36 protein-coding genes and 6 pseudogenes are annotated in these 50,560 nt (G+C 50.2%); 21 read left to right on the top strand and 21 right to left on the bottom strand.

Annotated elements, in window-relative coordinates; translation table 11 throughout:
* The first annotated feature begins 262 nt into the window (after positions 1–262).
* Positions 263–1,165: a bile acid:sodium symporter family protein gene (locus Q5Y71_RS10880; protein ID WP_306042186.1), complete on the top strand. Its 903-nt coding sequence runs from the start codon at positions 263–265 to the stop codon at positions 1,163–1,165.
* A gap of 250 nt (positions 1,166–1,415) precedes the next feature.
* Here Q5Y71_RS10880 and xthA read toward each other — a convergent pair whose 3' ends face one another.
* The 9 genes from xthA to Q5Y71_RS10835 form a co-directional block, all read right to left on the bottom strand.
* Positions 1,416–2,231 carry an exodeoxyribonuclease III gene (gene xthA / locus Q5Y71_RS10875; RefSeq protein ID WP_306042185.1) on the bottom strand — a complete coding sequence of 272 codons (816 nt, stop codon included), beginning with the start codon at positions 2,229–2,231 and terminating at the stop codon, positions 1,416–1,418.
* 72 nt (positions 2,232–2,303) lie between these two features.
* Positions 2,304–4,403 carry a carboxy terminal-processing peptidase gene (locus Q5Y71_RS10870; protein ID WP_306042184.1) on the bottom strand — a complete coding sequence of 700 codons (2,100 nt, stop codon included), beginning with the start codon at positions 4,401–4,403 and terminating at the stop codon, positions 2,304–2,306.
* 895 nt (positions 4,404–5,298) lie between these two features.
* On the bottom strand, positions 5,299–5,682 hold the full coding sequence (locus Q5Y71_RS10865; protein WP_306042183.1) for a hypothetical protein: 384 nt from the start codon (positions 5,680–5,682) through the stop codon (positions 5,299–5,301).
* Positions 5,683–5,731: 49 nt separating this feature from the next.
* Positions 5,732–6,061: a M43 family zinc metalloprotease gene (locus Q5Y71_RS10860; protein WP_306042182.1), complete on the bottom strand. Its 330-nt coding sequence runs from the start codon at positions 6,059–6,061 to the stop codon at positions 5,732–5,734.
* Positions 6,036–6,716 carry a hypothetical protein gene (locus Q5Y71_RS10855; RefSeq protein ID WP_306042181.1) on the bottom strand — a complete coding sequence of 227 codons (681 nt, stop codon included), beginning with the start codon at positions 6,714–6,716 and terminating at the stop codon, positions 6,036–6,038. The genes Q5Y71_RS10860 and Q5Y71_RS10855 overlap by 26 nt, the downstream gene beginning before the upstream one ends.
* 532 nt (positions 6,717–7,248) lie before the next feature.
* The gene (gene asnS, locus Q5Y71_RS10850) at positions 7,249–8,655 is read right to left on the bottom strand and encodes an asparagine--tRNA ligase (protein WP_301413791.1); all 1,407 of its coding nucleotides are present in this window, start codon (positions 8,653–8,655) and stop codon (positions 7,249–7,251) included.
* A 154-nt stretch (positions 8,656–8,809) separates the two neighbouring features.
* Positions 8,810–9,286, bottom strand: coding sequence for a murein L,D-transpeptidase family protein (locus Q5Y71_RS10845; RefSeq protein ID WP_306042180.1), 477 nt, complete (start codon positions 9,284–9,286; stop codon positions 8,810–8,812).
* A 19-nt stretch (positions 9,287–9,305) separates the two neighbouring features.
* Positions 9,306–10,445: a sterol desaturase family protein gene (locus tag Q5Y71_RS10840; protein WP_306042179.1), complete on the bottom strand. Its 1,140-nt coding sequence runs from the start codon at positions 10,443–10,445 to the stop codon at positions 9,306–9,308.
* Positions 10,446–10,657: 212 nt separating this feature from the next.
* Positions 10,658–10,954 carry a hypothetical protein gene (locus Q5Y71_RS10835; RefSeq protein ID WP_306042178.1) on the bottom strand — a complete coding sequence of 99 codons (297 nt, stop codon included), beginning with the start codon at positions 10,952–10,954 and terminating at the stop codon, positions 10,658–10,660.
* 384 nt (positions 10,955–11,338) lie between these two features.
* Between Q5Y71_RS10835 and Q5Y71_RS10830 the strand changes: the two genes are divergently transcribed.
* The 3 genes from Q5Y71_RS10830 to Q5Y71_RS10820 all read left to right on the top strand — a co-directional run bounded on the left by Q5Y71_RS10830 (position 11,339) and on the right by Q5Y71_RS10820 (position 14,809).
* Positions 11,339–12,580 (top strand): lipoprotein-releasing ABC transporter permease subunit, encoded by a 1,242-nt coding sequence (locus tag Q5Y71_RS10830; protein ID WP_306042177.1) that lies wholly within the window; start codon positions 11,339–11,341, stop codon positions 12,578–12,580.
* Between the two features lie 224 nt (positions 12,581–12,804).
* Positions 12,805–13,557 carry a lipoprotein-releasing ABC transporter ATP-binding protein LolD gene (lolD, locus tag Q5Y71_RS10825; RefSeq protein WP_306042176.1) on the top strand — a complete coding sequence of 251 codons (753 nt, stop codon included), beginning with the start codon at positions 12,805–12,807 and terminating at the stop codon, positions 13,555–13,557.
* Positions 13,550–14,809, top strand: coding sequence for a lipoprotein-releasing ABC transporter permease subunit (locus Q5Y71_RS10820; protein ID WP_306042175.1), 1,260 nt, complete (start codon positions 13,550–13,552; stop codon positions 14,807–14,809). The genes lolD and Q5Y71_RS10820 overlap by 8 nt, the downstream gene beginning before the upstream one ends.
* Positions 14,810–14,981: 172 nt before the next feature.
* On the opposite strand, the gene Q5Y71_RS10815 is transcribed toward Q5Y71_RS10820, so the two are convergent.
* The gene (locus tag Q5Y71_RS10815; RefSeq protein WP_301413776.1) at positions 14,982–15,506 is read right to left on the bottom strand and encodes a DUF2062 domain-containing protein; all 525 of its coding nucleotides are present in this window, start codon (positions 15,504–15,506) and stop codon (positions 14,982–14,984) included.
* Between the two features lie 339 nt (positions 15,507–15,845).
* Between Q5Y71_RS10815 and Q5Y71_RS10810 the strand changes: the two genes are divergently transcribed.
* The 6 genes from Q5Y71_RS10810 (at position 15,846) to Q5Y71_RS10785 (ending at position 23,351) form a co-directional block, all read left to right on the top strand.
* The gene (locus Q5Y71_RS10810) at positions 15,846–16,499 is read left to right on the top strand and encodes a GntR family transcriptional regulator (RefSeq protein ID WP_306042174.1); all 654 of its coding nucleotides are present in this window, start codon (positions 15,846–15,848) and stop codon (positions 16,497–16,499) included.
* Between the two features lie 3 nt (positions 16,500–16,502).
* A complete protein-coding gene (prpB, locus tag Q5Y71_RS10805) occupies positions 16,503–17,381 on the top strand; it encodes a methylisocitrate lyase (RefSeq protein WP_306042173.1) in 879 nt (292 codons plus the stop codon).
* An 85-nt stretch (positions 17,382–17,466) separates the two neighbouring features.
* Entirely contained in the window at positions 17,467–18,594 is a 1,128-nt protein-coding gene (prpC, locus tag Q5Y71_RS10800; RefSeq protein ID WP_306042172.1) for a 2-methylcitrate synthase, read from the top strand.
* A 122-nt stretch (positions 18,595–18,716) separates the two neighbouring features.
* Complete coding sequence (gene acnD / locus Q5Y71_RS10795) at positions 18,717–21,314, top strand: Fe/S-dependent 2-methylisocitrate dehydratase AcnD (RefSeq protein WP_306042171.1); 2,598 nt, start codon at positions 18,717–18,719, stop codon at positions 21,312–21,314.
* A 3-nt stretch (positions 21,315–21,317) separates the two neighbouring features.
* Positions 21,318–22,496, top strand: coding sequence for a 2-methylaconitate cis-trans isomerase PrpF (prpF, locus tag Q5Y71_RS10790; RefSeq protein ID WP_306042170.1), 1,179 nt, complete (start codon positions 21,318–21,320; stop codon positions 22,494–22,496).
* 117 nt (positions 22,497–22,613) lie between these two features.
* A complete protein-coding gene (locus tag Q5Y71_RS10785; protein WP_306042169.1) occupies positions 22,614–23,351 on the top strand; it encodes a 4'-phosphopantetheinyl transferase in 738 nt (245 codons plus the stop codon).
* Positions 23,352–23,439: 88 nt separating this feature from the next.
* On the opposite strand, the gene Q5Y71_RS10780 is transcribed toward Q5Y71_RS10785, so the two are convergent.
* Positions 23,440–25,080, bottom strand: a complete 1,641-nt coding sequence (locus Q5Y71_RS10780; protein WP_306042168.1) for an acetolactate synthase large subunit — start codon at positions 25,078–25,080, stop codon at positions 23,440–23,442.
* A gap of 1,130 nt (positions 25,081–26,210) precedes the next feature.
* On the opposite strand from Q5Y71_RS10780, the gene Q5Y71_RS10775 reads away from it, so the two are divergent.
* Together Q5Y71_RS10775 and Q5Y71_RS10770 are read left to right on the top strand one after the other, a co-directional pair.
* The gene (locus tag Q5Y71_RS10775) at positions 26,211–27,881 is read left to right on the top strand and encodes an immunoglobulin-like domain-containing protein (protein ID WP_306042167.1); all 1,671 of its coding nucleotides are present in this window, start codon (positions 26,211–26,213) and stop codon (positions 27,879–27,881) included.
* Positions 27,878–28,399, top strand: coding sequence for a hypothetical protein (locus Q5Y71_RS10770; protein WP_306042166.1), 522 nt, complete (start codon positions 27,878–27,880; stop codon positions 28,397–28,399). The genes Q5Y71_RS10775 and Q5Y71_RS10770 overlap by 4 nt, the downstream gene beginning before the upstream one ends.
* A 504-nt stretch (positions 28,400–28,903) precedes the next feature.
* On the opposite strand, the gene ushA is transcribed toward Q5Y71_RS10770, so the two are convergent.
* The 3 genes and pseudogenes from ushA to Q5Y71_RS10755 all read right to left on the bottom strand — a co-directional run.
* Positions 28,904–30,499 (bottom strand): bifunctional UDP-sugar hydrolase/5'-nucleotidase UshA, encoded by a 1,596-nt coding sequence (gene ushA, locus Q5Y71_RS10765; protein WP_306042165.1) that lies wholly within the window; start codon positions 30,497–30,499, stop codon positions 28,904–28,906.
* Positions 30,500–30,614: 115 nt separating this feature from the next.
* Positions 30,615–33,752 (bottom strand): TonB-dependent receptor, encoded by a 3,138-nt coding sequence (locus tag Q5Y71_RS10760; protein ID WP_306042164.1) that lies wholly within the window; start codon positions 33,750–33,752, stop codon positions 30,615–30,617.
* Positions 33,753–34,298: 546 nt separating this feature from the next.
* Positions 34,299–34,475: pseudogene (locus Q5Y71_RS10755) on the bottom strand (transposase); the annotation flags it as partial.
* A 62-nt stretch (positions 34,476–34,537) separates the two neighbouring features.
* On the opposite strand from Q5Y71_RS10755, the gene Q5Y71_RS10750 reads away from it, so the two are divergent.
* The 8 genes and pseudogenes from Q5Y71_RS10750 to Q5Y71_RS10720 form a co-directional block, all read left to right on the top strand.
* Entirely contained in the window at positions 34,538–34,822 is a 285-nt protein-coding gene (locus Q5Y71_RS10750; protein ID WP_371877026.1) for a hypothetical protein, read from the top strand.
* Positions 34,823–35,134: 312 nt separating this feature from the next.
* A complete protein-coding gene (locus Q5Y71_RS10745) occupies positions 35,135–35,659 on the top strand; it encodes a hypothetical protein (RefSeq protein WP_306042163.1) in 525 nt (174 codons plus the stop codon).
* A 73-nt stretch (positions 35,660–35,732) separates the two neighbouring features.
* A pseudogene (locus Q5Y71_RS10740) lies at positions 35,733–35,861 on the top strand (transposase); the annotation flags it as partial.
* 21 nt (positions 35,862–35,882) lie between these two features.
* Positions 35,883–36,635 carry a thioesterase domain-containing protein gene (locus Q5Y71_RS10735; RefSeq protein ID WP_306042162.1) on the top strand — a complete coding sequence of 251 codons (753 nt, stop codon included), beginning with the start codon at positions 35,883–35,885 and terminating at the stop codon, positions 36,633–36,635.
* Between the two features lie 108 nt (positions 36,636–36,743).
* A complete protein-coding gene (locus Q5Y71_RS10730; RefSeq protein ID WP_306042161.1) occupies positions 36,744–37,589 on the top strand; it encodes an ACP S-malonyltransferase in 846 nt (281 codons plus the stop codon).
* A gap of 220 nt (positions 37,590–37,809) precedes the next feature.
* The gene (locus Q5Y71_RS17560; protein WP_371877027.1) at positions 37,810–38,049 is read left to right on the top strand and encodes an MFS transporter; all 240 of its coding nucleotides are present in this window, start codon (positions 37,810–37,812) and stop codon (positions 38,047–38,049) included.
* Between the two features lie 391 nt (positions 38,050–38,440).
* Positions 38,441–39,289, top strand: a complete 849-nt coding sequence (locus tag Q5Y71_RS10725) for a thioesterase II family protein (RefSeq protein ID WP_306042160.1) — start codon at positions 38,441–38,443, stop codon at positions 39,287–39,289.
* 405 nt (positions 39,290–39,694) lie between these two features.
* A pseudogene (locus tag Q5Y71_RS10720) lies at positions 39,695–39,979 on the top strand (integrase core domain-containing protein); the annotation flags it as partial.
* A 128-nt stretch (positions 39,980–40,107) separates the two neighbouring features.
* On the opposite strand, the gene Q5Y71_RS10715 reads toward Q5Y71_RS10720, so the two are convergent.
* The 6 genes and pseudogenes from Q5Y71_RS10715 to Q5Y71_RS10685 all read right to left on the bottom strand — a co-directional run bounded on the left by Q5Y71_RS10715 (position 40,108) and on the right by Q5Y71_RS10685 (position 48,735).
* A complete protein-coding gene (locus Q5Y71_RS10715) occupies positions 40,108–41,397 on the bottom strand; it encodes a site-specific integrase (RefSeq protein WP_306042159.1) in 1,290 nt (429 codons plus the stop codon).
* A gap of 254 nt (positions 41,398–41,651) precedes the next feature.
* Positions 41,652–42,215, bottom strand: a pseudogene (locus Q5Y71_RS10710) (transposase); the annotation flags it as partial.
* Between the two features lie 145 nt (positions 42,216–42,360).
* The gene (locus tag Q5Y71_RS10700) at positions 42,361–43,218 is read right to left on the bottom strand and encodes a 4'-phosphopantetheinyl transferase superfamily protein (RefSeq protein WP_306042158.1); all 858 of its coding nucleotides are present in this window, start codon (positions 43,216–43,218) and stop codon (positions 42,361–42,363) included.
* The gene (locus tag Q5Y71_RS10695) at positions 43,208–43,966 is read right to left on the bottom strand and encodes a metallophosphoesterase (protein ID WP_306042157.1); all 759 of its coding nucleotides are present in this window, start codon (positions 43,964–43,966) and stop codon (positions 43,208–43,210) included. Before Q5Y71_RS10695 ends, Q5Y71_RS10700 begins: the two co-directional genes overlap by 11 nt.
* A 47-nt stretch (positions 43,967–44,013) precedes the next feature.
* Entirely contained in the window at positions 44,014–47,343 is a 3,330-nt protein-coding gene (locus tag Q5Y71_RS10690; protein WP_306042156.1) for a hypothetical protein, read from the bottom strand.
* Positions 47,344–48,141: 798 nt separating this feature from the next.
* Positions 48,142–48,735 (bottom strand): annotated as a pseudogene (locus Q5Y71_RS10685) (Tn3 family transposase).
* Here Q5Y71_RS10685 and Q5Y71_RS10680 point away from each other — a divergent pair.
* Positions 48,728–48,904 (top strand): annotated as a pseudogene (locus Q5Y71_RS10680) (integrase core domain-containing protein); the annotation flags it as partial. The pseudogenes Q5Y71_RS10685 and Q5Y71_RS10680 sit on opposite strands and share 8 nt — an antisense overlap.
* Before the next feature lie 41 nt (positions 48,905–48,945).
* Here the strand turns inward: Q5Y71_RS10680 and Q5Y71_RS10675 are convergent.
* Complete coding sequence (locus Q5Y71_RS10675) at positions 48,946–50,178, bottom strand: cytochrome P450 (protein ID WP_306042155.1); 1,233 nt, start codon at positions 50,176–50,178, stop codon at positions 48,946–48,948.
* Positions 50,179–50,560 lie beyond the last annotated feature (382 nt).

Genomic DNA, 50,560 nt, shown 5'->3' with positions numbered 1-50,560 from the left:
TTTTAACTTTTGTGGAAATGGAGGCGTGCTCACCACTATGGTCTGTCTCTGTATTGAAACTTGCCAATCAGTGTCCTGATGAAACCTGGGTATACTACGGCCACGCCTTCTTGCTGATCTCAGCCTGCAGCTAGCGCTATTATTTTTGGAGGAAGGTATCCATCGGTGTAAGGCCAGTGCCTGCAGACTCTGCCTAAAGGGCTTATTGACGCATCATGGAACCAACCTATTTCATCACTCATTACGGTATCAGGAGATAAATGTGGAATCAGGACCCATGATCTCGATTGGCTTACCCATTGCACTGTTCATTATTATGGTTGGTATAGGGATGACCCTGACGGTCAGGGATTTCCACCATGTCGCTGTCAGGCCCAGGGGCTTACTACTTGGTACCATCATACAGATTATATTATTGCCATTTGTGGCCTTCACCCTTTGCTGGGCGCTCAGTCTACCCGCTGAGATCGCAGTGGGCCTGGTGATTATAGCGGCATGTCCGGGGGGGACGACCTCTAATCTGTTTACACTGCTCGCACGTGGCAATGTTGCGTTGTCCATCGTTCTGACAGTATCTGCGAGTTTGATCACCATCCTGAGTCTGCCTTTTTTTACCAATTACGCTTTGCGTACCTATTTTGGTGCTGAGCAGGAAATTGTTCTGCCCTTTGTCAGGACAGTGGTCATGCTATCGGTTATTGTTTTGTTGCCTGTGGTACTCGGCATGCTGGTGCGGGCCTGGAACCCGCCTCTTGCCAGTCGCGCCGAGAGTATTGTCAGTATTTTTGGTGCACTGGTATTGTTGATTCTGGTAGTGCAGCTGGTGTGGGGAATGCGTGAGCGCATTGGCGAACTCATGTCGCAGGCGGGGCCCTCGGTTATCCTGCTGAACCTTTCGGGGATATTTTTGGGGCTGGTATTCAGTCGAATCGGTGGCCTTCCCCTGCGCGATGGCCTGGCGGTGGCGACAGAGCTGGGTATCAAAAATGGTACCATCGGCCTGATGGTAACCCTAACGCTTCTGCACTCCAGAGAAATGTCGATACCCTCTGCGGTATATGGGGTGGTGATGTTTCCAATGGGTATGCTGCTGGTACTATATGGTCGCAAAAAGGCTCGCGAGGTGAGAGAGGTGGGGGTTAAGGAAGTCGGAGAAGCTGGGTAAAGACCAGAATATTTTGTGAGAATCCTGGTGGACAGGATTCTCCGGTAACATATTGGCACGGTGCTTTTGAGCTGAGGGCCTAAAGTCTTGAGCGGGCTCAGATTCAGTGCAGCGGTCAGTAGGCGCACGGAGCGCAATTGCCCGGGCATTACGGGCATGTTGCGGGTCACCTCCGGGTTGGTTTCCGGGGAGTGTTCCTATGAAAAAGCGGAAGAAAGCCTGGGTCTAAACTCCGGCATTACGCTGGTGTTTAGAGCTTGAACTCTGCCCATACAGGGGCATGGTCCGAGGGCCTCTCCATTGCGCGAATATCATAGTCAATGCCAGTGCCAATACAGTTTTTCATCATGGAATTGCTAGCCAGAATCAAGTCGATACGCAGGCCCCGCTTGGGGTCGCGGTCGAACCCGCGGCTGCGGTAGTCAAACCAGCTGAAAACATTATCGGTTTGTGGATTTTTTGCACGGAAGGTATCTACCAAACCCCAGTTCTGGATTCTCTGCAACCATTCGCGCTCCTCTGGCAGAAAGCTGCATTTACCGTCGCGCAGCCAGCGTTTGCGGTTGGATTCGCCAATACCGATATCCAAATCTGTGGGGGAAATATTCATATCACCGATCACCAATACCGGCGCTTGCGGTATGCAGGTGGTCTGCAGGTACGTTTGCAGATCTGCATAGTACTTCTGTTTAGCCGGAAACTTGAGTGGGTGGTTACGGTTCTCTCCCTGAGGAAAATAGCCATTGATCACAGTGAGCGGTTCCGGGCCACCGATATCGAATTTACCCATCACCAGGCGGCGTTGGGCATTGGGCGCATCTTTGGGAAAGCCATAGTCCCGATCGATAAACGGCAGGCGCGAGAGCAGGGCAACGCCGTAGTGAGTCTTTTGGCCATAGTAGATCACTTCATAACCCAAATCCCGGATCGCGTCCACCGGAAACTCCTCGTCGGTAACCTTGGTTTCCTGTAAGCCAATAATGTCTGGCTGATGGCTGTCTACCAGTGCCTGCATCTGGTGCAGGCGTGTGCGAATACTGTTGACGTTAAAGGATACGGCTTTCATTGTTTTCCCCCAATAAAAAGGCCGGGCTTGCCCGGCCTGGAGTTGGTTCGTTCTCCCAGAACCCGTCAGACTTTAGAAATTGGCGACTTGAGGCGGGGCCTTGCTGGCTTTATCAGACAGTCCGATAAAGTCCGCCATTATATAGCCGGCTTCGTTCAAAACGGGGTCTTTTTCCAGCTTGATTTCAACTGGACCACCAATAGCGGCCACTTCCTCAGATTCACTCTCTTCATAGGCTTCGAAATCCTTGTAGGGTTCTAGGCCTTTGGCACTGCGGCGACGGTTTTCCATAGACAGCAGACGCTGGTTCACCGCCTCTCTTTCATGCTCGCGCATGACTTCGTTGAGGGAGATGTATTTTTTATCACTGCGTTCGCTTTCGAACTTGAATTGGTCGCGCAGAAAAATAAAGTCCGGGTCCGACTCAGTGCGTTTATTGTGTTTGCTGATCAAGCTGGGAATCAGGCTTTTGAGGTTCAAATATTTTGCATGGGGGACGGCGTGGATGCGATCCCAGGGCAGGGCGGTATCATAGGCACTTTCTCCCACACTTTCAGCATTAATCATTTGCGGCATGAGGATATCCGGTTTTACGCCGGCATGCTGGGTGCTGTCACCGGACACGCGGTAGAATTTGGACTGGGTGATTTTCAGCTGGCCTTCCTTGAGGGGAGCCATGGTTTGCACGGTACCCTTGCCGAAAGACTGGTTGCCCACTACCAATCCGCGGTTATAGTCCTGGATGGCACCGGCAAAGATCTCCGATGCGGAGGCCGAGAGGCGGTTGATCAGTACCAATAGCGGTCCGCGATACATGGCCCGCGAACGGGAGCGGTTGTGCCGTGAAATCTGTTCATTGGCGTGACGGATCTGCACCACCGGGCCCTGATCGATAAACAAATCGGTGAGCATGGTGGCCTCCTGCAGGGAGCCACCACCATTATTGCGCAGGTCCAGGATAATGCCGTCAACATTTTCCTCTTTTAATTCTGTCAGCAACTTGGCCACATCGCGGGTAGTACTTTTGTAATTGGGATCGCGGCGGCGATAGGCGTCGAAATCGATATAGAAAGTGGGCAAGTTAATCACGCCGACTTTGTAATTCTTTTTGCCATCGGAGAATTCAAATACCGCCTTCTTGGCTGCCTGATCCTCCAGTTTTACCTTACTGCGCTTGATCAAGATGGTCTTGTGGGTGCCATCACCACCGGTGGGGATGGTTTCAAGCCGCACATAGGTGCCGGCCTTGCCACGGATGAGGTCAACCACATCGTCGAGACGCCAACCGACCACGTCCACCATCTCTCCCTCCTTGTCCTGGCCGACACCCACGATTTTGTCGTTGGGCTTGATCTTGCCAGTGCGATCAGCGGGCCCGCCGGCTACCAGGCGGGCTACCTTGGTGTACTCTTCGTCTGCCTGCAAAACCGCACCGATTCCCTCCAGGGAGAGGGACATGCTCATATTGAAGTTTTCCAGGGAGCGCGGGGAAAGGTAGTTGCTGTGTGGGTCGTAGAGACGTGTCAGTGAATTCATGTAGAGTTCAAATACATCATCGCTGTTTTGCTGTTGCAGACGTTTTTGCTGGCCTTTGTAGCGGCGTACCAGCAGGTCACGAATTTCTTCGTCAGTTTTACCCGTGAGCCGCAGGCTCAGCACACTACTCTTGAGCCGTTTGCGCCACAAGTCATCGGCAGCACTGGCGGATTCAGGCCATTTACTTTCTTCGCGGTCCAGCTCCAGAGACTCATTGCGGTCAAAGTTAAAGGGGGGGAGGCTCTTGTCCAGTTGTGAGAGGATTTTATCGAGGCGGGTGCTCATACGCAGACGAAAACGGTTGTAGATCTCAAAGCCCGCTTTTACATCGCCGGCACGCAGCTGGTCATCCATCCTGTTTTGCCATGCACGAAACTCATTGATATCAGAGGCCAAAAAGTAGCTTTTGGTAGGATCCAGTGCGTCGATGTATTCGTTCCACAGGCTCTCTGACATTTTGTCGCCAACCTTGATCTTGTTGTAGTGCAGCATTTCCAATTTGCTGACGATTTCCCTGGCTGTACCGCCCTGGCCCTTTTCTGGCGCAAGGTGCTCAATATCCCCTAGAGCGGTTGTGGAAAGCGGGCCAATTACTAAGAAGCTGAAAAAGAGTGCGGCGGTCCGATTGGTAAGCATAGAGAATCTCTTTATACGTCCTACTTCATAAGCAGCCAGCCTTTATGGCCCGGCGAACTATAGCTTAGGACAAGTATAAAGGTTGAAAGCTCCTAGGGGCATGAAACACCTCTAATCAGAGATGAATATTTCTTTGTTTTTACATATTGGGCATAATAAAGTTAATTTCAATGGAAAGTTAGGTTTTTTCTCCTAAAGGGTGAATGGTGGATATAATCAGTCACCGTAAATTTAAAGTGGAAAGAGTAGTTTTGACCATGTGGTCATTTTTCCTGATGACTGCTGTCGAAATAGTATACAGGCTTGAGAAGGGAAGATACTGCCCAAACCCCCTGGCTGTTTCCCAGGTGCCTGACAGTCCTCGGCAGGCGATCTTTCCAGTTGAAGTACGTACCGATTTTACCCCCCCCCACGCAATGGCAGAATTCAAACAGAAACCCTTGAGCGGTATAGGGGAGTTGTATCAACGCGCTGATTCTCCCTGGGCTTTTTTGGCCATGCTACATCGCGCGCCTGGAGCAGACCTAGTGTCCTGCTAAAAGCAACAGGGCAGTGGTGACTCCCAACGGCTTTGCGATGGTTGTTGAAGCGGCAGAAAAGCAACTTGGGTTTTGTAGCTGTCTGCCTGATCGATTACGCATCAGGTGTGACTCTGAAATAGCCGCTGCCCTGAACAACGGAAGAAAATCAGGTTTGCTCCCAACAGTGCTGTACTTGCACTCTTTTCACGGATTTTCTGATGGCGGCATCGGCTGTCGCTTTCGAAGCATTGCGCATTGAAGACAGACATTTTATTGAGAGTGCCACTTCAACTGCCGTTCACAGTGCCGGACAGCCTTTTGGCAGCCGGAATCTCGCCAGTATTCGTTGGCACTTTTTCAATGGGAGAGCGGAATTACTTGGGCGGCTGCCAGTTGATGACAGGCTCGGTGCTGGAATCTTCACAAAGCCAGATTACTGCGCGCAGCTGATTGCGCAGGGTTCCATCAGATTCATACAACTGGCGCCAATCGTTTTTGGTGAATGGGACACCGTGTAGACGCATCTGTGCCAATAAAGCCGCTTCAGTGGGATAATGCAATTGTAAGGATTCTTCTGTCTGGTAGTCGGTTGTCAGAGCGAGATTGAGTGTGCCGGTTTGGTGATTGAGGTATTTGATTTCCCCCATCCAGGCTGTGAGTTGGTTGTGATCACAGGTGATATAAGCCGGAATGGCCAGGCGCTGTTGTGCAGTCACAGGCAAAGCGAACAGCACCAGAAAAGCAAGAAAAGTCTTCATGGCAAAATGGAGAGTTTCGATCGGGAGGGGGGAGCCCCCTCCATTGTATTTAAAGGCCGCGATAGATATTGCTTAACTCGTCAGCGCGATTGGACTGCCCATTGGTAAATTCAAACATACAGGCATCATAGATATAGTCCATAAAATTGTGGATCGGGTCCAGGCCATCGGCATTTTTACCCTTTGTGCAGGAGTCACGGCCTACAGGGCAACCGTTTGCCGGCGATCTTTCCGCCGGTGTATCGGTGACGAAATCACCATCGCCATTACATCCTCCCTGGAATGTATGATACAGCCCGAGCCAGTGCCCCACCTCATGTACCAGAGTATCCCCTTCGTTAAATGGTGCGGAATCACCACCGGGCAATGAACCGGTCAATACTACCACGCCATCGCGAACGGGGCTGGAGGCATAGCTGCTGGGAAAGGTTGCCCAGCCCAGCAGGCCTCCGCCAATGTTTGCGGCATAAATGTTGAGGTCCCCTGCACCCCCCTACACGCAGAGCAGATTTCATGGCGGATTCCTCTGTGGAACCAGAGTTCAGGTTAAACCAACTGTCATTTGCTGTAGTGGTTGTGGAGACCAGATTGAATGTGAATGGAGTTTTTGCAAAAGCCGCATTCAGGATATTCATTTGGTTGTTGATGTCACCGTTTGAAACTGCACCGTTATTGCTGTTGTCGGTGATTACATGAAAATACACATCGACTGAAACAGAGCCTGCAGGACGGGGTATATAGCCGCTGCCACCATCACCACCACCCGGCTTGCCTCGCAGGTTGCTGAGGTGGCGCTCTTTCATCATGGCTTCCTCAGAACTTGGGTGCTTGGTGCCGCAGCGGAGAAAATTGGCATTATGGTTTGTATTGTCAAACGCTTCGCTGCTTTGTGCATCGACAGCCAGAGGTGTAGTGAGTGCACAAAACGCCAGCGCTTTGCCGAAGAAAAGGGTTCGACAAGAGAATTGCATAGGATGATCCTTATTTTTATTTATGGTTATTTTCTGCTTCGATGAAAGCCGGGGTAAGATCAATTTTCAGGGCCCGGATGTCAATACGGTTATTCTTCAGGAAAAAAATAATGTCGTGCATCTCATCTTTTCATCTCGTGCCAAATTTCCTTATCTGCCATTTTTATTTCTTGCATACAGGACTGTTCTTATGCAGGCGGTCACATTTAAAACATTGTTCTGTTGCGCCCTGCATGTTCAATATTCTATAAAAGGAAAAAGGATATTCGGCGGGAATAAAGTGTGTAGATTTTGTTGGTGCCTGGAAGCTAGATACGCACATCAGGTTAAAAATTAAGTCTTGGTCAGGCGCCCCAGAAAATTCACTTTATGAACAGGAATAAAATGACAACCACGTGTTACGGTGCATTCTTGTAAAAAGTAAATTTTTTTGTGGCAGCATTTTAATAAGAGAGAAGCCTTGCTCGAAAAACGTCTCTAGACCCTGCGCGTTGACAAAATAGTCAATACTGTTGTGTCAGTAAATGGCGGAATTGCTGACAGAAAAGTGAAACGCAGATATATAGTGAAAGCCCCGCAACACGGGGCTTTTCTCTCAGAAAGAAATATTTTTTGGTGTGCGTGGGAAAGGGATTACGTCCCGGATATTAGACATGCCTGTCAGGTAGGATACAAGGCGGTCAAAGCCCAGGCCAAAACCTGCATGGGGGACTGTGCCATACCGGCGCAGATCGCGATACCAGTCCAGGTGTGCACTGGGAATATTCATTTCATCCATGCGTTCGTCGAGTTTTTCCAGGCGCTCCTCGCGCTGTGCCCCGCCGATAATCTCACCGATTCCAGGAGCCAGTACATCCATGGCGGCCACTGTCCTGCCATCATCATTCATGCGCATATAAAAAGCTTTGATGTCTTTTGGATAGTTCATCACAATGACAGGCTTTTTGAAGTGCACTTCGGCGAGATAACGCTCGTGCTCGGAGGCAAGGTCGACTCCCCAGGATATCGGGAACTCGAATTTCTCCTTGCAGTTTTCCAGAATTTCAATGGCATCAGAGTAATTGATGCGGGCAAATGCCTTCTCAATGATATTTTCCAGGCGGCTGATGGCCTCTTTATCGATACGCTGGGTAAAGAACGCCATATCGTCTGCACGTTCGCTCAGAACGGCCTTGCAGACGTGCTTCAGTACCTGTTCAGCCAGGTCGGCAATATCGGCCAGGTCGGCAAAAGCCACTTCCGGTTCTACCATCCAGAACTCGGCAAGGTGACGGGTGGTGTTGGAATTTTCTGCGCGAAAGGTCGGGCCGAAAGTGTACACCTTGGATAGGGCCAGGCAGTAGGCCTCCGCATTCAGCTGGCCGGATACGGTGAGGAAGCTCTCTTCGCCAAAGAAGTCTTTGCTGAAATCAATCGCGCCTTGCTCGTTTCGCGGCAGATTTTCCATATCCAGGCTGCTCACCCGGAACAACTCACCGGCGCCCTCGCAATCAGAGGCGGTGAGGATCGGGGTATGTACATAGTTGAAACCGTTCTGGTGAAAGAACTGGTGAATCGCCTGGGCAATACAATGGCGCACCCGGGCCACGGCACCACTCACATTGGTGCGTGGACGCAGGTGGGCGTGTTCACGCAGGTGCTCCATGGTGTGGCGCTTGGGGGACATCGGGTAGGTATCCGGGTCCTCCACCCAGCCGACCACCTGCACCTCTGCGGCGAGCAGTTCAATAGACTGCCCCTTGCCCTCAGAAGGCTTGATGGTGCCAAGGATATCTACCGCGCAACCGGTAGTCAGTCGCTGTACTTCCGACTGGTAGTTGTGCAGGTGATTCTCGGCAACCACCTGGATCGGGTCAAAGCAGCTGCCATCGTGCACAGCGAGGAAGGAAAGGCCGGCTTTTGAGTCCCGGCGGGTTCTGATCCAGCCCTGCACGCGCACTTCTTCGCCCTCGCGACCGCTGGATTTCAACAGGTTATCTATGGGTTCGACTTTTACTGTCATTTTCAATCGGTGTCTCGTTAGTCCTATGGGTGGGGCATTGCCAGGTTGCCTAAAAATGAAGCAATCCACCTCGGGAAGGTTACGGCGGGCATATTGACCTGTTGCCATGGGGAAATCCAGCCCCAGGGCGCACCGGGTCGAGGCAGTCTGGCACCTACCAGCGAATCTCTATGGGGGTTCCAGTCTGCACCAGGGCCATGAAGTCATCCATTTCACTGTTGCTGAGGGCAATGCAGCCCTGGGTCCAGTTAAAGCGCTGTGTGAGTGGCGCGAACCAGCCCAGCCCGTTGCGCTGCCCGTGAACCATAATAAAGCCGCCCGGGGATACGCCCCGGACTTCGGCCTGGGCCCTGTCCCGGCTATTGGGGTAAGAGAGATGCATGGCGCGGTAATAAGCGGAATCTTCCTTTTTGTAATCCAGGATGTAGCGCCCTTCGGGTGTTTTCTGATCCCCTTCCTGCATCTTGTGCCCTTTCGGGGATGCTCCAAGGGCGATATGGTAGGTTTTCACCACCTTCTGACCATCCATCAACAGCATCTTGTTCTCCGATTTAATGACCTGCACCAGGGTGACCTCGGTCCTGGCGGGACAGGCAACAAGTAGCAGTAGAAAGGCTGCGATAGATCTCACCTTTCTGGCCTCCGATTTTTTAAAGTTTCTTGAGTAGGGCTGTAATGGGATAAAGCGTTTGGCCCAGGTAGCTCTGTGGGAATTTCCCGGTGGTTCCATATTTGGCCGGCCAGTGCTCCCTGGGAAAATGCATGGTATTGAATAGCCAATCGAACAGGATGGTATGGGCCGAATAATTGGTATCAATGGCAGGTTTTTCGGAGCTGTGGTGCCAGTGGTGGAATTGGGGGGTTACGAAAATGTACTTGAGGGGGCCGAATGGCAGGCCGACATTGCAGTGAATCAGCACAGCCTGAAGGGCGGCGAAAGCCACGTACAGGTTCAGTACCGTCTCACCCACACCCAAGAGGTACAAAGGTACCATCACCATGGCTCTTTCAGAAAAAGTTTGGATAAAGTGGCTGCGGGAGCCGGCCAACCAATCCATATTCTGAACAGAATGGTGTACTGCATGGACCGGCCACAGGTATTGAGTCTCGTGAAAGATCCTATGTTCCCAGTAGAGGACAAAATCTGCACAGAGAATTACCACGACCAATTGCAATGCTATGGGGACCGAACCGATCAATGCCTGCACCTCTGCACTTACCGCCCAATCGAAGTGGGTGACATGGTAGTTGGCGTAGATCAGGATGGCGGAGATTGCCAGGTGGTTGAAGCAGAAATAGAAAAGATCCAACCCCCATTCCTTGCGCAGGATTACCTGGTTTTCGTATTTGGGGAAGAGCTTTTCGAGGCTAACAAAAACGATTACCGAGCCGAGGAAAGCGAGAATCAGCCAGTCAACCCCCAGTGACAGCCGCTTAGCCTCAACGGGATCCACAGGAACCGTGTAGCCCCCTAAGAGGAAAGCGGTTGCAGTCAGGACTATGCCGGCAAGCCCCATGCGCCGATATTTCCTCAAATAAAAGGTGAGCGCGCCAAAGAAGAGGGAAAAGTACATGCCGTACTTCAGTATTTTCTGCAGGGACCCCGCATCGTAAACCTGGCGCAACTCGGTAGTGGTAAGGTGAGAGGGGAACAGATAGGCAAGTACCGCAAGTAAACTGAGTGCCCCGAGGAAAATGGAGGCGTAGCCGCTGATCTTGCCCTCGCCAATACGGAATTCTCTGTTTTTGTCAAGAGCGACCTGTCTCTTTTGATATTCGTAGCCTTCCATCTGTGGTTCCATTGTTCTCCGTATCTGGGTGAATATGGCACCCGGTAAAATATATGCCAGAGGTATAGGATCTTATCCGGCAGGTATGCCAGGATGAGGGGTTGTAACCAGGAGCGCCCTGCTGGCGGGTACCAGCAGCAGGAAAGAATCGCCATTTATGTGCCTGGCGTGGAGCAGGGCGCCTTGTCCGGTGTGGTGAAATAAGTGAAAGCTCAGCCGCTGGGTTTCTTCACCGTGTGTAGCACAGTATCCCACTCAAAATAGACATAGAAGTCTGCATATTCCCAGCGGGTGATTGCCGGTTCACCCACGGGGCCTTCGATACTCAAAGGGTCGCCCAGGCGAGTGGTGACGGCATCTTTCTTCAACCCGCGGACCTGCTCAAAGGAGAGGTCAATCTTATCGAGATTTTGGGGTATGTCCAAAGGCTTTGCCTGGGTGCTGAAGGCAAAGAGCAGTGCCAGCGTGCCCACAATCGTAGAGGCCCCGCTGCGATGTCTGCTGAACATAGAGTGTTCTCCAGTCGGTGTTCCAGTGCGTCCCCCATTAAAACAGAAATTCCGCCAGAACACTTGGCTGCCTTCACGTTTTCCAGCAAAAAATCCCGGGGCATACTGGCCGGGATAGCGGGCAGGGACCGGCCTGATTCCCAGCAACTGGTGTCCTGTGATGACATCATCGGCCCGGGACTGCCCGGGTACTTGGTGTTTGCGGCCAGCAGTGGTGGACACTTTGGCATTCAGGCGTAAAAGCGCCAGTACAGGGGCAGACGAGCCAATTAGCTGAAAGGATCGATCTTCGGGAGGCAGGTGGTCTGCGTGAGATATTGCCCTGAGGGCTGAAATTGTCTAAATACTTGGATTTATTGCCTCTTTTCCGTTTAAATCGACCCTATGCTGAAACCTGTCCCCCTGTTTATTGGTCTGAGATATATTGCCGCTCGCCGCCGGCAGCAGTTTATTTCCTTTATCAACGGCTTCTCCCTGCTGGGCATGGCGCTGGGTGTCTTTGCCCTGATTGTTGTCACCTCCGTGATGAACGGCTTTGATCGTGAGCTGAAAACACGCATTTTGAGCGTTGTTCCCCACGGTTTTGTCGAACGCGATGGCGGCTTGCAGGAGTGGCGCGAAACGGCGCAACAACTGGAACAACAGCCCCATGTGGAAGAGGCAAGCCCGTTTGTGCAGGGCTTTGCCCTGTTGAGTGCAAATGGCAACAGCCAGGGAGCCCAGTTTCAGGGTGTGGATCCAGCAGCGCTGCCCAGTGTCTCTGCAGTGGGCGAGCATATCATCATGGGCAGCCTGGATAGTCTGCAACCGCGCAGCTACCAGATCGTTCTCGGTCGCATTCTTGCACAGCAGCTGAATGTGGTTCCCGGTGAATCCGTTATTTTGACCCTGCCGGAGGTGGCCGTCACACCAGCGGGTATTTTTCCCCGCACAAAGCGCTTCACAGTAGCCGGGGTTTTCTCGGTGGGCGCACAGGTGGACCAGAATGTGGCCTTGATCAATATCGAGGATGCGGCCCGGCTGATGCGGTTGACCGGCAGGGTTCAAGGCCTGCAACTGCGCTTTGACGATATGGATAACGCCCTGGGCAGAGTCTCCCTCTACGCGCAGGCGCTCGGTGAGGGGTTTAGCGGCGAGGACTGGAGCCATTCCCAGGGCAGTCTGTTCCAGGCGGTGAAAATGGAAAAGACTGTGGTCACTTTGATGCTGCTGATTATCGTTGCTGTGGCTGCCTTCAATATTGTTTCCGCGTTGGTGCTGATGGTGGCAGACAAGCGCTCTGATATTGCCGTGCTGAGAACCCTCGGTCTGACTTCCCGTCAAATCATGGCAGTGTTTATGGTGCAGGGCAGTGCCATTGGCATTATCGGTGCCTTCGTCGGCGCGGTATTGGGTCTCCTGATTGCCCTCAACCTCACCGACATAGTGTCTTGGGCGGAAAATCTCATGGGAGGCAAAATATTCGATCCCCGTGTATTTTTTGTGAGCTATCTACCCTCGGAGTTCCGAGTGGGTGATGCTGTGGTGGTGCTCTCGGCCGCGGTGTGCATGAGCCTGCTGGCAACGGTGTTTCCTGCCTGGCGGGCGGCACAGATTGAACCTGCTGAAGCGTTAAGGTATGAATAAATTCATATAAATCAAGAAGTTAATAAATCTTTTCAAAGTAAATTGAAGATTTCTGGTGGCGGCAAAAGGTTCCCTAACACAACCGGGGAAACGGATGCCGAACAGTCCCTGCTGTGCGGGACAGAGCTGGCGGGAACCCTCTCTGCGAATGAATTGATAAATCAATGAGTTAGAGATTATTTCAGAAGTGACCTATTAGAGTTAGGGAGCAGCGCAACAACCTTATGAACAGCCGAGTGGAAATAGATACTGAGCAGCCTCAGACGGTGCAGGCCGGCAATGAGGCCGTACTGGCTTGCCGGCAGCTGCACAAATCCTATCACCAGGGCGGCAGGGAACTGTCGGTATTGCAGGGTGCCGACCTGGAGGTCAGGCACGGAGAAAAGCTGGCGATTGTCGGGGCCTCCGGCTCGGGGAAATCGACCCTGCTCAACCTGTTGGGCGGCCTGGATACTCCGAGTGCGGGTCAAGTCTGGGTGGCGGGACATAATCTGGCCGGTCTCAGCGTCAACGAGCGCGGCAGGTTGCGCAACAAGCAACTCGGGTTTGTTTACCAGTTTCACCACCTCCTCAGCGAGTTTACCGCACTGGAGAATGTGGCTATGCCACTTTTGATTGGCGGGCACAGTGTGGCCAAAGCCCGCTCTGAGGCCAAATCCACTCTGGTGGCGGTGGGGCTCGGAAGGCGATTCGAGCATAAGCCGTCACAGCTATCCGGCGGTGAACGCCAGCGGGTTGCCATCGCCCGAGCCCTGGTGGCACGGCCGTCCTGCGTACTGATGGACGAGCCCACCGGCAATCTGGACAGGGCAACGGCCCAGGAGATCCACAAGCTGATGGATCAGCTCAACCGGGATATGGGGATCAGTTTTGTGATTGTGACCCATGACCCGGACCTCGCCGCAGCACTGGACCGCTGCCTGCACCTGATCGACGGTGCGCTCCTCAGCAACTGGCACCAGGGTGACCATGTTTAAACCGATACCCACATTTATTGGCCTGCGCTACGCTGGTGCCCGGCGTCGTGGGGATGACTCCGCGGGGCTGGTTTCGTTTATTTCCGGTTTATCCATGACAGGGCTGATTCTGGGTGTCGCCCTGATGATCGTGGTGATGTCGATCATGAACGGCTTTGATCGTGAGCTGCGTGAGCGCATCCTCGGCATTATGCCCCACGCCACCATCTATAATGCCAGCCCCGCTATCGACTGGTCCGCCCTGCGCCGCCAGCTGGCTGCCGATCCCGAAGTGATGTCGGCAGCGGAAGTGTGGCAAGTCAATGCGTTGGCCCGGCGCGGGGGGGAAGTCACACCCTTACTCGTGCAAGGGATCAATCCGGGTACCATCGTCGAAGTATCCAGCATCCGGGATTTTCTCGGTTCCGAGGCTTTCCCCAAGCTGATGGACACCGTCGAGCCCGGTATCATCCTCGGGCGCGGTATTGCAGAAAAACTGGGCGTGACGCAGGGGGCGTACCTGTCCCTGATTGTACCTGACAATGATAGCGCCGGTGGCGATCGCCGATCGGCGCGTGTGGCGGGTTTCAGGGTGGCTGACATCTTCCATTCTGGCACGGTTCTGGATCAGTCCCTGGCACTGGTATCTTGGGATCAGGCCCAGGCCCTGGCGGGCAATGGCGGTGGTGCAGGTGTGCAACTGCGCGTTGCGGATATGCTGGAGGCCAATTGGATCATGCGCCGCTTACTGCGCGCGCTTGATCAGCCGGGTTATTACGGTACTGACTGGAGTCGCACTCACGGCAACCTCTACCAGGCGATACAGATGTCCCGCAATCTAGTGGGGTTGCTGGTGTTGCTGATCATTGCCATCGCCGCTTTCAATGTGGTGTCCACCCTGGTGATGGTTGTGGTTGACAAACACACGGATATTGCAATATTGCGTACAATGGGGGCCAGCACTCAACAAATACTGCTGACCTTTGTCAGCCAGGGGGCGCTGGTGGGGCTGGTTGGTGCGGTGTTCGGCGGCGCCCTCGGTGTGCTGGGGGCACTGACCGTAACGGATCTGGTCGCCGGTCTGGAATCCGCATTCGGGGTGCAGTTCCTGAAATCCGATGTTTACCCAGTGGATTACCTGCCATCCGAACTAGCCTGGTCCGATGTGGCGCTGGTAGTAGGTGCTGGAATACTTCTCAGCCTGCTGGCAACCTTATACCCCGCATGGCAGGCCAGCCGGGTTCAACCTGCCGCTGCACTGCGCAATGAGTAGCCCTGCCGCAGGGGATCTTCAGGTTAACCACGCCGGCTCAAACCAGGGCTAGGATCTGTTGTAAATACGGGCTGATAGGTATTGTTGATCCATGCCAGGCATGGGGGGATCCTGTTGTGCCGGCTCTACCCATGCCAATTGTGAGATTTTGGTGAGTTGTGAACATTCCTGATCAACCGATCGCCGAACGGCGCTCCAGTCGCAGCTTCCACCGCTTGACAACATGCCAGCGCCAGAGCGCGCGTATGGCAAAATAGGCCAGGGCCGCAAAGAATGCCCCCGCAAGTAGAGAACCGGCAAACAGTGGCATCCAGATTTTCTCCACCTCAGTGGTCAACCATTCCCAGGAAAGCTCAATACTGAAATCCACTGGCGGGGTACCCAGAGCCCAGCTGCCCAGCTTGTAGGTACTGTAAAAAATCGCTGGCATGGTAATCGGATTACTGATCCAGACCAGAATAATCGATAGCGGAAGATTGCAGCGCAGCCACAGGGCCAGCAGGGTGGCAATGATCATCTGGCCGGGCAGGGGCAGAAAGCTGGTAAAAACACCAACGGCAAATGCGACAGAAACCGAGTGCCGGTTCAGGTGAAACAGGTTGGGGTCGTGTAGCAGGGTCCCCAGAAACTTGAGCCCGTTCTTGGCTCGGATTTCTTCGGGGCTCGGCAACCATCGCCTGATAATACTCTTCGGCATAACACTGTTGAAACCTGGGTGCCGGCAGCCATGTCATCTGGTTCTGTACCGGAGCCTGGAAATTCACAAGCCGGGTTTATCTCCCCGGCCCCAATTAGCATAGAGGGGCCCCCGGTAGCGGGGTGCACTGTAGCCGCACTTGGCGCGGGCGCTATTATGCCCACTTAAAGAAGGCAAAACTACTGTTGCCTGAAAAGTCATCACACACCATGGGTTGTCAACAATCACCGGCATGGTCTTTTTTTTTGACCTGGTATTTTCAGTACCATAAGCGGTACACTTGTAAATAATTGTCGACAATCCTGGTGCCTTATGGGGGCAATCGAAGAACCCAGCCCAGTGCAGGAACCACATCAGAGCCTGGCTGAGCGTCTTTTTTTGACTTTGCGTGGTGAAATCGTGGAAGGGCGCATTGCCGCGGGCAGTAAAATCAGCGAGCCCGGCCTGGCCCGCCGCTTTAATGCCAGTCGCGGCAGCCTGCGCGAAGCCCTGATGCATCTGGAATCCCTGGGTTTACTTCAGCGCCGGGTGAACGTGGGGGCCCGTGTGGTTGAGCTGAGTGAACGCGGCCTGCTGGAACTCTATGAGGTGCGCGAGGCTCTGGAGGGCATGGCCTGCCGTCTTGCCGCCGAGCAGCGCACGGAAGCAGATTTGCTGGAACTGCGCCAGATGTTGTCCCGCCACGAGCAGCAGGAGGAGTTGCAGGCAGGCAAGGCCTACTTCCAGCCAGAGGGGGACTTTGACTTCCATTTTCGCATAGTGCAGGCCTCCAAAAACGACTTGTTGATCGACACACTGTGCAATCGACTTTATTACCGGGTTCGCATGTATCGTTACCAGTTGGGCATGCCCAGCCCCAGGGCCCGGCGCGCGTTTCGCGAGCACAGCCATATTATCGAGGCCATAGAGGCAGGGGATGGGGAGCTGGCAGAGTTGTTAATGCGCCGGCATATCCGCGCTTCCAGACAGAATATTGAAAAGAAACTGAGGTAGAGCATGAACCAAAAGCCTTCCGCTGGTGCGCGTTTTCGCACTGCACTCGCTGAAAATTCTCCCTTGCAGGTAGTAGGCACCATCAATGCCTATACCGCGATCATGGCCGAGCGTATTGGGCACAAGGCGATTTACCTTTCCGGTGCCGGTGTTGCCAATGCCTCCTATGGCCTGCCGGATCTGGGTATCACCAGTCTCGACAATGTACTTGAGGATGTGCGCCGCATCACCGCTGCCAGTGCGCTGCCGCTGCTGGTGGACATCGATACCGGTTGGGGTGGCGCTTTCAATATCGCGCGCACCATTGCAGAAATGATCCGTGCCGGCGCCGCTGCAGTGCACATCGAAGACCAGGTGGCGCAAAAGCGCTGTGGCCACCGCCCCAATAAAGAGATCGTTTCCAAACAGGAAATGGTGGATCGCATCAAGGCGGCGGTAGATGCCCGTACCGATGACGACTTCTTTATCATGGCCCGTACCGATGCCTTCGCCCAGGAAGGGCTGGATGCGGCTATCGAGCGTGCCCAGGCCTGTATTGAAGCGGGCGCCGACGGTATCTTTGCCGAAGCGGTCACGGAATTAGCGCACTATCGCGCCTTTAAGAGCGCTTTGAGTGTGCCGATATTGGCCAATATTACCGAGTTTGGTAAGACCGAGTTGTATAACACCAAAGAGCTGGGCGAGGCCGGTGCGGATATCGTACTGTATCCGTTGTCAGCGTCCCGGGCCATGAACCGTGCGGCGGAAAATGTGTACAGCCGCATCTTGCAAGATGGCGACCAGAAAGCGGTGGTGAAGACCATGCAGACCCGTGAAGAGCTGTACGATTACCTCAACTATCACATGTTTGAGCAGAAACTCGACACGTTGTTTAACAAGTAACGGACCAGCGGATCAGTTGAATGCCGTCCGGTATTCACTCAACAAATACAGAAACTGCGTAGTAAAAAACAGGGGAGAAAAGACCATGGTAGAAAAAACATTGAGTGGAGCTGGCCTGCGCGGCCAGGTAGCGGGGAAAACTGCACTGTCTACCGTGGGTAAATCCGGCTCCGGCCTGACTTACCGCGGTTACGATATCAAGGACTTGGCAGAACACTGTGAATTCGAAGAAGTCGCCTACCTGATTTTCTATGGGGAACTGCCCACCGAGGGAGAGCTTGTGGAATATAAGGCCTTACTGAAAACGATGCGCGGCCTGCCACTGGCTTTGAGAGAAGTGTTGGAGCGTATTCCCGCTGACGCCCACCCGATGGATGTAATGCGTACCGGCTGTTCCATGCTGGGTAATCTGGAGGGTGAGGCGTCCTTCGCGCAGCAGCTGCAAAAGGCCAATCGCCTGCTGGCTGCTTTCCCGTCCATTATCTGCTACTGGTACCGTTTCACCCACGACGATGTGCGTATCGAAACCGAAACCGATGATGACAGCATCGGCGGTCATTTCCTGCATATGCTGCGTGGCGAGAAGCCCAACGCCCTGCACGAGCAGGTCATGAACGTTTCCCTGATCCTATATGCAGAACATGAATTCAACGCCTCCACCTTTACCGCACGAGTTTGTGCCTCCACGCTGTCGGACCTGTTCAGCTGTATTACTGGCGCTATCGGCACCCTGCGTGGCCCTTTGCACGGCGGCGCCAATGAAGCGGCAATGGAACTGATCGAGCGTTTCTCCAACCCGGGTGAAGCAGAGAGAGCGCTGATGGGCCTGCTGGAGCGCAAAGAAAAAATCATGGGCTTTGGCCATGCGATTTACCGCGAGTCCGATCCGCGCAACGCCATTATCAAGGCCTGGTCTGAAAAGCTGGCTGAAGATGTGGGCGATACCGTGCTGTACCCGGTATCTGTACGCTGTGAAGAAGTGATGTGGCGCGAGAAAAAACTGTTCTGTAATGCAGACTTCTTCCATGCCTCCGCCTATCACTTTATGGGGATTCCCACCAAGCTGTTCACGCCGATCTTTGTCATGTCCCGCGTGACTGGCTGGGCCGCCCACGTGTTTGAACAGCGCGCAGACAACCGTATTATTCGCCCGAGTGCAGAGTATGTGGGTGTTGAACCGCGCCAGGTAACGCCTATTGCCGAGCGCAGTTAGTCCAATACCAGATGGATCTGAGGTACACCCGGCGCCCTGGCCCCCGGTTGCCGGGATTCGGCAACCGGGGGCTTTCTCTTAAGAGACCAGATTGAAAAACAATTCGACTGATTTACCTAGCTATGAATACTGATTACCGCAAATCACTGCCCGGTACAGGCTTTGATTATTTCGATACCCGCGCCGCTGTGGACGCAATCGAGCCCGGTGCCTACGCCAAACTGCCCTATACCTCACGTATTCTGGCGGAAAACCTGGTGCGCCGCTGTGAGCCGGAAAGACTCATCGATGCACTCAAGCAGATTATCGAGCGCAAACGCGAACTGGATTTCCCGTGGTTCCCAGCCCGAGTGGTATGTCACGATATCCTCGGTCAGACCGCACTGGTGGACCTGGCCGGTCTGCGCGATGCCATTGCCGATAAGGGCGGTGACCCTGCCAAGGTAAACCCAGTCGTTCCCACACAGTTGATCGTGGACCATTCCCTCGCGGTGGAGCACCCCGGTTTTGAAAAGGATGCTTTTGAAAAAAACCGCGCAATAGAGGAGCGCCGCAACGAAGACCGTTTTCACTTTATCAACTGGACCAAATCCGCGTTTGAAAACGTGGATGTGATTCCCCCGGGTAACGGCATCATGCACCAGATCAACCTGGAGAAAATGTCTCCAGTCGTGCAGGTGCGTGAAGGTGTGGCCTTCCCGGATACCTGTGTCGGTACCGATAGCCACACGCCCATGGTAGATGCCCTGGGTGTAATTTCTGTCGGTGTCGGTGGCCTGGAAGCGGAGAGTGTGATGCTCGGTCGCGCCTCTTATATGCGCCTGCCACATATCGTCGGCGTAGAGCTGACCGGAAAGTTGCAGCCCGGTATTACCGGTACCGACCTGGTATTGGCCCTGACTGGATTTTTGCGCCGCGAGCGCGTGGTGGGTGCCTACCTGGAATTTTATGGCGATGGGGCTTCCAACCTTACCCTGGGAGACCGCGCCACTATTTCCAATATGACACCGGAATACGGCGCTACTGCGGCCATGTTTTCTATCGATACGCAGACCATCGATTATCTCAAACTCACCGGCCGCGATGACGAGCAAGTGGCCCTGGTGGAGCAGTTTGCCAAGGCAACCGGGCTCTGGTCCGATGCCCTGGAGGACGCCGAACACGAGCGCGTGCTGAAGTTTGATCTCACCACGGTAGGCCGAAACCTGGCTGGCCCCTCCAACCCCCACGCGCTGTTGCCGGCCACTGAACTGGCCAATCGCGGTATCGCCAAGGCGTGGGAAAAGAAAGCTGGCCAGATGCCCGATGGTGCTGTGATTATCGCGGCTATTACCAGCTGCACCAACACCAGTAACCCGCGCAATATGATTGCCGCAGGTCTGATCGCCCGCAATGCGAATAAACTTGGTCTGACCCGCAAGCCCTGGGTGAAATCTTCCCTGGCGCCCGGTTCCAAAACTGTAAAAATGTACCTGGAAGAGGCCAACCTTTTGCCGGACCTGGAGCAGATGGGCTTCGGCGTAGTGGCCTTCGCCTGCACCACCTGTAACGGTATGAGCGGTGCGCTGGACCCGAAAATCCAACAGGAAGTGATCGACCGCGATCTGTACACCACTGCCGTACTCTCGGGCAACCGCAACTTCGATGGCCGTATCCACCCCTACGCCAAGCAGGCGTTCCTGGCTTCACCGCCATTGGTCGTGGCCTATGCCATTGCCGGTACTATCCGTTTCGATATTGAAAAGGATACGCTGGGACAGGATGCCGAAGGCAACCCGATCACCTTGAAAGATATCTGGCCAAGCGAAGAAGAGATTGATGCAGTTGTGCGTCAGAGCGTGAAGCCGCAGCAGTTCCGCGATGTATACATTCCCATGTTCGAAGATCGTGATACAGCGAATATACAGGGCCATGCGCTTTACGATTGGCGCCCGATGAGCACCTATATCCGCCGCCCGCCATACTGGGAAGGTGCGCTTGCTGGTGAACGCGCCCTGAAGGGTATGCGCCCGCTGGCGGTGTTGGGTGACAATATCACCACCGACCACCTATCGCCCTCCAATGCGATTCTGGCCGGCAGCGCTGCCGGTGAATACCTGGCGAACATGGGCCTGCCGGAGGAGGATTTCAACTCCTATGCCACCCACCGTGGAGACCATCTCACCGCCCAGCGTGCAACTTTTGCCAATCCGAAATTGCTCAATGAAATGGTGCGCGATGACAGCGGTGGGGTTCGACAGGGCTCTCTGGCCCGTATCGAGCCGGAGGGGCAGGTCACCCGCATGTGGGAGGCCATCGAAACCTATATGGATCGCAAGCAGCCGCTGATTATTGTAGCCGGTGCAGACTACGGGCAGGGCTCCTCTCGCGACTGGGCTGCAAAAGGTGTGCGCCTGGCTGGGGTGGAAGCGATTGTAGCCGAGGGATTTGAGCGTATTCACCGCACCAACCTGATTGGTATGGGCGTTCTGCCACTGGAGTTTAAACCCGGCACTACCCGAGAATCCCTAGGCATTGACGGCACCGAAATCTTCGATGTGATAGGTGAGCGCACGCCTTATGCGACACTGACCCTGCTGATCCACCGCACCAGCGGTGAGACGATTAAGGCACCGGTCACTTGCCGTTTGGATACTGCCGAAGAGGTCTCCATTTATGCAGCGGGCGGTGTCCTGCAGCGCTTTGCCAAAGATTTCCTGGAAACGGAGGCGACGGCCTGAGGTATGAAATGTGCGCCCCAAGTAAAAATCCCTGCGACCTATATGCGCGGGGGAACCAGTAAAGGTGTTTTCTTTCGCCTGCAGGATCTGCCAGAAGTTGCGCAAGCGCCAGGAGAAGCCCGTGATAAATTATTGCAACGCGTGATTGGCAGTCCGGATCCCTACGGCAAACAGACTGACGGTATGGGTGGGGCCACCTCCAGCACCAGCAAGGTAGTGATCCTGTCTCCCAGCGATAAGCCCGATCACGATGTGCACTATCTGTTTGGCCAGGTTTCCATCGACAAGCCTGTTGTTGATTGGAGTGGTAACTGCGGCAATCTCACTGCCGCAGTGGGCGCCTTTGCTATCAATAGCGGTTTTGTTGAGCCCTCCCGGATTCCGGAAAATGGCATCTGCTCCGTGCGAATCTGGCAGGCCAATATCGGCAAGACAATTGTTGCCCATGTGCCGATCACTAATGGCGAAGTACAGGAAACCGGAGAGTTTGCGCTGGACGGAGTCACCTTTCCGGCGGCTGAAGTGGAAATTGAGTTTATGGACCCCGCGGGCGGTGAAGGCAGCCTGTTTCCCACTGGTAACCTGGTTGATGATTTGGAAGTCCCGGGTATCGGTGTGCTTAAGGCCACCATGATCAATGCCGGTATCCCCACGATCTTCGTCAATGCTGAAGAACTTGGTTATACCGGCACTGAGCTGCAGGATGCGATTAATGGCGATAGCAAAGCGCTGGCCATATTCGAGACAATCCGTGCCCACGGTGCAGTGAAAATGGGATTGATTGCCTTTGCCGGGGAAGCTGCAGCCCGCCAGCACATCCCGAAAATCGCTTTTGTTGCCAAGCCACTGGATTATACCGCTGCCAGCGGCAAAATAGTGGCTGCAGCGGATATCGACCTGCTCGTGCGCGCCTTGTCGATGGGCAAGCTACACCATGCCATGATGGGGACCGCGGCTGTGGCTATCGGTACAGCCGCCGCCATACCCGGCACTCTGGTGAATCTCGCTGCCGGCGGCGGAGAACGCAATTCTGTCTGCTTCGGCCATCCTTCCGGCACTCTGCGTGTCGGAGCGGAAGCGCAAGCAGTGAATGGCCAATGGACCGCAACCAAAGCTGTTATGAGCCGCAGTGCCAGAATCCTGATGGAAGGCTGGGTGCGGGTGCCCGGCGCTTGCTTCTAGGTGCGTTGGGTTCTCTGATACAGAGAGCTTGCTTCGGGTCCTTGCAATTTCAGTAAGCAATACGGTTTCCAGTGTCTTAAAATTGTATTTCGACATGTAACCAGAGATATAGACATCTTGTTGACATCATCGGAGATTATTTTTGAAAAAAGCTTATTGCAATTGTGTTTTGCTGGGCAAAACACTGCAGGCTTTCAACTTTATTTGCTCAAAATATCCAAAAAAAATTTTTCGGAAAATTTTTTCCACAAATTCAATATAGACCTGCCTGTGCAAATTGCCAGGAGTGTTCCAAAACGACAGATGGAGTATTTTTTCGGGCGGATGGCTGCCCGATCTGCATTATCTGCATTGGGCATAGAGCATTTCCAGGTGGGAACGGGAAAATGGCGGGAGCCAATCTGGCCAGAGGGTACAGTCGGCAGTATCAGCCATAATGAGCGATTCGCTGGCGCAGCTGTTCTGGAAGCGACAAAGTTCGCAGGTATTGGAATCGATATTGAGAGTGTACTCTCTGAAAAATCGCAACTTGCACTGCAGGATACCGCAATTTTTCAATCGGAAATCTGCTACCTGAAAGCGCATGGTCTTATGGCGGCTCCGAGCTCTGTCCTTTCGATTCTTTTTTCAGCAAAAGAAAGCTTCTTCAAAGCTGCGTTTCCCCTTGTGAAACGGTATTTCGATTTTGATGCGGTCTCCTTGGTCGATTTCGATAACAATCGGAGGATTATTTTATTAGAGATACAGCAGGATCTTTGTCCAACGCTGAGGCCAGGTGCTGTTATTCCCATACAGTTTGATTGGCTGGATGAGAATACCATTTTTACTTATTGCGGCTTGCAGGATTCAAGTTAAGCTGCAGTTTCCACCAAGCTCCAAATGGCTTTGAACACCCTGCAAAAGCCAGAGGTGATTTCCCCTGGCGTTTGAGAGATTTTTTGGGCTATAACTTACTGGAAAGCTCCCGCAATTCGTGATTCAGGATACGATCGTTGTGACTGTAATCCACAGGGACATCAATCAAGTGCACTCCACCCTCTTTACAGCAGCTTTCGATTAGGGGTATCAGTTCATCAGTGGCTTCTACCCGATGGCCGTAAGCACCGTAAGATTTTGCATAGGCAACAAAATCGGGATTACCAAAATCCAGGCCGAAATCATGAAATTCCATCATGGCCTGCTTCCATTTAATCATACCATAGGCGTCATCGCGCAGTATCAATACAATTAGATCCAGACCCAGACGCACGGCAGTTTCGATTTCCTGAGAGTTCATCATAAAGCCACCATCGCCACAAATTGCCACCACCCTGCGATCTGGGCACACCAATTTAGCGGCCATTGCGGATGGTAACCCGGCACCCATTGTGGCGAGGGCATTGTCCAACAGTACGGTATTCGGGGCGTGGGCGGGGTAATTCCGAGCGAACCATATTTTGAACATGCCGTTGTCGAGTGCAATGATGCCCTTCTCCGGCATGGCTTCCCGTACATCTTTTACCAGGCGCTGGGGCCGAATTGGGAATGTATCGTTGCTGGATCCCTCCTGAATATGTTTTTGTAAAGCTGCGCGGATGCGGTGGGCATCGGTAAAACTCCAGTGTTCCTGGGGCTCCAGATGCTCATTGAGTTGCCACAAACTATTGGAAATATCTCCAACTACCTCTATTTGCGGGAAGTAAACAGGGTCCACCTGAGCGGAACTAAAATTGATGTGGACCACTTCGGGGCCGCCTGGGCGCATAAAAAATGGGGGCTTCTCCACTACATCGTGCCCAACATTGATAATAAGATCGGCCTGCTCAATGGCCCGATGTACAAAATCGCCATCTGACAGGGCTGTATTTCCGATAAAGTGCGGTCCCGATTCATCGATTACGCCTTTTCCCATTTGTGTGGTGACTGTGGGAATTCCGAGCTTGTCAACAAATTTTCGCAACATCTTTGCAGTGAGTTTGCGGTTGGCGCCGGCACCGACCAGCAACAGTGGCTTGCGCGATGCAGTAATAGCTTCTGCAGCTTTGTGAATTGCTTTCTCCTCAGCAATAGGCCTGCGGGTGTAACTGGTCTCCAATACCGGCATGGTGGAGTGCTCGCGGGCAATATCCTCCGGGAACTCGAGATGCGTGGCCCCCGGGCGCTCTTCCTCGGAACGGCGGAAGGCCTCGCGCACGTAGGAAGGGATATAGTCACCGCCGACAATGGCTTTGGTGAACTTGGTGAGAGGACGCATCATATCGACAATATTGATGATTTGGAACTGGCCTTGCTTGGAGCTCTTTACGGGCTTTTGTCCGGTTATCATCACCATAGGCATACCACCGAGCTGGGCATAAGCTGCGGCTGTTACCAGGTTGGTAGCACCTGGTCCAAGAGTGGCAATACAGACACCGGATTTCCCGGTGAGACGGCCATAGGTGGCTGCCATAAAGCCGGCCGCCTGTTCATGGCGGGTCAGGATAAGCTGGATTTTTGAGCCGCGCAGAGACTCCAGTATGTCCAGATTTTCTTCCCCGGGAATGCCAAAAATATATTCAACCCTTTCTGCTTCCAGGGCGTGAACAAAGAGATCTGATGCTTTCATGAAGGAAACTCCTGTAATCGTGAGCTCTCAAGCTTGGTTCCTTTTGGGGTTTTTATTGATCGGCGGGGTTACTAGCGCCGAAACGGCTAGACAATCTATTTTCTGTCATGTAAATCACTACCCTTGCCAAAATAAACGGGAAAATTTGGTTATATCCTAAGGTGACATAGAGTTTCCACCAGAGTATGGTCAAGCTTTTCTCACTTTGCTCCATGGCTTTTTTCGTATTGCATGGCATCGGTTGATATTTCAGTTGAAGAGCATCATTGAGGGGTTCTACCCATAGATATCGTTATTCGGGGTACCGGCAAGGCCCTGCGTAACAGGTGGTTATTAACGCCTGAACCGCAATCAGTCGGCTCGTCATACACCGACAGTATTGTGATCTGGCCACAGGAGATCACAATATCCAAACACATCTATTTCACCTTGCAGACCCAGTTTAGCCGGCTTTTCTGTTCTTATCTCTACAGGAACTGTGGTTCCAGACCGGTACACGCAAGGCGGGTAATGCGAATACAGAGATCGCCAACTGGCTGATTGAGTTAATAAAGCCCCGCAAGTGCGGAGGCCGGCTTCATCAGCAGATTCACCGGATCTACCGAATATTGAAATCCAACCCGCTTGCAATTTTGATTAGTGCACTCGATACTTCTATTGTCATATTACCCTTTGCTCGGACCACCTGATTACAAAATGTCGCATCAATCAGTCATTGATGGACACATTTGATGGTTTTGATGCAAATCCAGGGGAATAAACGGGATAATTTTTGTGTACAAATCAGTAACCAACCAGGATGCCAGGAAGCGGCCATGACCTGGTTTGCCCAGCTTCCCTATCGCGTTTCGCTCAGCGCGGGTTCCGCACTGTACAACCGCTTGAGTTCAGTGTAGACAAGGCTTGCCGTAACGAGGTCTTCGAGGGCATGGCCAACAGAGTTGAAACAGGTCACTCCACTGCGGGCAATGGGAGCTGATAAATGGCACAGAGAAGGCAGGTCCCCGCGTATTGAAGCTTCACTAATCACGCCACGCTTGATAGGCAGGCAAAAGAGGGTGAGATACTATCAGTTTCTTGCTGGTGTCATCTTTCCTTTTGGACGTTATTAACCATCAGGGTTCCAATCTATGTTCAAACAAAAATTTTTACAAATTGCTTTTTCTGCAGCAATTATTGCGATAGGCGCTACGGCACAGGTCAACAGTGCTGCCATGGTCAACCCAGCCAGCAGGGTTGTGGTCGGATACTGGCACAACTGGTGTGATGGTGGAGGATACCAGGGAGGAAATGCACCTTGTGTCACCTTAGATGAAATCGATCCGATGTACAATGTGGTGAATGTTGCTTTCATGAAAGTTTTCAATACCTCTGCCGGGCGTATTCCCACCTTTCAGCTGGACCTGAGCATTGGCCTTTCAGAACAGCAGTTTATTGATCAGATTAGCAAGCTTAACGGCGAAGGGCGTTCGGTTCTGATCGCTCTGGGCGGAGCGGATGCTCATATTGAATTAAGGGCAGGTGACGAACAGCCTTTCGCAGATGAAATCATCCGCCTGACTGATCGCTACGGTTTTGATGGCCTGGATATCGACCTGGAACAAGCAGCCATCACCGCTGCGGATAATCAGACCGTGATTCCAGCTGCATTACGTATTGTTAAAGACCACTACAGGGCGCAGGGTAAGAACTTTCTGATCACTATGGCACCTGAATTTCCTTATTTGACCACCGGTGGCAGGTATGTGCCCTATATTGAACACCTAGAAGGCTACTACGACTGGATTAACCCCCAGTTTTACAATCAGGGTGGAGATGGTATCTGGGTTGAAGGTGTTGGCTGGATTGCCCAGAATAACGATGCGTTGAAAGAGGAATTCATTTATTACATTTCAGACGCTCTGGTAAACGGCACTCGCGGCTTCCACAAAATTCCACACGACAAGCTGGTGTTCGGTATTCCTTCCAATAATGATGCGGCAGCTACCGGTTTTGTTCAAGATCCCCAAAAACTGTACAACGCTTTTGGGCGCCTTAATTCACAGGGTCAGGGCCTCCGTGGTGTCATGACCTGGTCTATCAATTGGGATATGGGCACCGATGCATCGGGTAATCTCTATAACGAACAGTTTATCAAAGACTACGGCCCCTTTATCCACAGTCACTCACCGGCCCCGCCACCACCAGTGGAAGGCAAGCCTATTTTTAAAGGGGTTCAGAATGCCCGTACTCTGCAGGGACGTTTATTTGATACCCTGGCGGGCGTGAGTGCCAGGGATTCTGAAGATGGTGATCTCACTGGTACTATTCGGGTTGATGGCTATGTAGATACCCATACCATTGGTACCTATGCACTCACTTATCATGCAACAGATAGTGACAATAATACGACTTCTGTTGTTCGCTCCGTCGAAGTGTATAGTCTAAAGCCGGAGCTTTTCGGTGTTGCCAGCACGATTATCCTGTTAAATACTCCGTTTGATGCAATGAGCGATATTACTGCCAGTGATGCTGAAGACGGTGACTTGACAGCTGCCGTACAGGTGTCTGGTTTTGTAAATTCAGCCATTGCTGGTGTATACACACTCACCTATTCTGTTACCGACAGTGCGGGCCAAACCGTAACTGCTGAGCGGAAAGTGACTGTGTCCGACGGCTCTAGCTGTGCCAGCCCTTGGAAATCCAATGTCACTTATGTACAAGGTGATGCCGTCTCTCACAGCGGTATTCAGTGGGTGGCTGGTGGACCAGGGGTGAGGAGCCTGGAACCACCGGAGAATGGGGGGTGTGGCGTGAGGTGACCGACAGCTCTTGCGGCAACGGTAATGAACCAGCGTCTGATGCAGAGATAAGCGTTTCAGCTGTTGCTGCTGAGTACACTGTGGACAATGGCAGGGTAAACCTGTCTGTGCACGTTGCTGTCAACCAAGCGATGGATCTGGAGGTCAGAATTACTGATCAGGGTGGCACTGCGGTCAGCAATCACAACCTATCGGTTGCCAGCACCGCGAACCTACCACTGATCATCAATAATGCAGAGGCCGGTCTCTATACACTAGAGGTGACAGGTACAACTGCAACTGGCAAAACGATAAACTACAATACCAATTTTGTTGTTAAAGCTGGCGGCGATACCAGTCCTCCGGGTGAGTATCCACTGTACGACAGAAATACCAGCTACAATGCGGGCGAAATCGTGACCGGCAGCGACAGTGCTTTGTATCAGTGCAAGCCATGGCCTTATACTGGCTGGTGTTCAAACGCCGTGTATGCACCAGGCAGCAGTATGCACTGGCAAGATGCCTGGACCAAGCTTTAACAAAAGCACTCAGAGGTGAAACTGTGGCGGCAGTCTCTAAAGGGGACACCACCACCGAAGTCACCGCTTCACGGCGACTTCGGTGGTGCCAACGCAAATCGAGCGCTGATTAATCAACGCCACTCATTCGTATATCCTGGGTCCTACTGCTCTAAAGACCTGAGTTATTCACCCACCCTCACTGCTTATAAAACTAACGCTAATCGGGAATCAATGGCGATATTGCCATACCTACCATAGAGACACTATCTGTGATGCGGGCTTCTTGGTGATTTTTCCGGAAGCGAACAAAAGTGAAAGTATGTTGTCTCGTATTCTGGACTCAGGACATTCTGCAGTAAAAAGCTGTTATACCGGCAACCAGATACTAGCGATTCTCAGGCAAACCGGTGTAGGCGCTTCGGTTCTCCAGCTCTACCGTGCACATGGCCAGGGTGGTATCAGTTTTATAAGTGGCATGAAAATCACCGACTAGAGAAGATGTATGCAGGCGCGCTGTACCGGTCAAAATTCCTCAGGGGATATGCTTTCGCGCCCTGCCAGCAGTTGCCGCACTGTGGTGAAATCCACAACGCCACTATCTACGTAAGTGGGCATGCCCAACAGGGGCGGATAGCCGTCACCGCCCGCCGCCAGAAAACTGTTGGTGGCCAGCCGGTAGACCCGGTCGGGGTCGAGGGGCCGCTTGTCATCGCCGATAGAGAGATTACCATCGCCGGTCAAGGATATGCCGCTAAACTGAATTCCTCGCTCATTGCGGGGCAACAGCGCAATAGCCTCCAGGTACTGGCGCAGCTCCCTGCCATCGAGTTCCACATAGCCCACGGTATTGGCAAAGGGCATCACCTGCATCAGCGATTTGACGGTGACGTCACCTTTATACAGGTTATCGCGAATGCCGCCACTGTTGGTGATGGCAATATCGGCACGGGTAAACTCCCTGAATGCTCGGGTAATCAGGCTGCCCAGTGGGCTGACGTTGGGGAATGCGCGTTTGTCACGGCGATCAAAGGTCCGCTCGGCGCGAGTAATGACCTTGCGCAGGGCAGCACCGCCTTTATTCTGAAATTTCTGCAGAAAGGCCTGCAGATCCTCGTCGGGCTTGATTCTGGATTGCACGAACGCCTGTTTATTGCTTTGAGGTGTTTTCAGGTTAACCGGTATCAGGCGGTAGTCAACCAATTGAACGGCGTCCTTGCCGATAATAAAGTCCGCCCGACCGACGTATTTGCCCCATTCATGCGCCTGCATTATCCAGGTATTATTTTCAAAGTCGGGCTTGCAGGGGGCGCCCGGCTGGTAATTTGCTACCAGTTCGCCCCGGCTATCGGTGCACACCGGTTGCTGGGAATGGCCGCCCACAATGATATCGATACCATCCACCGCCCTAGCGAGAGCGACGTCGGTACCAACTGAATGTATGTCGTGACCCACATGGGTCAGCGCAATGACCAGGTCGGCCTCTTCTTGCAGCTTTGGCATCAGCCGCCCCATCTCCTTTTCCGGCAGGACAAAACTGAACGCTTTCACGTACTGTGGGTTGCCAATTTTATCGGTGGACTGGGTGATCAGGCCAACAACGGCGACACGTATCCCCCCTTTGTCGAAAATCTTGTAGGGCTTGAACAGCCGCTCACCAGCGCTGTCATAGATGTTCGCCGAGAGGAAGTCGAAGCTCGACCAGCGCTGCTGTTTCCTGATGACCTCAAGCGGGTTGTCAAACTCATGATTGCCGACCGCCATGGCGTCGTAGCCCATACGGCTCATGCCTTTAAAATCTGGTTCGGCATCCTGCATATCGGATTCCGGTACGCCGGTATTCACATCGCCGCCCGAGAGCAGTAAGGTATAGCAGCCCTCGGCCGCGACCTCCGCGCGGATTTGTTCAACCAGCGTTTTGCGCGCGGCCATACCATACTCGCCGTGCTGGTTGTGCCAGAAGCGGCCGTGGTTGTCGTTGGTGTGCAACAGGGTCAGGCAGATGGTTGAATTGTCTTGCGCTGAGTGTACCTTGTACGCAAGACCAAACCACAGCAACATTGTTGCCAAGAGTGTTGTACAAAAGCGCATACCCTGCCGATATTGTTTCTGCGTGGTCATAGCTGCTCCCGTATACTTCACTGATTGCGCCTTCTGCAAAGCGGTTATCCCGCGTCAGTAAATAACAAGCCGGCGTTGAGCACCGGCTCTGAAGGCTTCCGATACGATACGGCAATCAGAAGGTGTATTTCAGCCCCAGTTTCACACGCCAGGTGGATTGCTCAACCTGAAAGCGTTCGAAATTGTTGGGATTCAGACCACCGAAGGGCTCATAGTAGATGTACTGGCCGTTTTCGTTCACGTCGTAGTCAAACAGGATCTGCTGCGGGAATTCCAGATCGTACACCTTGCCCCAGTCGTCGTTCAGCAGATTGGCGAAGTTGTCTATGGTCAGGTAAATCATACCGCGATGTCCCGGTAGGAAGCCGGGTATTTCCTGAGTAATGGCCAGATCCATGGTGGTTACCCAAGGCATGGTGTCGGAGTACTTGTCAACAAAGCCTCCGGCGGAGCCGGCCACACCCGCCTGCTGGGCAATCGCTACAATTTCCGCATAACTCAGGCCGCTTTCGAAGTCCATTGTGGCATCGTCGGCACCGGAGGGAATATAGGGGAGGTAGATGTCCGAATCATCAAAGCTCGGCTGGTCACCGAGATCATCGTCCCTGAAGGCACCCAGTGTCCAGGAGAAGGGACGCCCGGAACGGCGCTCCAGGAAAAGATTGACGTTAGTGGCATAACCTGGCACAAACTCCTGCCGATAACCCAGGTTCAGCACAAAACGGTGTTCAATCTCGTAATAGGCGGTACCTTCCAGCGGCAGGCCGCGACTCTCCACCACTTCAAATTGATAGTTAGACTCCGCAGTAGAGCTGGTGCCCGGATTAACCTCGGTAATGTCCTGGTGGGTATAGGACAAATTGAAAGTGAGGCCGTTATCAAACGCCTTGTTCAAGGCCGTGGACCAGGTAATGCTGCGACCCCCGCTGTCCACATTGGTCAACTCCAGGTCGTAATTGCCCTCGAACTCGGTACCGGCGTAAATATTGTCCCAGATGATACGATCTCCGACGCGCTTGCCATTGTCCACCCGTGACAGGTCGCGCCAGTAAACAGCATTTTCCCGCTCCACATAGGTCAACTCGCTGGTCCAGTTAAAGTTCTCGCCCAGGCCGGGAATATCAAAGGCGTAGTCGGCGGCCAGCTGGTAGCGCCAGTCCGAAGGCAGCTCGAAATCCGGATCTATGCTGTTGGTACTGCCGGTGCCTGGCGCCAAGGCGTCCATGGCTACTTGTGGTACTCTGGTAAAGTCCGCGACGTTCGGGTTCAGGTTGGTGAGGTAGACGGAGTCCTTGGTAATGCCGTCGTTGGTATAGGCATTGGCGACCCACACCAGCGGTATGCCGCCACTGTAACGGCCGACGCCACCACGCAGGGTCAGATCGTCACGCAGTATCCAGGTGAAGCCGACGCGCGGCAACCAGATATCACGGCCATCCAGGTTTTCCGTATTGGTGTAGCCGTAGGTTTCTTCGAAATTTCTGTTGCGATTGGGCGCACTGTCAATACTGAGGGTTTCGTAGCGCAGACCGGCAACCAGTTCAAAGCCGGCAAAGGGCTCCAGAGTAGCGTCGCCGTATAAGGTGTAAGTGATGCCATTTACGTCGTAGGCGATGTCCTGGATATTGTTGGTATAGGCATTGCCATACTCCAGACTGGCCACTTGACGGTTTTCGAATTCGTCGATGCTATCGAAGCTCCAGGTACCGGCGGCGTCGCGGCCGTAGAGGTTATAGTTCCAGGTATCTTCAATTTCCGCACCAAAACGATACTGGATGTCACCGGCCATGTAGATGCCGTGCATACCGAAATTCCGCACTTCATTAGCCAGTTCGTTGGCATGACGGTTCTCATCCTGGCCGGCAACGATGGTGCCATTGACAGTTCTGATATTGACTTCGCCCCAGTTGGAGTTGGTCAGGGAAGCCTGTTCAAACTCTTTATAGGACAAGTTGACTTCTGTGCTGAAGCCGTCGCTCCAGTCGGAGAAGAGGTGTGCAGTGTAGAAGGTATTGTCCTGTGCCTGGCTCCAAAGGTTGGACGACAGGTTGAGCGTATTATCGCTGTCGGTATAATTGCGAGCAGCGCGACTTTCCTGACTGCTATAGGTGAAGTCAGCCCGGTGATTGTCACTGATATTCCAGTCCAGTTTTACCAGCAGCTTTTTATCGCTGTCCGGGCTCGGCGCCGAGCCCGCTGAATCATTCACATCATAGACATCCCGCATAATGCTCAGCACACGCGACAACTCATCCGGATCGACATCGTGGCCTTCCAATGTGTCCAGATTGTAATTGAATACGACATCCTCTTCCCATTTTTCATAGGCAGTGAAGAAGAACAACCTGTCCTGAATCAATGCGCCACTGAAAGTAGCGCCATAGGTTTCCTCCTCGCTATCGATATCGTACTCGGTTACTGAGCCGTCATCAGTCAACCTGTCGTCTCGAGCGGTTCCCGCCCAGGGGACGGACTCGAAAAAGGCGCTGCCAATGAACTCATTGGTGCCGGATTTGGTTACGGCATTGATGTTGCCACCGCTGAATTTTCCTTTGCGGGCATCAAAGGGCGTATAAGAAATGGAAATCTGCCCCACCGCGTCCAGGGAAATGGGTGGGCGGTTGGTCGGGTAGCCATTGGATTGAAGACCGAAGGTATCGTTAATGCCCACACTGTCGATGGTGATTGAGTTGTACTTGGGATTGGTACCGGCGATGCTCAGTTCCACCCCATCCGGGCTGACAACCGCCAGTGGGTTGGAACGGATCACATCCTTGAGGTCACGGTTGAACGTGGCCGAATTGGCGATCTGATCTTCGCCGAATACACTGCTGGAACCGCGGTTGGTGTAGACCTCGGCATCGGCGAATACGACCACCTCCTCAATGTCGTTCGGCTGAAGGTCTGCATTGCCCAGATCGATAGGCAGAGTGAGAGGGGCCCCCAAAGTCAGGTAGATGTCATTCAGGACCTGTTCGTCCTCATCGGATTCCACACGGATACTGTAGGGGCCACCCACACGCAGGCCGTTGAGGCTGAAGCGGCCGGATTCACTGGAAAGGATTTCACGGCGGCTATTGGAGGGGGTATGGATGACGGTGATCCTGGCATTATCCACAGGTTGGCCATCGCCACCGGTCACGCTACCGCGGATCGCCGTGCTGGTTTCCTGGGCAAAGGTCACAGGTGCAACAGCCATCACCGAGATCACTGCGGCAGACAAGAGCCTGCAAGGAAAAGAGCACGATTTCATATAATTCTCCTCATTGTGAAGCGGCCTGAGAAAACGACTATGGATGCGGTTATGGTCTATCGCTTTCCGCTGAGTTTTGTGATGAAAGTGAATGCGGCGCTATTCTCTGGGAGAAAAATGACACCGAAGTTAAAATTTTATGAATCTTGCGGTGTAAAAAGTTTGGGTACTATGCGATGCGAGCAGAATAACCGTATTATTTTGATCAAACCCGGGGTTTACACTTTGAGATAGATTTCCTGGGGAAACTGAAAGTTTGGATTCAAATACTCCCGCCAGTCCAAGCTAAACAGGATTCCCTGGCGAAACACCATCAAAAGCCGAAAAATACTATCGAGAGTCTGCAGAAGCTACAGCTGCGAGGAAAAAGGAAAGATCCACCCGAGAGCAACAAATGTTTTCGAATCCAGTGTTAGGGGCTACTAGAAAATATTTCTTGATTACCAGCATTTTTTAATATGGCCACATTTCAATCGAATGAGAAAGATCAACTGTGAGGGGTTAAAACCCATTGATTAGCCCCACCGAGTTGGTCCAGTTTAAATGTTAGTGCATAGTGGGCCGTGGCACTTTCTCCGCGGTGGTTTCCGGGGCCGGTGGGCGGTAGCCCAAGGCACTGTGTGGCCGCTTGGTATTGTAATGCTTCCTCCACTCCTCAATAATAATTTCTGCCTCTTGTAACGTATAGAATATTTCACCGTTTAGAAGCTCGTCTCTGAGTCGGGGAGAGTGTAAATTAAATTGTGTAACTGCTCATGCCTCCGTACTCCGAACCGGAGAATACCATGAGCAAAACCATGAATAATCAGGATTTCGAACAGCAGCTGCAAGCGCATGCCACCGAACTGGCCAAGGGCATCAAGTCCGAGGCTGACCTCAACACCCTCACCCAGAAGCTCGTAAAGATGACGGTTGAGGCTGCCTTGAGTGCTGAGCTTGAAGAGCACCTCGGCTATAGCAAGCACGACTCCGGCAATAGCCGCAACGGCAGCTTTCGCTTCCTGCTGCCGACATTGCTTCCTGACAGAGAAATCTTCTGCAAGCTGGCTACCTGTTTGGTGCCGACGTAGAGTCTTGACGTGCTGCTCCCGGCACAGACAAATAACGGGGTAAGGGGAAGTTGTGTCCAGCTCAGCCTGGATCGAACAAAACCTGTTCAAAGAGGATAAATTGCCAGCAAGAGCCAGCAGTTCCAGCTCCGCTCAGGCCGAAAGCATAAAATGCTGCGGTGTGAAGCTGGCCGTGCAAAATCCGGGCTAGCATGATATTTAGGTGCATATACATACATCGGGGTAACTTTAATAACGTGTAATTTCATTACTTGAAATAAGTGTCAAAAAGTTATATAAACATGCCACATTGTAATCATGAAAGGATTGTGTGTGTTAGGATTGTTCCATCAGCAAGTCATGGAAAGACAGGCAGATCGCTTTCACGATGAGATTCTGCTCCTGCCTCGCCTTTCACACACCGCCATTTTATCATTGCTACTGCGCTGGGTGGATGCCGTTATTATCTGGCTTGTCAGCAGCCACTATGCTCGTAAGGAAAGCGTAACCAGTTGGCTGGAGACAGCTTCAGGTGTGGTACGGGTTTATGCCGAGTGTTCGGGCATTATTAAACAGGTTTTGATGCGCAGGGGTGATCGGGTAATAAAAGAAAGAGCAGCCCTACACCCGGAGTATAATACGATGGTGGCTTATAGTTGGATAAAGCAAGGTCAGAAACGCGAATTGCAGACTAATTCGGGTCGCCTGAGGCTGAATTTGCATGGTGTGATTAATACAGAAACGCTGGATGTGACGGTCATAGAATCGAGGACGGTCGATGTGGAATCCACTATTATTTTGCTGGAAACGCTAAATCAAAAATATCCACTGTCGAGCCACCTTCATATTGTTTCCTAATTACTACTCTTGCTAAGCCACACATGACTACATATAAATACAGTTATCTTGTTGATCTGTAAGGGGATCTGCCATGACCCGCAACAAAGTACAGTTTCAGAAAGGTATCAGTCTGACTGAGTTCCTCAAGCAGTACGGTACGGAGGAACAGTGCTTCGACGCACTGCATCGCTGGCGGTGGCCTGAGGGCTTCCTCTGCCCTCATTAGGATGAGGTAAGAGCGATGAATACTGCCTTATATGATGCCGGGCTGAGGGCGTCGGATATGCAGTATGTTAATGCGCATGGTTCAGGTTCCAAAGTCGGTGATACGGTAGAAGCAGAAACCATTGGCATGGTCTTCCAATCGAATAGAAAATATTATATCAACTCCACAAAACCTCTGGTGGGACATTGCTTGTCTGCTGCTTCAATTGTCGGCACTTGCGAAACGCGATTGTTTGACAATGATACGCCTTTGAATAGCGTGGAATCCCTTGCAGATCACTACGTGGCTCTCATTAATACCTATCAATCATCAGGGAACCTTGTTTTAGGAGGCTTGTCTGGCGGCGGTGTTATCGCTTATGCCTGTGCTCAGAAACTGACCTTTTTAGGACGATGCGTGGAGGCGCTGCTGTTAATTGACTGTGCGGTGCCAGCCGGAAAGGTAACAGATACCTCTGCGGAAAACAGTTTTCTCAACCAGGTGATTCAGGCCGGTAACGGAAATGCCAACGAAGCCAATAGTGTCAAGGACGGTTATATCGACCAGCTGGCACAAGTTAGCGAGTGGATACGTAACGACGGCGGCGCGAATCCTTTTCAGCTATTTCGTAAAAGTCTAACGGAAGTCGAAAAGTATCAGGCTTATCCTTATGACGGCAAAACAGTTTTGGTAAGTGCTCTACAACAAGACCTCGGCGACGAGCAGGCCAGCAGGCATGGGATGGGAGCGGCTTTGTGTGGATCTTATGGTGGTTTTTTCCAAGGGTAATCATGTCTCCATGATGATGGGAGGCAATGCTGAGTACCTCGCGGAGAAACTAACAGGACTGAATATTTTACAGTAAATATATTCTATTAAACGGGAAGGAAAAGAAGAATGCGTTGCTATCTATTTGCCGGACAAGGCACTCAGAAGGTAGGTATGGGTAAGGGGCTGTTTGAGCAGTATCAAGATCTTACTGAAAGCGCCAGTGAAGTATTGGGGTATTGCATCAAGAGCCTTTGTTTACTGGGCTCTCATGAGAAGCTTAGCGACACCTTATACGCTCAACCCGCCATCTACACCGTAAATGCATTTAATTATTTCAACGTGCTGGAAGAGCAGGGCAAGCCTGATATTGCAATGGGACATAGCCTGGGGGAATACAATGCGTTACATGCTGCCGGTGTCTTTGATTTTATTCAAGGCCTGATGTTGGTTAAGAAAAGGGCAGAAGCTATGGCAAAAGCCAATGGCGGGGGAATGGTTGCAGTTGTGGGAATGCACCTGGAAAAAATCCGCTTTTTAATGAAACGCTCCGGATTATCTTCATTGGAAGTGGCTAACTATAACACTGTTGAGCAAACAGTCGTTGCGGGACGCGCGGATGAAGTGAGTTTGTTTGCCAGGATTATGGATGATTCCGGAGCAATGATGACAAAAGAACTGGATGTTAGTGGTGCGTTTCACTCTTCTGCGATGGTCCCAACGACAGAGGCATACCGACAGGAGATCAGTTCACAGGAATATGCGCCTCTACAGTTTTCAGTTATTGCCAACTCCACGGCTTTACCCTATGAGGATCAGCAGGTAGGCACCATTTTGGCTGAGCAAGTTATTAGTCCGGTTAAATGGTTTGATTCGATACGCTACGTTCTTTCTCTGGGGGATGTTGAGTTTGTGGAAATCGGTGAAAGTTTCCACCTCAGCTCAATGGTAAGAAAGATTAAGATGGCTGTATAGGAGCGAGATACATAGAGTGCGTAGAAGCAAAATCAGGTTACAGCACTAAAACGTTACGATGACTTGCGTTCCTTCTTATCGCCTGCCATATAGGAAGGGGTTTTCAAACGACATTTATCTGCCCGCAATTCGGGCTCCGCATTGTCATGTTGGGTGGTGGTGCCGTGTTCCTTGCGGGAACGCTGGGGAGCATTTTTACGACTGATATCAATTTGTTTCTATTCTGTCCGTTTTTGCAGGGGGTTGGGCGACAAGTTTTACCACCATAGGCTGTGCGTCGGTCGCTGAAGCTTATCAGGGAGATTTTCAAGCGAAAATGTTCGCTTATATATCTATTTGCAGAACACTGTCTCCTTTGCTCGGTCCTTTTTTGGGAGGCTATATACTGGCATTCTATGAATGGAAGGCAACTTTTATACTGGTGTTTGTTTTGGTTGGTGTTGCGTTGTTGGGTATGTGACGTGTGATGCCAGAAACATTGCCCCCATCACAGCGTGTTCCGTTACATCTTAAAAAGATAAGCTGGTATGAGCTTGTTCAATTTTGGTGTGGAGTTCCTTGTCGGGCCAATTAATACAGTGTGTATCGGCTTTGCAATGAATAATATCGCCCATGCATCAGCGTTAATTGCATTTTTGTTAATGCTGACATCCATGTTGGTTAGCGCATTAATGAGTGTGCTGAGCGGAGACAAGACCTTAATGCTATCGCTGGTCTTGTCTGCAATTTCATTATTTTGCTTTAGTGTGAGGAAACTATACCTGAATTTGGAAAATTTATATCAGGTTAATTATAGGCCGGCAATTCGGAGAGGTCGACACCTGTAACATGGATGAGTCGACACCTGTGACATGGATGAATGGATTGAATGGAATTGGGTGCGGTTGTTAAATATGGATGCTTTACTGTTTCAACGAGATGATATAAAAAGTCCATCATTAAGGATTTTTATATTTCATCACGCGGGAGGCTCACACTTTATCTATAAAAGCTGGGTACCTTTTTTTCCGGATAACTGGGATGTGTGTTTGGTTGAGTATCCGGGAAGAGGCATTAATGCTGAGCACAAACTTATTGACGATATTCCTCTATTAGCACAACGTTTATTGTCCCAACTCACACCCTATGTAGACGAGCCGTTTATCTTTTTCGGGCACAGCATGGGTGCTTTGGTCGCCTATGAGATCACCCAATTATTGCGCGATCATCATTTGCCTCAGCCCATCTGGCTGGGTGTTTCCGGACGAGCGAACCCAGGATTTCGGCCTGAATTTAAAAGACATTTGCTGGCAGATGAAGCGCTAAAAAGAGAACTGTATCGGCTCGGTGGCGTACCCGATTCGCTGGATCGATTTCCCGATTTATGGGACACCTTTCTGCCATTAATTCGAAACGACCTCAAAGCTGTGGAGAATTGGCGAGGGGGTTCTTCACACGTCAAATTGTCCATTCCCATCTCTACTTTTTGTGCCGATTGCGACCCCCTTATTTCGCAACATGACATAAGGAAATGGAAAGAATTTAGTTGCGGTAACACCTGTCATCATGATTTTGAGGGTGATCATTTCTATTTTTTCGAGAACGAAGAATTGCTTGTTTCCCTAATAGTTAAAGATGTGCGGGCTTCGCTGTTGGATACGGAAAAATCGACTCTAGCCAAAGATACCAAGGTCTGGACTGCGGAAATTGATTCCGATTGATTTTCCAGGATTGAGTATGATGCGGTGAGTATGCTCAGCAGGGATGAACGTGACCGGATGGGACAATTTGTGTTTGATGATGGGGTACTAGCAGGCTGCTGAAAAAGTCCCTTTAACGAAATTTTTACCTTAACTCTTATAAAATCAGAAAATTCAGAGCCTACAAAACAAGTGTTTTTTTGATTCTAAAACTTCAAGATGATGATGCTTTAATTCAAAATCCGAGTTTTTCAGCAGCCTGCTAGGGATTTCCCCTCGTAAACGGACATAAACCTCTGGAGCCCTCGCCATTAGTGACTTTCCAGGGGGTATTACTTTTCCCAAACCGGTAAATATCCCTCGATTGAGCGCATCAGCTCCTCCAGATCCGGTAGTTTTTCACTTAATTCGAAGGTATAGATGCCTTATCTAAGTGTGAATGAGATTGAACATACGAAGACGAAAGCCCGGCATCCACAAACGAATGGTATCTGTGAGCGATTTCACAAGACTATTCTGCAGGAGTTTTATCAGCCGTCACTACGACGCAAGATTTATGGCTCGCTGGAGGATCTGCAGATGGATCTAGACGAATGGCTCAATTATTACAATAATGAACGAACCCACCAAGGCAGGAAGTGCTGTGGCCGTACGCCAGTACAAACGCTTGAAGATGGCAAAAAGATCTGGATGGAAAAGTTCGTGAACTGAACCTGACCTGACTCAGGTGCTGATGCTGTAGTCCGTTTATTTTTTCTTCAATCGACAGTCGGTTTCACAGGGGATTGTATTATCAAAGTTTACAGAGGCCTTGGTGACGGCTCAGTCATTTGAACCTGCTATACTCGCCGCATTCTTCCAGAAGCTGCACGCTCTTTATCATCTGCGTGGACATATTCTTTATCTGTCGTACTCAGTTTACCATGCCCCAAGTCTGCTGACAGATCCTTGAGCGCTCTACTATCCACATCCATTGAGGCACCGGTGTGACGAAGCCAATGAGTTGAAGTGGCCAAGAGGACCTTCGCATCATCTTCAAAGCCATCTTGAGCCATATTATCACTTGCCAAATCAAATGCCTCCTGGGCCAGCATCGCGATTGTTCGCGCTCTTAGCCCTGGGTTATATTTTCGCATCGTGTGGAGCAGGGGGGAAGACTCGCCAACCGCAGGTAATCCGTCCAAGCCACGACTTAGACGATAACGTCGTAAATAGTCAAGAAAGTCGACTGGTACACTCACTTTTCTCTTTTTATTTCCTTTCCCAAACACGATAAACCACCAGTCATTTTCCTCCCTGTAAAAATCCCCCATTTTAGGATTCCAGTTTGGCCGGCATGACAATTCACTGACACGTAAATAAAGGCTCTTCATAGCTGCAATGATAAAAAGGTGCCGTTCCCATACCGGGTCTTGATCGGCCTTTGTTCTGGTGCTCTCTAAAACATACTCCCACTGTAGTGCGGATAGCCGCTTAACCGAATCATTGGATACATCAACGATTAAATGAGGGGAAGCCTTTTTCACCGCTGCAATTGCGTTCCCAAAAGCATAGTCTTCCTCAACCAGGTGATTGTATAAAACGCTCAGGTTTGAAAACACTTCCCTAAGGGATTTCTGCGCAAGGGCGTAATTGCCAGAGTCCGGTTTAATAGCGGTACCTGGAGTGCTTCTCATTAATTCCTTGCGTTCAGCCTTACTTAATTTAACAACAAATGGTCTCCAGTTCTTATTGGGTTGCTTTTGGCCATCCTTGGATTCAAACCTCCTGCAAACTCGGGCGGCAATCCAGCTTTTGGGCGGAGTGACAACGAAATCGATGTACGCTTCAATATCCCGCTTTTTCATCAAGCCAATTGATTTACCGTGAATACACCAGGCCCACAGCAAAAAACGCTCTGATTCACTCCTAAAGGCATTGTAAGTTGCTTCAGATCGTCGACATTTACTCCAGAGAAAGTCCTTTGTATGCCAATAGTCATCAGCAGCTTCCGGGACAGGTCCATCGGCTATCGAATCGACAAATGTCTTAACTGTGGGAATATCCCCTGGAAACAGAGTGCTACGCTTTAAGGCAAAAAATGGACGGTATGAGTCAAATAGCGGAACCGCTTTAAAATACTGAGACATGGAACACCGGGAAATAATTTGATGCTTAAAATTATAATCTTTTTATTTCCAATAGTAAACACTATTGGAAATTTTAACCACCCAGGGTCTACCCCCTGGCGATCCAGGTGTAAGCGCGTGCGCTCACCACCGCTTAATTCATTGGCAAGCCGCGTCAACACCTGTGGTGACAGCTCTCCTTCCTGCAGCAGTTCATCAACACGTTGTTCGATATCCCAGTGGCCATCCAAAAGATCGAAATCCTCAGCCTCAATCTTGTATTTGCCGTTACCGCTCTTGCCGACTTTGATTGGCGTTTCGTCCATGGCCAGTACCCGGCTTTGCAGGATACTGAGCAACTGTGCCGCAGCAATGGGGCGCAGTAACTCAATCGCGCGCTTGCACAGGTTGGTGAGGGTGGCGCGGCTGAGAGTGATCCCCGCCTGTCCCAAGCGCTGGTGCTGGCGCTACAACGGCAGATGGTACTGGAACTTGTCCACCAACATGCCCACCAGGAAGCTGACGTCGGCGATGCTGTTGTCGAGCACGTTGGTCGGTGCCGGGCTGGGCAGCGGCTTATTCTCGCCCTTGCGCTTCAAGACCGGGCGGCGATATTCCAGCACCACGTAACTGGCCGGTTGCTGGGCCAAACGGTGGGTGGTCTTGGTACCGATCACCTCATATTGGTCCGCGTCGGGTCCTGTGAACTCCGGCGGGGTCTGCTCAATCACCTGCACCGGCACGTCCCCGAAGCGCAGACCGCTGTCATTGACGCAGTCCTCGTCGCGCTGCTTGGGTACCTTGCCGCGCTCGTAGGTAACGGTGATCTTCTCGCCTTCGCAAGGCCACGAAGCAGCGCAAGGTGTTCCCTACTGACGACGCCGCGATGAAGGTGGTGTACCTGGCTATGCAGGCTGCTTCTCGCCGACTACCAATAAGCAACTGGCAGGAGCGGTTACACAGAATTATTTACACTCTCGGTCCTTATATTGTCGGAGACCCAATTTCCTTAAAAGCATTTTTGCCAAACGCGCTATATCTGAGCAATGGGAAACACCTCTCTTTTATATGGCATTCGGAATCAATTTCTCGAAAAATAATTCGATAATCAGATACTTTATGCTTTCTTCTCAAAGCAATCGATAATTTGTAATCTTTGTAGGGAATTAATTGCCAAAAACTCCAATTAATTGGTTCATCGTCAATGCCATATGAGAAAGATATATCTATCTCCTCTGTCCCATTAAACAAAAAGCTGAATGAATCAAGAGGAATCGACAGTCCCATTCCACGCGCTTTAATGTATGCTTCCTTGAGTGTCCATAAGTCATAAAAACGAGCGACCCTACTGACCTTGTCTGGCAAAGAAAACATGTCGTTCACTTCTCTCAATGAAAAGTAACGTTCTGCAATTCCCAGATTTTCACCTTTTCTTAGCACCCATTCAACATCAATGCCTGCAATTTCCTCATGCGACACCAATAACGCAATACAATTATCCGTATGAGACAAATTAAAAAACAATTTCTGTGGCACCTCCTTATTGGCGATATAAGGTCGGCCATATTTATTAGAGATGAAAACCCAATCCGATGGTGAAACGGTGTTTTCATATTTCGACAACACATATCGTAGAAGTGCTCGAGTTATCAAATATTGCTGACGATGCTTTTTAAAATAGAAATTCTTCTGCTTAAGCCTTTCCTCGATACTAATAATCCGACTAAAACGTTTTAGTGTTCGATCATTGTCGATCGTTTGATCTCTTATTAGCCACAAATGAAGCTCATTAATCGATATCGGTGTTGATACAACCGAGTTCAGCAATATATCAATGCTCATAAACGCAAAGTAAACCCCTACTGGTAAAGTGCGCCTCACCGGGTGTGCCAAAGGCATTGTTGATATAGTCAACCCCACTTATTCGAATTTTCTGATTGACATGGCTGTGCCCATAAACATGGGTGTTAGCCTGTAAAGCTCTTACCTGAGTATCGAGGGCATCAGAACCCAAAACTGGGTAAATTACCCGATACTTGGGTGGAATATAGCTAGGCATCACATCGATTCTCGGGAGGAAGTGTGAAAAAGTAATGACATGTTGATTACGAATATGCAGGTATGCTTCATTTTTTTTTAAAAAGTATTGATTAACATCCTTATCATCAAAATGATGGGGCCATCGGCAGGCATTATAGTCCATCCAAATTTCGCACAACCTTTCTGAAGGGGAACCAAAGGAATAATCGTACCAAGATAATAGTGGCACAATAGATAATCCTGCATCATGATATGGTTCCATTGAGGCACCAGCATCCAATACAATCTGACGTACACAATCAAACTTATCGAAAGAACTCTCGCATTCCTTGCCAACTACCCAAAGATCGTGGTTCCCCGTAACAAACAACGCCTTTTTGAAGCGTAGAGAAAACTGTTCGATACAAGCCCTGATCCGTGAAATATCATGACTAATATCGCCGGCCAAAATCAATATATCATCCCGAAAGTCGTACAATGACACATTGTCAACCCATTGGGCATTGATGTCATAATCGAAATGCATATCGGATATTGCGAATACTCTCATTAATTCCCCCAGTCAATTTCGACCCTAAACTGTTAACCCGTGAAACTTCAATGCAATGTTATGCCAAATTTTTGCATAACCAGCTTAGGGGTCTCGATATCATCATTTACATAGTTTGAATATATCTCGTTAAAATCGGAGTGCCCTAGCTTATCTTCCTCTTGCAGGTGTATCATGCGTTGGGCAAATAATTTCATTTCCCCAAGCTGTTGACGCTCTCCTAGCGATTGCCATATTTGGCAATACACTACAGCTGCATCATGATAGTTCTCTTCAATGAAATAGATATCCGCTTGAATGCGTTGGTAGAGTGCTTCAAATTGTCCGAAGCCCTCGACGGATCCTGACCTATCTAGAAGCGCTTGAGCGGCTTTGCCGTTGGTAACGTTGCACCACTCCGCAAGCACCTTGATCACAATCTCGTGAAAATGCTGACTAGGCAAACGTCCGGATGTAACATATTCGAAGAGTATTTTCACATATAAATCGTATTGTTCCTGCTCATCCAAGGTGATCGAGCAGTGAAGTAATAAAGCCAGTCTTCCTGCGGCAGATACAAAATCCTTACTCTCCGAGTATAGTTTGTACGATGCCTCTTCCAATTCCTTAAGTTTCATCCAGTTTTTACTGAGCTGATAATATAATTCTAAATAACGAACATTTAACGTATAGGCATCACCAGACTCAAGTAATGGATTATCGTGCCGTTCAACCAAGGATTTGAAATACTGTTCGCTCCAATGGCCTAATGGCGCAAAAACTTCTTCGCCTGAATGTCTACTCAATATAATCGCCTGCCCACCCAACTGAAGCAAAGCTGAAGCATGCAAATCGCCAATAAAGTCCTCATCCTTCAGTGTGCGAGCAATCAAGTCTATCAACCACTCACATAATTCAGCCTCCAAACGTTTCTTTCTTAACAACTGTATAAAGGTGGTTTCCATACGGAAAAATCCTGTGAAATCAGCCGCAAACCATAAGCGTTCCAAATGGATAGTCCATAGCCGTCGGTTCGCAAGCAGATTATGAACAATCTCTGGCCTCTCCAGTTGAAGCATATGGGGGATAAGATTAGCCACAGCTTCGCACACGATTTGGCTCACCAACAACTCCAAGCGCTCAATGTTGTTTGCAAAAAAACAGTCCTGAGCACGCATGTGATCGAAAAACGGATCGAAATAGGCGTTCATCACATGGCCATGGGGATAAGCCACCAGAAATCCCGAGTCTCTTAACAATGGAATTCCAATCGACATAAACGACATGTCGCTTTTCTTCTCGCCATTATTGATCTGCTCCAGCAACTCTTTAGCAGGCAAAAATTTGTCACTTCTATCAAAGGCCGTACCGATCATTTCAAGCAATACTCCCGGTAAGTCTGACAGAATAATTGCCATGCGTTGCCAGCAGCGATCGATATTCTGCCATTGCCATTCACAAAACGTCTTTACCGGGTCACCAGAGTATTTCTTGGAAAGATCCGATAGGTGTGAAAGTTTATCGTTTATATTAGTTGCAGCCGTTTTTGCTAAAGCCGGAAATATCTTTTTCGCTAAAAACACATTGCCGTCAACAGCTGACATCACCGTTTTGTAATGATTCCCTAACGTAGTCTCGTCCATAGAGGCTTTTTGCATAACCTCCGATACCAGCTTCCTTTGCTCATCAATGGACAATTTTGGCAAATCAATGCAAGTAAAGCGACTGTCGTCACCCACAACTTCTGCTCCCGCAGAGGTAGTTACGGCCACCTGGTGTCCATAGCTGGCCAATAGCCTGGCATAATCTAGGATGTCATACTCATCTGTTCTATCGCCTGAGCTATCACTCCTATCCGTCTTGCAAGACCCAACATTATCAAAAACAAAAAGACAGGAAACTTGCCGTTTCGTCAACAGCTCTTCGATATCAGCGTTTTCAGTTTGTTTAACAATGGGAGCAATCATGTTGATAATATCTTCACGATGATAAGAATACTGGGAAAGATCGAAGAAAAATCCATAATCTGCATTGTGAGTTAGGTGATACAACGCCAATAAGTGCAACTGTTGGGTTTTTCCACTGCCGGACTGACCGCGAATCCATAGAGCTTTTCCAGCCTTTTGAGCCAGCAATAGCCGGGTAAATTCCCCATCGCAAATTGTACTTAAAAACGGTGGGATAAACTCACTGTTAAAGCCGTGCATCCGACGGCGAATATCGGCATAACTTTCCGACTCAAATAAAGTTGTCAGCGCCCTAGCCTGGTCAAAGAAAAAAACTTCCTGATGTCCGTAATGTACCAATAATGGCCACGATTGAAAGGGGATCCCAGCAGCGACAAAGGTATGGCTAGTGAGTTGTTGTTGTAACCGCTTACGTGCCTCGACAATCGATTGCCCTAGCGACAGACCAGAGAAAACACCTTGATAGACAGCATCGATACAGCGCGTTAAGGTCCAAGGGTTCGCCAGACACGAAAAACCGATAATATTGTTTATGCCCGCCGCATTCGCCGCTTTTGCGGTTCGAGCCAAACCATTCTGCGGCCAAATATGGGCATGATTAGGCTGTTGATAATCCGTAGCTCCCAAGATAACTGCTGTACTGGTAAGCCAAGCCTTCGATGCCGTTAAATCAGCGAAGTCTACGATTTCCTCTCCTATAAGTAAAAAGGCACCATCATTACAAACCTGGATAGGTCCGTCATAATGTACAATATGCACACCATCCGTTGCCATGAGACGTCGCAACAAGTCTTCCTTAGTATCGACACGGAGTATTTCATACTGACAGGATTTTCCCATTGACAATGCACTAAGATAAGCGCTATAAACATCTGTTTCGCGGCAGTTCTGATTAATCCCGGAAGGCCGGGACACTACGTGCAGAACCTTGAGCGGGTTGTCCTCTCCCAATTGATAATGAACGTCAGATAAGGCAGCCGACGAGCCTGCAAAACGCCTAGTGAATCCTTTGGCTACTGCGGATAGCACAAATTTTGATTCGGGGAGGACCAGAGCTTCCCAGCAATCAGAAAAAAACGCTACCCGCTCAGATTCTAAACTAACCTGTAGTTGCTCAAATCCCGTTTCCTCTATCATTTCAATTAGCTTAATGAGCTCATGATCCTCACCGAGCAAATTATCCCCCATACGTTTTCCTAAACGAATGAACTTATCTATCGTAGACATGTCTCCTTGAGATGTTTGCTCGTGATCCTTTTCGTAATCCCCAAAGTACCAACTCAGCAATTTTCGGAAATTATTAGTCAACTCGGATTGAAAATATTCTGCACAATACGACCAGCTCTCTTCAGGACCGGTCAATTCAACTTCAACTTCAACTAAATCGTTAACTGTTTCACTACCTGTTTTATCGAATATGCGCAAATGCAAAATAAATTCCTCCTGATTGTTTCACAGCATTAAGCATATTATTAATCTATCGTCTAATTCGGTCTCCCAAAAAATTTGGGTGGCACTTAATGTTTAATACCGAAACATCTAACCGACCTATTCTGCACGATTAATTTGATAACTTAATTATCCGCCCGATAACTCTTACTGATTAAAAATATTTCTCAATGACAACTTTAATATAATCTTCGTGTTGCACACCCTCCCAACTTATCATCCTCAACCTACAACTGCTGTAATAAAAACTCGAAACCATAACCACTACCATAAATAGCCTTTGCTTCACTAAAACATGGGAGTTTTCATCAAGCTATCGCCAATTCGACCGCTTACTTCTAGACTAAAATAATTTCATCAGTACGATGATCCCAGGTCAGTACAGATAAAATTAACTCCTCGAAAGCAATGCTAAAACTCCATCTTGCTCGCACATTCCAATTATTATCCATCAGGCTAGCATCAATACCGTTGCGGTCATCAAAATTGTATTCGTATATGAGATCAACATTGCTATAATCCTACAACAAACTACCGAAATTCTTTTCCACTCCCAATACTGCGGCAGTATAGGTGGCCTATTTCCTATGCATCTAAGCAATTCGGACTTTTAAGTCCATACATCCTGAACCTGAATGAACAGAAGATCCACACCTTGCTGCTCAATGGCTTTATATCGAGGCGTAAGTACTATTCAAGCTTGGCCGGTACCAGTACGCGTAAAATACAGATCAAGCTGGGGCTCACGATTTATACTTAAAAAAAGCGACACACAAATATCTATGTTATCAAAGGTATATGCCCAGCGTATAGCAAAATCTCTCCTGCATTGCTATTAGTTTCCACCTTTTCTTCAAGACCATCGATATAGGAGTATGTTCGTAGTACGTATGAAAAGTTGTCACTTAGGTCGGTTATGTAGAAATGGCAATGGACTCTGGCCGCAATAGGGCTGGCTTTTGTCCACGTCCATGTTAGTTGCCCAAAGCAGAGAATATGATCGCGGATATAAGGGCTCAGCGTAGTGATGAGCTCCGCCGTGATTTCAAAATCTTTCTTCGCTATATCGTTGAGCACTTGTGTCAGATCGGCAACGTTGTGCAGCATGATCGCATTGATAATAACGTCGAGGTATTTCATTCATTTCGCTTGCTCAACCGGATCATCGCTTTTAATCACCAAGCCGCCGAAGGCAATCCAGTCCATGAAGGAATGAAATGACTCTATTTTGATTGTCTCGGCGCGAATACCAAAGCGGAAATCCTCATCGCAGATATAGCTCAGCAAAAACAAGGTGCGCTCGACCCGCCTCAATTCACGAAAGACTCGGTACAGCTTATTTTTGCAGCTCCGAGTGGTTCTCGTCCGGCTCAGAAACGAGCTTCTGAACAGTGAAATATTCTATACGTTATAAGAGGCCGAAATTATTATTGAGGAGTGGAGGAGACACTACAATACCAAGCGGCCACACAGTGCCTTGGGCTACCGCCCACCGGACTCGGAAACCATCATGGAGAAAGAGTCACGTCCCACTATGCATTAACATTTAAACTGGATCACCTCAGTGGGTCTGATTACGTTTAGTTAGCGATTACTTAGTGACACATACAGATTTTGTAATCCTCTAAATGCAATCGATTGAATACGAGTGGAACTTATCAGCGATATATCATAATCACGAATTTTCATAAAAAATTCTTTTAACGCGATTTCGACAGTGACATATGTCAAATGTAACCCTATGCACACGTGCGGCCCATGCCCAAACGCCAGATGAGGATTTTGTTTTCGCGTGATATCAAGTTTTTCGGGATTACTAAATACGGCAGGGTCTCTGTTAGCTGCTCCCACCAAAATAAACAGTAACTCACCTTTTTGAATTGTTTTTCCGTAAAGCTCCAAAGTCTCTAACGCTCTTCGTGGCACTATCTGCGTGGAACTGTCAAAGCGGATCAATTCTCGCACAGCATTGGGAAAGTAATTAGGAGACAAATTAAGTAGCTCTAGTTGATCAGGATTGTTCAGCAAAGTAAATAGAGCGTTTCCTAACACGTTATGGGCATTAACGTAACTAGCTACCACCAAGTTAGTAAGTTGATTAAATAAAACCTGCGTTTCAACCAATTCAGATTGATTGTTGACAAAAATTGATAATAACGAGTTTTTAGCGAGCTTCTCTGGTCTTTTCAACAGATTATATAGGTGACTTTGCATTTCATTTAGAGCGTCGAGTGCTTTTTTTGCTAGGCTGTAGTCATCCATATTAGAGCCAATGTAACTATGGTATTGATCTGACCATTGAATTATTTTTACTGCCGTCTCATCATCCATCCCAAGCACATTACTGATAACCTGGGCTGGATAAATACAAGCATAGTCACTGATGAAATCAAACTCTCGTTGTTCGACAAGCCGTGTCAACAATGAAAGAGCTAGTTCATGGAATTTCTCATTATAGTTAACAAGTGCATTTTCCAACGCTCTGTGCACTAATTTTCTAACGTTTGTATGCAAATCACCTCTTAAGTAGGGCATCCAACGAGTCTGATGTTCAACCAAGTCTTGCAATTGTTCCTTTTCAATACCGGTAAAGTTCTTGTTCATATAATCCAGTGTATTATTACTGAAACGGTCATCTTTTAGTACTGCACTAGCCAACGCATGAGATGACACCAACCAGGCACCGCCAAACCATTCTGTATGAAAAATAGGCTTTTTTGCGACTAGCTGTCTATATATTGGGTAAGGATTATCAATAAATTCAGCTGAAAATAGTTGTTTGTCTAGTTCGATTTCTGATGTTGAAACACTGTCCATAGTAAATACCTTTTTTAGATAACAGATTTTTGTATGATTAATTTGTAGAAAATGCTAATTTTCAACGATTACACCATCAAAAACCTTTTGACTACGCCAATGATGTCCCTGTACACGTAACAGCAATATAACGGCAAGCAGTACGATAGTGCCAATAAACAGCGCTCAGGATAAAACAGGAGATACCTTAGCTATTTTGTTTAAGTAGTATTCGATGAATAACATAATCCAATTAAGTCATGGATTCAACTCCTAAGTGCATTGGTCCACCCCCCTTGAAGTGGTCCGCCCGTATAATTAGGAGACGAAGGACTAAACATGGGAATCAAACATCATAAGCCGGAAGAAATTGTCACGAAGTTACGGCAGATTGAGGTGCTCT

Origin of the sequence: Microbulbifer sp. 2205BS26-8, from assembly GCF_030731025.1 — a bacterium.
Lineage (GTDB): Bacteria > Pseudomonadota > Gammaproteobacteria > Pseudomonadales > Cellvibrionaceae > Microbulbifer > Microbulbifer spongiae.
This window is presented reverse-complemented; position numbering and strand designations above follow the sequence as displayed.

Coding starts and splice junctions, on each gene's coding strand:
- Q5Y71_RS10780 (WP_306042168.1), bottom strand. CDS start 25,080: ATGAAAGCATCAGATCTCTTTGTTCACGCCCTGGAAGCAGAAAGGGTT.
- Q5Y71_RS10675 (WP_306042155.1), bottom strand. CDS start 50,178: ATGGACAGTGTTTCAACATCAGAAATCGAACTAGACAAACAACTATTT.
- Q5Y71_RS10760 (WP_306042164.1), bottom strand. CDS start 33,752: ATGAAATCGTGCTCTTTTCCTTGCAGGCTCTTGTCTGCCGCAGTGATC.
- acnD (WP_306042171.1), top strand. CDS start 18,717: ATGAATACTGATTACCGCAAATCACTGCCCGGTACAGGCTTTGATTAT.
- Q5Y71_RS10730 (WP_306042161.1), top strand. CDS start 36,744: ATGCGTTGCTATCTATTTGCCGGACAAGGCACTCAGAAGGTAGGTATG.
- prpF (WP_306042170.1), top strand. CDS start 21,318: ATGAAATGTGCGCCCCAAGTAAAAATCCCTGCGACCTATATGCGCGGG.
- ushA (WP_306042165.1), bottom strand. CDS start 30,499: ATGACCACGCAGAAACAATATCGGCAGGGTATGCGCTTTTGTACAACA.
- Q5Y71_RS10725 (WP_306042160.1), top strand. CDS start 38,441: ATGGATGAATGGATTGAATGGAATTGGGTGCGGTTGTTAAATATGGAT.
- Q5Y71_RS10715 (WP_306042159.1), bottom strand. CDS start 41,397: ATGTCTCAGTATTTTAAAGCGGTTCCGCTATTTGACTCATACCGTCCA.
- prpB (WP_306042173.1), top strand. CDS start 16,503: ATGAACCAAAAGCCTTCCGCTGGTGCGCGTTTTCGCACTGCACTCGCT.
- lolD (WP_306042176.1), top strand. CDS start 12,805: ATGAACAGCCGAGTGGAAATAGATACTGAGCAGCCTCAGACGGTGCAG.
- Q5Y71_RS10840 (WP_306042179.1), bottom strand. CDS start 10,445: ATGGAAGGCTACGAATATCAAAAGAGACAGGTCGCTCTTGACAAAAAC.
- prpC (WP_306042172.1), top strand. CDS start 17,467: ATGGTAGAAAAAACATTGAGTGGAGCTGGCCTGCGCGGCCAGGTAGCG.
- Q5Y71_RS10830 (WP_306042177.1), top strand. CDS start 11,339: ATGCTGAAACCTGTCCCCCTGTTTATTGGTCTGAGATATATTGCCGCT.
- asnS (WP_301413791.1), bottom strand. CDS start 8,655: ATGACAGTAAAAGTCGAACCCATAGATAACCTGTTGAAATCCAGCGGT.
- Q5Y71_RS10750 (WP_371877026.1), top strand. CDS start 34,538: ATGAGCAAAACCATGAATAATCAGGATTTCGAACAGCAGCTGCAAGCG.
- Q5Y71_RS10775 (WP_306042167.1), top strand. CDS start 26,211: ATGTTCAAACAAAAATTTTTACAAATTGCTTTTTCTGCAGCAATTATT.
- Q5Y71_RS10735 (WP_306042162.1), top strand. CDS start 35,883: ATGAATACTGCCTTATATGATGCCGGGCTGAGGGCGTCGGATATGCAG.
- Q5Y71_RS10700 (WP_306042158.1), bottom strand. CDS start 43,218: ATGAGCATTGATATATTGCTGAACTCGGTTGTATCAACACCGATATCG.
- Q5Y71_RS10815 (WP_301413776.1), bottom strand. CDS start 15,506: ATGCCGAAGAGTATTATCAGGCGATGGTTGCCGAGCCCCGAAGAAATC.
- Q5Y71_RS10820 (WP_306042175.1), top strand. CDS start 13,550: ATGTTTAAACCGATACCCACATTTATTGGCCTGCGCTACGCTGGTGCC.
- Q5Y71_RS10865 (WP_306042183.1), bottom strand. CDS start 5,682: ATGAAGACTTTTCTTGCTTTTCTGGTGCTGTTCGCTTTGCCTGTGACT.
- Q5Y71_RS10695 (WP_306042157.1), bottom strand. CDS start 43,966: ATGAGAGTATTCGCAATATCCGATATGCATTTCGATTATGACATCAAT.
- xthA (WP_306042185.1), bottom strand. CDS start 2,231: ATGAAAGCCGTATCCTTTAACGTCAACAGTATTCGCACACGCCTGCAC.
- Q5Y71_RS10870 (WP_306042184.1), bottom strand. CDS start 4,403: ATGCTTACCAATCGGACCGCCGCACTCTTTTTCAGCTTCTTAGTAATT.
- Q5Y71_RS10835 (WP_306042178.1), bottom strand. CDS start 10,954: ATGTTCAGCAGACATCGCAGCGGGGCCTCTACGATTGTGGGCACGCTG.